This window comes from Anabaena subtropica FACHB-260 (assembly GCF_014697105.1).
Classification (GTDB): Bacteria; Cyanobacteriota; Cyanobacteriia; order Cyanobacteriales; family Nostocaceae; genus Trichormus; species Trichormus subtropicus.
Genome location: NZ_JACJRF010000009.1, coordinates 115,343 through 157,331, shown reverse-complemented (window position 1 = coordinate 157,331; position 41,989 = coordinate 115,343). Strand labels below are relative to the sequence as shown.

At 41.7% G+C, this 41,989-nt stretch carries 34 protein-coding genes (1 of these 34 only partly in view); 10 read left to right on the top strand and 24 right to left on the bottom strand.

Annotated elements, in window-relative coordinates:
* The first annotated feature begins 476 nt into the window (after nucleotides 1-476).
* Nucleotides 477-1,637: a 7,8-didemethyl-8-hydroxy-5-deazariboflavin synthase subunit CofH gene (gene cofH, locus H6G18_RS07990; protein WP_190406556.1), complete on the top strand. Its 1,161-nt coding sequence runs from the start codon at nucleotides 477-479 to the stop codon at nucleotides 1,635-1,637.
* On the opposite strand, the gene H6G18_RS07985 is transcribed toward cofH, so the two are convergent.
* Together H6G18_RS07985 and H6G18_RS07980 are read right to left on the bottom strand one after the other, a co-directional pair.
* Nucleotides 1,622-3,748 (bottom strand): hybrid sensor histidine kinase/response regulator, encoded by a 2,127-nt coding sequence (locus tag H6G18_RS07985; RefSeq protein WP_190406555.1) that lies wholly within the window; start codon nucleotides 3,746-3,748, stop codon nucleotides 1,622-1,624. The two genes, cofH and H6G18_RS07985, sit on opposite strands and share 16 nt — an antisense overlap.
* Before the next feature lie 428 nt (nucleotides 3,749-4,176).
* Nucleotides 4,177-5,379 carry a phosphoglycerate kinase gene (locus H6G18_RS07980; protein ID WP_190406554.1) on the bottom strand — a complete coding sequence of 401 codons (1,203 nt, stop codon included), beginning with the start codon at nucleotides 5,377-5,379 and terminating at the stop codon, nucleotides 4,177-4,179.
* 89 nt (nucleotides 5,380-5,468) lie between these two features.
* On the opposite strand from H6G18_RS07980, the gene H6G18_RS07975 reads away from it, so the two are divergent.
* Nucleotides 5,469-5,876 (top strand): universal stress protein, encoded by a 408-nt coding sequence (locus H6G18_RS07975; RefSeq protein ID WP_190406553.1) that lies wholly within the window; start codon nucleotides 5,469-5,471, stop codon nucleotides 5,874-5,876.
* Between the two features lie 108 nt (nucleotides 5,877-5,984).
* Here the strand turns inward: H6G18_RS07975 and H6G18_RS07970 are convergent, their stop codons facing one another.
* Entirely contained in the window at nucleotides 5,985-7,706 is a 1,722-nt protein-coding gene (locus H6G18_RS07970) for a GAF domain-containing sensor histidine kinase (protein WP_190406552.1), read from the bottom strand.
* Nucleotides 7,707-8,143: 437 nt separating this feature from the next.
* Here H6G18_RS07970 and H6G18_RS07965 point away from each other — a divergent pair, with 437 nt between their 5' ends.
* Entirely contained in the window at nucleotides 8,144-9,070 is a 927-nt protein-coding gene (locus H6G18_RS07965) for a cobalamin-binding protein (protein WP_190406551.1), read from the top strand.
* Here H6G18_RS07965 and H6G18_RS07960 read toward each other — a convergent pair.
* The 9 genes from H6G18_RS07960 to H6G18_RS07920 all read right to left on the bottom strand — a co-directional run bounded on the left by H6G18_RS07960 (nucleotide 9,065) and on the right by H6G18_RS07920 (nucleotide 17,603).
* Nucleotides 9,065-9,361, bottom strand: a complete 297-nt coding sequence (locus H6G18_RS07960) for a protealysin inhibitor emfourin (RefSeq protein ID WP_190406550.1) — start codon at nucleotides 9,359-9,361, stop codon at nucleotides 9,065-9,067. The two genes, H6G18_RS07965 and H6G18_RS07960, sit on opposite strands and share 6 nt — an antisense overlap.
* A gap of 262 nt (nucleotides 9,362-9,623) precedes the next feature.
* The gene (locus H6G18_RS07955) at nucleotides 9,624-10,706 is read right to left on the bottom strand and encodes a M4 family metallopeptidase (protein WP_190406549.1); all 1,083 of its coding nucleotides are present in this window, start codon (nucleotides 10,704-10,706) and stop codon (nucleotides 9,624-9,626) included.
* 400 nt (nucleotides 10,707-11,106) lie between these two features.
* Nucleotides 11,107-11,823, bottom strand: a complete 717-nt coding sequence (locus H6G18_RS07950) for a class I SAM-dependent methyltransferase (protein ID WP_190406548.1) — start codon at nucleotides 11,821-11,823, stop codon at nucleotides 11,107-11,109.
* Nucleotides 11,824-11,899: 76 nt separating this feature from the next.
* A complete protein-coding gene (locus H6G18_RS07945; protein ID WP_190406547.1) occupies nucleotides 11,900-12,634 on the bottom strand; it encodes an HAD family hydrolase in 735 nt (244 codons plus the stop codon).
* Between the two features lie 102 nt (nucleotides 12,635-12,736).
* Entirely contained in the window at nucleotides 12,737-13,822 is a 1,086-nt protein-coding gene (locus H6G18_RS07940; RefSeq protein ID WP_190406546.1) for a 30S ribosomal protein S1, read from the bottom strand.
* Between the two features lie 371 nt (nucleotides 13,823-14,193).
* Complete coding sequence (locus H6G18_RS07935; protein WP_190406545.1) at nucleotides 14,194-14,301, bottom strand: photosystem II reaction center protein T; 108 nt, start codon at nucleotides 14,299-14,301, stop codon at nucleotides 14,194-14,196.
* A 100-nt stretch (nucleotides 14,302-14,401) separates the two neighbouring features.
* Nucleotides 14,402-15,931 carry a photosystem II chlorophyll-binding protein CP47 gene (psbB, locus tag H6G18_RS07930; protein ID WP_190406544.1) on the bottom strand — a complete coding sequence of 510 codons (1,530 nt, stop codon included), beginning with the start codon at nucleotides 15,929-15,931 and terminating at the stop codon, nucleotides 14,402-14,404.
* A gap of 587 nt (nucleotides 15,932-16,518) precedes the next feature.
* Complete coding sequence (locus H6G18_RS07925) at nucleotides 16,519-17,211, bottom strand: SDR family NAD(P)-dependent oxidoreductase (protein ID WP_190406543.1); 693 nt, start codon at nucleotides 17,209-17,211, stop codon at nucleotides 16,519-16,521.
* Between the two features lie 65 nt (nucleotides 17,212-17,276).
* Complete coding sequence (locus H6G18_RS07920; RefSeq protein ID WP_190406542.1) at nucleotides 17,277-17,603, bottom strand: hypothetical protein; 327 nt, start codon at nucleotides 17,601-17,603, stop codon at nucleotides 17,277-17,279.
* A gap of 354 nt (nucleotides 17,604-17,957) precedes the next feature.
* On the opposite strand from H6G18_RS07920, the gene H6G18_RS07915 reads away from it, so the two are divergent.
* A complete protein-coding gene (locus H6G18_RS07915) occupies nucleotides 17,958-19,616 on the top strand; it encodes an ABC transporter substrate-binding protein (protein WP_190406541.1) in 1,659 nt (552 codons plus the stop codon).
* Between the two features lie 176 nt (nucleotides 19,617-19,792).
* A complete protein-coding gene (locus H6G18_RS07910; RefSeq protein WP_190406540.1) occupies nucleotides 19,793-20,818 on the top strand; it encodes an ABC transporter permease in 1,026 nt (341 codons plus the stop codon).
* A gap of 5 nt (nucleotides 20,819-20,823) precedes the next feature.
* Here H6G18_RS07910 and H6G18_RS07905 read toward each other — a convergent pair whose 3' ends face one another.
* The 3 genes from H6G18_RS07905 to H6G18_RS07895 all read right to left on the bottom strand — a co-directional run bounded on the left by H6G18_RS07905 (nucleotide 20,824) and on the right by H6G18_RS07895 (nucleotide 23,519).
* On the bottom strand, nucleotides 20,824-22,269 hold the full coding sequence (locus H6G18_RS07905; RefSeq protein WP_190406539.1) for a cytochrome ubiquinol oxidase subunit I: 1,446 nt from the start codon (nucleotides 22,267-22,269) through the stop codon (nucleotides 20,824-20,826).
* Nucleotides 22,270-22,534: 265 nt separating this feature from the next.
* Complete coding sequence (locus H6G18_RS07900; RefSeq protein WP_190406538.1) at nucleotides 22,535-23,194, bottom strand: (2Fe-2S) ferredoxin domain-containing protein; 660 nt, start codon at nucleotides 23,192-23,194, stop codon at nucleotides 22,535-22,537.
* 67 nt (nucleotides 23,195-23,261) lie between these two features.
* The gene (locus H6G18_RS07895; RefSeq protein ID WP_190406537.1) at nucleotides 23,262-23,519 is read right to left on the bottom strand and encodes an Asr1405/Asl0597 family protein; all 258 of its coding nucleotides are present in this window, start codon (nucleotides 23,517-23,519) and stop codon (nucleotides 23,262-23,264) included.
* 318 nt (nucleotides 23,520-23,837) lie between these two features.
* On the opposite strand from H6G18_RS07895, the gene H6G18_RS07890 reads away from it, so the two are divergent.
* Together H6G18_RS07890 and dxs are read left to right on the top strand one after the other, a co-directional pair.
* Nucleotides 23,838-24,521 (top strand): S-layer homology domain-containing protein, encoded by a 684-nt coding sequence (locus H6G18_RS07890; protein WP_190406536.1) that lies wholly within the window; start codon nucleotides 23,838-23,840, stop codon nucleotides 24,519-24,521.
* A gap of 435 nt (nucleotides 24,522-24,956) precedes the next feature.
* Nucleotides 24,957-26,864, top strand: a complete 1,908-nt coding sequence (gene dxs / locus H6G18_RS07885) for a 1-deoxy-D-xylulose-5-phosphate synthase (RefSeq protein WP_190406535.1) — start codon at nucleotides 24,957-24,959, stop codon at nucleotides 26,862-26,864.
* Nucleotides 26,865-27,063: 199 nt separating this feature from the next.
* Here dxs and H6G18_RS07880 read toward each other — a convergent pair whose 3' ends face one another.
* The 9 genes from H6G18_RS07880 to H6G18_RS07840 form a co-directional block, all read right to left on the bottom strand.
* Nucleotides 27,064-27,516 carry a nitrate reductase associated protein gene (locus H6G18_RS07880; RefSeq protein WP_190406534.1) on the bottom strand — a complete coding sequence of 151 codons (453 nt, stop codon included), beginning with the start codon at nucleotides 27,514-27,516 and terminating at the stop codon, nucleotides 27,064-27,066.
* A gap of 146 nt (nucleotides 27,517-27,662) precedes the next feature.
* Nucleotides 27,663-28,121: a phosphate-starvation-inducible PsiE family protein gene (locus H6G18_RS07875; RefSeq protein ID WP_190406533.1), complete on the bottom strand. Its 459-nt coding sequence runs from the start codon at nucleotides 28,119-28,121 to the stop codon at nucleotides 27,663-27,665.
* A 299-nt stretch (nucleotides 28,122-28,420) separates the two neighbouring features.
* Nucleotides 28,421-30,613 carry a molybdopterin oxidoreductase family protein gene (locus H6G18_RS07870; protein WP_190406532.1) on the bottom strand — a complete coding sequence of 731 codons (2,193 nt, stop codon included), beginning with the start codon at nucleotides 30,611-30,613 and terminating at the stop codon, nucleotides 28,421-28,423.
* A gap of 69 nt (nucleotides 30,614-30,682) precedes the next feature.
* Nucleotides 30,683-32,224: an MFS transporter gene (locus H6G18_RS07865; RefSeq protein ID WP_190406531.1), complete on the bottom strand. Its 1,542-nt coding sequence runs from the start codon at nucleotides 32,222-32,224 to the stop codon at nucleotides 30,683-30,685.
* Between the two features lie 42 nt (nucleotides 32,225-32,266).
* The gene (locus tag H6G18_RS07860; protein ID WP_190406530.1) at nucleotides 32,267-33,100 is read right to left on the bottom strand and encodes a nitrate ABC transporter ATP-binding protein; all 834 of its coding nucleotides are present in this window, start codon (nucleotides 33,098-33,100) and stop codon (nucleotides 32,267-32,269) included.
* A gap of 83 nt (nucleotides 33,101-33,183) precedes the next feature.
* Nucleotides 33,184-35,157 (bottom strand): ABC transporter ATP-binding/substrate-binding protein, encoded by a 1,974-nt coding sequence (locus H6G18_RS07855; RefSeq protein ID WP_190406529.1) that lies wholly within the window; start codon nucleotides 35,155-35,157, stop codon nucleotides 33,184-33,186.
* Between the two features lie 72 nt (nucleotides 35,158-35,229).
* Nucleotides 35,230-36,069, bottom strand: a complete 840-nt coding sequence (gene ntrB, locus H6G18_RS07850) for a nitrate ABC transporter permease (protein WP_190406528.1) — start codon at nucleotides 36,067-36,069, stop codon at nucleotides 35,230-35,232.
* Between the two features lie 126 nt (nucleotides 36,070-36,195).
* The gene (locus H6G18_RS07845; protein ID WP_190406527.1) at nucleotides 36,196-37,515 is read right to left on the bottom strand and encodes a CmpA/NrtA family ABC transporter substrate-binding protein; all 1,320 of its coding nucleotides are present in this window, start codon (nucleotides 37,513-37,515) and stop codon (nucleotides 36,196-36,198) included.
* 96 nt (nucleotides 37,516-37,611) lie between these two features.
* Nucleotides 37,612-39,201: a ferredoxin--nitrite reductase gene (locus tag H6G18_RS07840; RefSeq protein WP_190406526.1), complete on the bottom strand. Its 1,590-nt coding sequence runs from the start codon at nucleotides 39,199-39,201 to the stop codon at nucleotides 37,612-37,614.
* Between the two features lie 484 nt (nucleotides 39,202-39,685).
* Between H6G18_RS07840 and H6G18_RS07835 the strand changes: the two genes are divergently transcribed.
* The 3 genes from H6G18_RS07835 to H6G18_RS07825 form a co-directional block, all read left to right on the top strand.
* Nucleotides 39,686-40,096, top strand: a complete 411-nt coding sequence (locus H6G18_RS07835) for a QcrA and Rieske domain-containing protein (protein WP_190406525.1) — start codon at nucleotides 39,686-39,688, stop codon at nucleotides 40,094-40,096.
* Between the two features lie 118 nt (nucleotides 40,097-40,214).
* Nucleotides 40,215-41,429 carry a HEAT repeat domain-containing protein gene (locus tag H6G18_RS07830; RefSeq protein ID WP_190406524.1) on the top strand — a complete coding sequence of 405 codons (1,215 nt, stop codon included), beginning with the start codon at nucleotides 40,215-40,217 and terminating at the stop codon, nucleotides 41,427-41,429.
* Nucleotides 41,430-41,718: 289 nt separating this feature from the next.
* On the top strand, nucleotides 41,719-41,989 hold the 5' end (the start) of the coding sequence (locus H6G18_RS07825; protein ID WP_190406523.1) for a TetR/AcrR family transcriptional regulator. 332 nt of this gene lie beyond the right edge of the window; only the first 271 of its 603 coding nucleotides appear in the window; the start codon lies at nucleotides 41,719-41,721; its stop codon lies beyond the right edge, outside the window.

Sequence of the window (41,989 nt, the reverse complement as noted above, 5' to 3'; positions counted from 1 at the left end):
GATTATGAAGTGTATTCAGAGGTAAGTGAAGCCATGATTTATGGTTCCTTACTTCGTCTCATGGTTAGGCGATTGTCTATTTAATATTTACTTTACGAATCAGCTCTTAGTCCGGCATCTCCACTAAAGTAAATATCATCGGGAACTCGTGATAGTAAGTATAAGGAAAAAATTATACCGGATAAGATTATCAGTAAAGATACATTAAATTTTGGTAATTTCATATTGGGAATTACAGAAAAATTACTACTAAAATTAAATTAGAAAAAATTAAATCTTTAGGTGTATTAGCGTGAATTTACTCACTTGGTAATAAAATAAGAGAGAGTGTAAGTAATATGACCCACAATACCATGCAGTAAATTACCTTGCTTAACCAAAGTATGAAAGTTATGTGATTTTTTGGTGTGATAAGGACAAAGTGGGTGCTTGGAGGTTTGTAAGTACAAATTTTGTAGGGATATTTTTAATTTCCTGTGAAGTATAAAACTGTTGATGTAATTCTTGAGCGTGCCTTGCTAGGGGATGATATCTCAATGCAAGACGGAGTAGTATTACTAACGCAAACTGACTTAGGAGCGATCGCCTCTATTCGCGCCACAGCCGATAAACTCCGCCAACTGCAAGCTGGTGATACTGTTACTTACGTAATTAACCGTAATATTAACTTTACTAACATTTGTGAGCAGCACTGTAGTTTTTGTGCATTCCGGCGAGACGATGGAGATGCTGATGCTTATTGGTTAGATTGGGCAGCCATTATGGAAAAGTCCCGTGATGCAGTGCAGAGGGGGGCGACAGAAATCTGTATGCAGGGAGGCTTGCATCCCCAAGCCCAGATAGATGGTAAATCCTTGCCTTACTATCTCAAACTAGTAGAAACTATCAAGCAGGAATATCCCCAGATTCATCTCCACGCCTTTTCACCCCAAGAGGTGCAATTTATCGCCAGATTGGATGGACTGGAATATGTCGATGTCATCTCTGCTTTGCAGAATGCCGGTGTTAATTCTTTGCCAGGAACAGCAGCTGAGGTTTTAGATGATGAAGTACGGCGCATACTCTGTCCTGAGAAGATTAATACCGCTACTTGGTTGGAAATTATTAGTACAGCGCACAAATTAGGCTTAAACACCACTAGCACCATACTATCGGGACATATTGAAACCCCAGAACAGCAAATTGGACATTTAGAAAAACTGCGATCGCTCCAACAAACAGCCGTCCATAACCAATACCCAGCCAGGATTACAGAGTTTATCGTCTTACCCTTCGTTGGTCAAGAAGCGCCTAAATCTTTACGTCGTCGTGTAGGACGCGACCAACCAATTCTAGCCGATGCCCTATTATTAGGTGCAGTAGCCAGAATTTACTTAGGTAATTGGATACCTAACCATCAACCGAGTTGGGTAAAATTGGGACTAGCCGGGGCGACAGAAGCCTTAGTTTGGGGCTGTAACGATATCGGTGGGACGTTGATGGAAGAACATATCACCACAATGGCAGGTGCTGTAGGTGGTACGTGTATGGAAGTAGAAACCTTACAAAGTGCGATCGCTTCCTTAGGCAGACCTTATCAACAACGGGATACACTCTATCACCAAGCAGATTCAGCAAAAATTTATTCGATGGACTGATTCAAGACATTGTGAATAGCGTGAGTTAAATCATAGATATTGTAAGGCTTCCCCAAAAACGCATCGACACCAGCATTAGCAGCTTCCACGAGTTGGTTATCTCTGGCAATACCGCTCATAGCCATAATCTTGACTTGTGGATTCATTTCTTGCAAAATGCGAATGGCTGTTAACCCATCCAGTGACGGCATCATCATATCCATCAAGACCAAACTAATGTTCTCTTGATGTTGGGCATATAATGCGATCGCCTCAATTCCATTACTGGCAATTAAAACTTTGTAATTGTAATCTTCTAAGGACGCCTTGGTAATTTCTAAAATTGCAGCTTCATCATCTACGACTAAAATTAACTCTCCTTTACCAACAGGTAAATTGAAGTTTTCTAATTGCTGTTTTGCTTTGTCTTCGACAGATGGCAAGAATACCTCAAATTGGCTACCTTTTCCAACTTCACTATGAACGTTAACAAAACCGCCGTGGTTTTTAACAATGCCAATCACAGTTGACAGTCCTAGCCCTGTGCCTTCACTTGATTCTTTGGTAGTGAAAAAAGGTTCAAAAATTCGTTCTAAAACTAATGGCGGAATGCCAAATCCAGTATCTGAAATAGTGATGACCACATAGGGGCCTACTTGAGCATCTAAATTCATCCTGGCAAAGTTTTCATCTACAAGTAGATTTTCTGCGGAAATAGATAAATTACCACCATCAGACATCGCATCACGAGCGTTAACACACAGATTCATCAACACCTGATGTATTTGTGTCGGGTCTGCCTTGATAGTCCAAAGCTCTTGAGTAGGTAGATGCTTACTAATTTTGATAGATTTTGGGAATGTGCTATTGAGAATTTGCTCAACTTCCAACAGCAACGGCTCTATTTGCAAAGTCACGCCTCTACCTTCATAGCCACGCGCAAAGGTTAAAATTTGTTTGACTAAATCAGCTGCGCGTTTAGAGTTATGTTCTAGAATCTTCAGTATTTGCTGATGACGTGCATCAATATGGGGAGGCTTGAGGGACAACATTTGAATAGAGGACATGATGGGTGTCAAGATGTTGTTGAGGTCATGGGCAATACCACTGGCCAGGGTTCCCAGGCTTTCCATGCGTTGAGCGCGGAGAAATTGGGCTTGCAGTTGTTTTTTTTCGGTGATGTCTGTATCAACACTCAGAATGGATTTAGGTTGCCCTAATTCATCAAACATTAGAGTCCAACGGCTTTCTACGATGATTTCTTTACCAGACTTCGTTACTTTATTTAACTCACCTTGCCATGAACCATGCTCTATGACATTTTGGTGGGCTAATTCCAGTTGTGATGAATTGTCTTTGAAAAGCTCGTCAGTGTTTTTGTCTATAACCTCATGAGCTTGCCAACCGTATAGACGCTCCGCAGCTTTATTCCAATATAAAATTTGGTGATGGAAATCTCGGACTAAAATTGCATCGGTAGCAATATCAAGTAGGGCTGCTTGTTCGCGGATTTTCTGTTCTGCCTGTTTGCGTTCCTTGAGTTCCGCCCGTACCTGCTCATACAATTCCGATTGCTGAATAGCAATACCTACTTGCGTAGCCAATTGTTGGAGTAAATCTATTTCCCAAGACTGCCACTGTCTTGATGCCCTACATTGGTTAGTAACTAAAAGTCCCCATAACTTTTCTCCCTGTAAAATGGGAACTGCCAAGTTAGCCTTGACCTGGAATTGAGCTAGTAAATCACGGTGACATTCACTCAGGTGTTCTGTATAAATATCTGCTACGGCTTGAAATCTCCCTTGTCTATATCTCTCTCCATGAGTTTCCATGAAGTAAGTATCTTCGACTTGGACATTCAACACAGCAGCCCAATCATCGCCGACAGATTCCACCACTACAAACCCACTGTAGTCTGGCTCAAAACGATAAATGAATACTCGATCTGCGTGGAGAAACTGGCGTACTTCCGCTACAGTAGTGTTCAAAACTTCATTGAGACGTAAACTCTGACGAATGCGTACTGCAATAGCCATCACCAATTGTTGCTGTTCAATTTGCTGTTGCAGTGCTTCTGGTGTTTGTTTAGAGACATTTGTTAAAGACTTTTTATCATACTCATCATCATTCATCTAACACCCCCATGAGACTCCCGCTACACCAGCACAGGTTAGCGGTGAGAAGATGTCATTATAACTATTTACTAAATCATTCCCTTTAAATACATTTTAAATAAATATTAATATCCTCAGTCTATGGGGTTATATATTTTTCAAAACTTAATGTTGATAGAAATAGTATTTAAGCAAACTCAACAAAACCTATCAGTAAACCCTTATCGGTTCCTTGATAACTGTTTATTGTTTTAAGTCCCTTATTCCAGCTATCTTTAGTTTTTAATTTTGAAGTGTTATGTTCCTCTGCCTCTTGTAGCTTTTATGTTTACTTCAGGCATTTTGGTTACATAGATTTATGATACAAAGCTAGAGGTTAGAGATTATTATTAGTAATTAATTTCTAACCTCTAGCCTCTAGTTTCTAGTACAGTCCCTAATGCCTCTTACGCTTCATCTAAAGCAGCGATACCGGGTAGGACTTTGCCTTCGAGTAACTCTAAGCTTGCGCCGCCACCGGTAGAGATGTGGCTCATTTGATCAGCCAAACCTACCTTTTCTACAGCCGCTACAGAGTCACCACCACCGATGATGGTGGTTGTGCCTGTTTTGCTAATGTCTGCTAGAGTATGAGCGATCGCTTCTGTACCCACAGCAAACTTATCAAACTCAAATACACCCATAGGCCCGTTCCAAATTACGGTTTTGGTATCTGCAAGGGCTTCTTGGAAGACTTTGACAGAATCAGGGCCAATATCCAAACCCATCCAACCATCGGGGATGTTTTCAATGCTAACGGTTTGAGAATTAGCATCAGGCGCAAAGTTATCTGCTACTACTACATCTGTAGGTAACAACAAGCTAACGCCACGTTCCTTCGCTTTAGCTTCCAAAGACTTTGCTAGTTCCAGCTTGTCTTCTTCCACCAGAGACTTACCAACATTCAAACCACGAGCTTTGTAGAAGGTGAAAATCATCCCACCACCGATGATCAGCTTGTCGCATTTCTCTAGTAGAGTTTCAATCACACCGATTTTGCTAGAAACCTTAGAACCACCGATGATGGCTGCTAAAGGACGTTGGGGATTTTCGATCGCACTTTGTAGGTATTGCAATTCCTTCTCAACCAAATATCCAGCCACAGCCGGACTGAGGAATTTAGTCACACCTTCAGTAGAAGCATGAGCGCGGTGTGCAGTACCAAAAGCATCGTTTACATAAAAATCAGCATTAGCCGCTAATTTTTTGGCAAATTCAGGATCGTTTTTCTCTTCTTCTTTATAAAAACGGACATTTTCTAACAACAGAACTTGGCCATTTTGCAAAGTAGCCACCTTAGCCGCAACTTCATCGCCAATTGAGTCATCGGTTTTGACAACTTCTTGTCCCAACAACTCAGATAGCCTCTTAGCCACCGGGGTAAGACGTAATTTCTCATCTACACCCTTGGGACGACCAAAATGGCTTGCTAAAATTACCTTAGCGCCCTTTTTCGTCAAATCTTGGATGGTTGGCAGAGCCGCACGAATGCGAGTATCGTCTGTGATGTTGCCTTGATCGTCTAAAGGCACGTTAAAGTCAACACGCACTAAAGCGCGTTTACCAGATATATCAGCCGCAGATAAACTAGCTACAGTTTTTTTAGACACAGCCAAACCCTCCTGATTGCCTTTTTGTTATTGTTTTGAAAGTAGAACCATCAAGATTTTACCGGAGTCGGGGGTGCGGAGGTGCAGAGATGTTCAAGACAGTTCTATTTCCAATCGATCAAAGCCGAGAAGCAAGGGAAGCTGCTGATGTTGTTACCAACGTTGTGCAGAAATATGGTAGTCACTTAGTACTACTGTCTGTGGTAGAGGAATCTTCCCCAGATACACCTAGCGCTGATCCAATGGTGTCTCCAGAAGCGGTTGCCAAACTGCTTAGGGATGCTCAAGCCTTATTTTCGCAGCAAGGTATTCCATCAGAAATTTTGGAAAAACAAGGCAAACCAGCCTTTACCATCTGCGATGTTGCCGATGAAATTGGTGCAGATTTAATCATCATGGGTTGCCGGGGGCTAGGTTTAACCGAGGAAGGCGCAACAGATAGCGTCACGACTCGCGTAATTAACCTTGCTCCTTGTCCGGTGTTGATTGTGCCTTAAGTTCATCATTTGGGTGCGTTACATCTTGTTAACGCACCATTTAAATCAGTGCATAATTAGCAGTTATCAGGCGTATATTAAGATTTATACTCGATTTTTTCAATACATCTATATTTCTTGGTCTGGCAGAAACAAAGTAAATTGACTCCCAATTCCCAAGGAGGATGTTACTGTCACATCACCACCATGCAACCGCGCTAGTTTACGTGTCAAAGCTAAACCTAAACCAGTACCTTCGTACTGACGATTTAAGCGACTATCTAGTTGTTTAAATGGTTCAAATAAGAGTTGGAATTGATTTGTGTCAATACCAATTCCTGTATCTGATACTGTAAATTTTATGCCTTCAGGGACTTTTTCAACTATTAAATATACTTCACCTTCTGGAGTAAATTTAATTGCATTAGTCAGCAAGTTAAGCAGCATTTGCTTAATCCGCCGCTCATCGGCTATGCAAATATTAGCTTCTGGATCAATTTCATGATTCAGTTTTAGTCCCTTGGATAGAGCGCGATCGCGTACTGTTGATAAAACATCATTACATACATCTACTACTAGCAAAGGTAAGAGTAATAATTCTTCTTTACCTGCTTCCACCTTTGATAAATCCAATATATCGTTAATCAGCGCTAGCAGATGTTCGCCACTGCTGTACATACAATTTATATATTCTTTTTGTTTTTCATTGAGAGAACCAACTATCTCTTGTTGTAATAACTGCGACAAGCCCATAATGGCATTGAGCGGTGTCCGCAGTTCATGACTCATGGTAGCTAAAAATTCACTTTTTGCTCGACTACCAGCTTCTGCTGCGGCTTGCGAAGTACGCAGTTTCATTTCAGTCTGTTTGCGCTCAGTAATGTTATCGATAATAGCTAAAAAATACTCTGGTTCACCATGAGAACCAGGAATTACAGAAACAGACAATTTAGTCCACACCAAATTACCGTCTCGATGCACAAAAGGCCGTTCGATTTCTAGTTGTGGTTTTTTGTCAATTTGCTGAGTATCTGTAAAAATATCAGTAATAAGTTGTTTATAAAGCTCTACATCTCCCCTTTGCGGGGACATATAATCTGTAAAGCGCTTGCCACATAGTTCTTCTCGCTTGTATCCCAACATTTGACACAAAGCAGGGTTAGCATCAACTATCTGGGCTTTCATATCGACAAGTCCGATACCGATGGAGGAAAGTTCAAAAATTGCTCGAAATTGATTTTCACTCTTTCTTAGGGCTTCCTGGGCGATATTACGTTCTCTGGCTTCGATGGCTAGAGATACAAAATCTGCAATTGAGCCTGCAAAATTTTCTTCCTCTGCTGTCCACTGACGCACTTCACCACAGTGTTCATGACAAACTACTCCTACTAAACGACCTCCCACCCAAATAGGAGCATCAAGCAGGGATACAACTCCAGAAACCGATAAATAACTTACAGATAATTCTTGGGTTCTTTTATCATTAATGGCATCATGTACAGCAATACTACGTTCCTCTTCCAATGTTTGGAAGTAAACTGGGTAACTAGCTTTTAATAGAGACTGACCAGAAGTATGGACTTGCTTACTGACATCATATAAATCCATACACTCAATGGCTGAACCATCTTGGTTATACAACCATAAGCTAACTCGTTCCACTAAAAGTGTCTGAGCAGCAGCTTCTGTGATTTCTTCTAACACAGCATGGAGAGGCCCTTGCTGGAAAGTTTTGCTTCTTGCCAATTGCACTAGAGTCTGATTTTGTTTGCGTCGCACGTTTTCTGTGATTCGCATACCGTCTTGCGTTGCTTGGCTTTCTGTAATATCTTTAACCTCTAGCACCTGCATGTGTCGTCCTTGGAAAGAAATCACTTTGCCTTGTAGTTCTCTAAAAACTAGAAGTATTTTTATAAATACAATTACGGCATAACGTTTTACATATCTGGAAAATCTATTTTTCTTTCAATAATTATTTGAAAATGAAATATTGAACAAGATTGTGCATCATCGGTTCCGCAATTTCATCACTCCTAACTATAATTGCCACAATAGAAGTAAGCGATCGCACTTAAGAAATAAATTTAAAGTTTTTATAACTTGAACATAATAAATTTAACATAAGTAAATTTATTACGGAGGTAGCTAGGGCAATTGAGATAAATATGTCTTGCTTTTGATTTTGTCTTGGGTTTTTGCAGGATAATCTCCCCTGAAGAAAGATACCTCAGAAGTAGAAGTCTGTAACAATTGAGTTAAGAACGCAGATGCTGTTTTAGAGGTGAGCAATGAAAAATGGTAATGTCAGAATTGTATCTCTGATCCCTAGTGCAACAGAGATTTTAGCGACCTTAGGATTGAGTGATGTTATGGTTGGGCGATCGCATGAATGCGACTATCCTCCAGAAATCCAAAATCTTCCTGTATGTACGCAGGCACGCTTAAGTAGTCATGCTCCTAGCAGCAAAATTCATCATGAAGTAAATAATTTGCTGCAATCTGCACTGAGTATTTATCAAATTAAGGTAGATGTTTTAGAACAATTACAACCAACCCATATTTTGACGCAAGACCAGTGTGATGTTTGTGCAGTTAGCCTCAAAGATGTGGAAAAAGCAGTTGCAGAACTTACACAAAGTTCTCCACAGATTATTTCTTTACAACCTAATCTACTGGAGGATGTGTGGCAGGATATTGAACGTGTATCTCATATCTTTGGTGTGGATTCAGTAAAAATACTAGATAATTTAGAAGCTCGTGTCAAAATTTGTCAGCAAAAAATCCAGGGACTTTCTTTAGAAGAAGTACCGACAGTTGCTTGCATTGAGTGGACAGAACCTCTGATGACCGCAGCAAATTGGATTCCGGAATTAGTCCATTTAGCTGGAGGACAAACATTATTTTCCGTTCCGGGTCAGCCTTCCCCACATTTGCAATGGGAAAATCTGTTAGTCAGCAATCCAGATATCATCATTTTTATGCCTTGTGGTTTTGACTTATCTCGGACTCGTCAAGAAGCTCAATTATTTACCCAAAACCCAGAATGGCAAAAACTACACGCTGCCCAGACTGGTAGAGTTTACATTACCGATGGTAATTCCTACTTCAACCGTCCAGGTCCACGGCTGGCAGATTCTCTAGAAATTTTGTCCGAAATTTTACATCCAGAAATTTTTGATTATGGTTACAAAGGTACTGCTTGGCAACCTTTATAAAGATGGTGCTTGATTAAGCCATTCAATCAGTGTCTTTAAATTACTGGATAATGCTGCTTCACTAACAATTACTGTATGCTGCTGACCATTATCTTCTATAGTCATCTGATATTGAAAGCGATCTCTCTGGCCGTAAGAGGAGATAATTTGTTGAGGTAGTTGAAATAAATCAGCTGCTGCTACCAGTTGGCATAGTTTCTCTGCTTCCTGCTGTGGGAGTTTATTTGTATCAACGTTTATTCTTTTACTAATCCCAGCAAAGCCGCCTGTGCGTTCCAAAAATACCCGCATTTAAATCAGACCGGAAGATGATATTTCACCTCCCAGTCTAACAAGAATCCTCATACCATTTTGGATTTTGAATTGAAAAGTGCTTGGTGTCTCTGGATTTTCTCCGTCCATCCCCATCATTTTTCAAATTGGTATTAATTACGAATTACTTAGCTTGCTTTGTTGGCTACGCAATACTACCGCGCTATCTACGAGACGTTTACACCTAGTGTCTCCGTTCTACGTAAGCGTCTCGTAAGTTCAGGATTCACTCGTAGCAGTATTAGGAATTAACTCCCACCTGTTTCCAAGCATTCTGTACTGCTTTATGTTCTAGACTATTGTCACCGTAGAGTTCACTAGCAACTTGTGTGGTCACATCGGCCGCTTTTTTAAAGTCAGCCTTAGCACGCAAGCGATCGCGTAAAGCAATGTACCAGATTTTACCTGCTTTTTCCCAAGCGTAGCCACCAATCTCTATGGCTGCTAGATAAAAAGCACGGTTGGGAATCCCTGAATTGATATGTACCCCGCCATTATCCGCCCAGCCATTGTACTGGTCTTTGACATGGCCTGGTTGGGGGTCTTTCCCTAAAACGGGGTCATCATAAGCTGTTCCCGGTTCTTTCATGGAACGGACACCAACACCGTTGACTTTGGGCATTAATAAACCATCACCAATGAGCCAGTCGGCTTCCTCTGCGGTCTGGTTTTTTATCCTTTGTTTTACCAAAGCACCAAAAACATCAGAAAAAGATTCATTCAAAGCCCCTGGTTCACCGTAATATATTAAACCTGCCTCATATTGAGTCACACCATGAGTTAGTTCATGGGCAATAACATCTATTGACTTGGTAAAGCGATCAAATAATTCACCGTCGCCATCACCATAAACCATTTGGTCGCCATTCCAAAAAGCATTTTCGTACTTCACCCCAAAATGGATAGTGGAGTCTAAACGTAGTCCTTTGTCGTCAATGGAATTACGTTCAAATATTTCGTAAAACAAATCATAAGTAGCACCAGCCCCATCGTAAGCTTCATTCACAGCTACATCAGTGCTAGGACTATCGCCTTCAGATCTGACTATAATTCCTGGTAATTTTTCAGTGTTTTGAGCATCGTAAACAGTACGGCTTTTTTCACCAGGAGAAGGAGCGAGAAAGATATTACCAATGGCGTTTCTCCGTCCGCGCAATTGAGCCGAAACATTCAATGTTTGAAATGCCCAATTTCTTTGCAGTGGTGTACCATTGAGAGCAATATTTTCTAATATGTGCGGTGGAATCACACAGCAAATAGGACATCTAGTATTTTGTGAATGATCACAATTGAACCTAGATGATTTCTTTTTATTTCTAGCCATCTAATCTATTCTCCTGCGGGAACTCAGCATTAAAAGCAATGTAGATGGCAATTCCCTGGTTAATGTTTTGATGAATCGTTTCTACTCTTTATTTTCCAATATGTTGATAAAAAGTAAACAGTACTTCTCAAGAGCGATCGCAGATGAAATATTATGTAAAAATACATATATTTCTAATTTCTTAATAGTTAATAAACGAATAATTAAAGTGTATTCTGTATTAACACTAGCTATCTTTTAGGCATTGTCAGATTTAGAAATATAGCAGAAAAATTAACCGCCGATATAAGAGTATGGACACAGCAAAAATTCTGCACGTCCGGGTAAAAAGAGTGCAAAATTTTTCAATACAGCCTATTCACAGAAAAAATCTACAACTCTAGCCTCTAGTCTCTAACCGTTACACATAGCCACCAAAGATAGCTAAACCATAATATTTCCAAGGTACTGCTACTGTTTTAAATCCAGCTTTTGTCAGCATTTGCAAATGAGTATCTAAAGTAGCAAGTTGGTCTTGACTAGAGTATCCTTGTGGATTTGTGTTACCAATCTTGGCGCGAACTTCCATCAGACTGGTTTCATGTTGAGTTGCCCATTCTTCTCGCGCTGCTTGGTAAATTTCTCCCAGTGCAGGTAATTCTGGTAAAATAGGGTCTGCGTTCCAAAAACAACCATCTGGCGTAAGGCTAGCAGCGATGCGCTGAAATAGCTTTGACTTCATCTCATCATGAAGATGGTGAATTGCTAGGGATGATACACAAGCATCAAATTCACTACCAACATTCAACTTATCAGAATTGATTGCCCAGTCCCCAAAGTCTGCTTGTACACCAGTCCAGCGTTGTTTATACCCAGATGCTGCCATTTTGTTTTGGGCAAATTCCAGCATTCGGGGTGAATAATCTAAGGCAATAACTTGAGCATCAGGGCATCGCTGGAGTAACTTTAGGCTAACTTCGCCTGTGCCGCAACCTAATTCTAAAATACGATGACTTGTAGAAGGCAGACAACGGGCAATAACTTCCAGCATCTCATCATAGCGAGGTAATAGCTGGCGAATCCCAGTGTCAAAGTCAGCAGTATTAGCAAATACTTCTCCAGGGAATAGCTGTGACATATTATTTTTAGGTGAAGGCGGGAGAGAGGAGGAAGTTGGTTTTAGCCTAGTTCATCTTTATCTATATAGTTTAGTGTTATTTTTCTACAATTTGAATTTCATCTAGCTGATTAATCACTACATCTGCGCCTTGGACATTATCTAATTTATTCACCCAAGTAATGCCAATACAACCGGCTGCTTTGGCGTTACGAGCCATTTGCATATCACCCACAGCATCACCTACCATTAATGTGGCTCCTGGCTCTACACCTAAAGCTTGGCAGGCTTGTAAAAATAATATGGGGTCTGGTTTACTAGGGCCGTCATCTACCCCTATTTGCCCCTTGATGTAATTACTTAATTGATGTTGTGCAATAAAGTGGTTCACTTCTAATGTTGACGCTGCTGAAACGATGCCAAGTTTTAGTCCGGCTGCTGACAGAGATTGTAATACTTCCAATGCACCTGTAAATAGAGGTGCTGGAGCTACACCAATGTATTTTTCAGCATCATCCAAAGCTTGACGTGCTATTTTCAATGATTCAAACCATCCTTTACCAGTTTCGGCAATATAGGCGGCTGTGGCTATTTCTGTTTCACGGCGACTGGCTACTGATATTAAACCGGCTGGGTCGAGAGTATTGCCATTAATGCCAAAGGCCATGAGTAAGGGTTCGCCAATTCCGGGTATTTGGGCATCTATTATTCTCGCTGCTTTTTGTCCGAGCGATCGCAAATAGGCTTCCGAATTTTCTAAAGTACCATTTTTATCAAATAAAATCGCTTGAATATCAGTAAATTTGATATTTCTACACTTAATAGTAGCCATAAAATTACACCCGTAAAAATTCAAAATAAAAAAGAGGGGTTTTCCCTCTTTTAAAAATGCTTTGTTCTTGTTAAAGACAGTTAAAGTTAAACTACAACTGTATTACTCTTCAATAGCTGCTGGAATTTCCTCAACTGCTGGAATTTCCTCAACTGCTGGAATTTCCTCAACTGCTGTAATCTCCTCAACTGCTGTAATTTCTTCTTCAACTACAGCATCTTCAGTAGCCGAGGGTATATCTTCCTCAATTAAATTTTCTGCATCTTCTGTGGGCAGAGCAATACCCTGTTGTTTAGCCAGCATTTGCTCCCTATACTTGGCTGCCATTTCTTCGGCTTTATCATAAACCAGATCACGGTTTTTGATCATGTCACCGGGTTCTGGTTCTAATTGTTTGGTAGACAGAGAAATTCTGCCTCTTTCCGCATCCAAATCAATGATCATCACTTTCACTTCATCATTGACATTGAATACGCTGTGAGGTGTATCAATATGCTCGTGAGAAATCTCTGAGATGTGCAACAAGCCGCTAACACCACCGATATCGATGAATGCACCGTAAGGTTTGATACCGCGAACTGTACCAATTACGACTTCGCCGACTTCTAGGCGGTTCATCTTGCGCTCTACTAACGCGCGACGGTGAGATAAAACGAGGCGGTTACGTTCTTCGTCTACTTCTAGGAATTTTAAAGGCAGTTCTTCGCCCACTAACTCTTCTTTGGGTTTGCGGGTGCTGATGTGAGAACCGGGAATAAAGCCCCGTAGTCCTTCAATTCTCACTAAAGCTCCCCCACGGTTGGTAGCAAATACACCGGAGCGTACTGTAGCGTCTTCTGCTTGTAATTGGCGTACACGTTCCCACGCACGCATATATTCAATCCGACGGATGGAAAGTGTTAACTGTCCATCTTCGTTTTCATCGGTGAGAATAAAAAATTCTCTTGTTTCGTTTGATTGTAAAACTTCTTCCGGGGCATCGACCCGGTTTATAGACATTTCTTGTATAGGTATATATGCTGCTGTCTTAGCACCTATGTCAATCAGAGCGCCGCGCGGTTCTATACTAAAAACTGTACCTGGTACGACATCTCCTGGGCTGAAGTGATAGTCGTACTTGTCAAGGAGGGCAGCGAAATCTTCGTGAGTAAATCCAATTTCTGTAGCGGTTAAATTCTGATTGACCATGCTGTTGTGTTCCTGGTTCTAGTCTCCGTAATGGTTATGCCATAATAGCCATGTGTATGCAACTGCCTAAATTGGTAGTGTACATTTATATCTTTGTCTAATCCTAGCGCAGAAAAGCTAGTATTCACACATATTAACTTCCAGAAAAAAGATTATATCACAAATAAATATAAAATAGTTGTTAGCAAATTAGCCGTTGCTCTAAATAAATTTTCTTTGTTTCTTTGTACCTGTGTCGTTCCCCAATTATTTAGACACGGATACACGGAGGCACAAAGTAATAAAGTAAAAACCGAAAATATCCGTTGTTTTTTTGGTAAAAACAACGGATATAAGTCTTATTTGACTTGAGAAGTTTAGTATTAGCTACCTTACTTCTCTTCCTTTCTCTCAATGCGGGGGGGTTCGCGGAATGCGATCGCAAAAAAGAGAACACCTATTGCTAGGGTCAAAATTAAAATGTAAGCTACGCTTTCCATGTTAAAAACTCCTGCTTATCCAGCAAGTAATTAAGTTATTGGTACCAGGTATTGGGTGCTGGGTAATACTTCCCCAGTCCCCAGTCCCCAGTCCCTAAAATTAAAGAGCTTCCTTCCGACGGGTTGATTTGTCACCCACTTTCTGGAATAGACCCCACTCTACTTGTTCTTCTAGATCCGCATCAACACCAGCAAATACGTCTCGGTAGATTGTCCGAGCGCCGTGCCAGAGATGACCAAAGAAGAATAAAAGAGCAAATACAGCGTGACCAAAGGTAAACCAACCTCTGGGAGATGTACGGAATACACCATCAGAGTTTAAGGTTTCCCGGTCAAATTCAAAGACTTCTCCACCTTGAGCTTTACGGGCATATTTCTTCACGTCGGCGGGGTCGGTAAATGTCTTACCATCCAAATCGCCACCGTAGAAGCTAACTGTTACGCCAGATTGCTCAAAGCTGTACTTAGATTCTGCACGACGGAAGGGGATGTCAGCCCGGACAACACCATCTGCATCGGTCAGGATTACTGGGAAGGTTTCAAAGAAGTTGGGCAGACGACGTACCGTCAATTCCCGACCTTCAGCATCTGTGAATACGGCGTGACCTTGCCAAGATTGGGCAATACCATCACCCTTAACCATTGGCCCTGTACGGAACAAACCACCTTTAGCGGGGCTGTTACCCACGTAATCATAGAATGCTAGTTTTTCGGGAATCTGTGACCAAGCTTCTGACAGGCTTGCACCCTGAGCTACGCTAGATTGTACGCGACGCTCGATTTCTTGACGGAAGTAGCCTTGATCCCATTGATAACGGGTGGGGCCAAACAGTTCAATAGGGGTGGTAGCGTTGCCGTACCACATGGTTCCAGCAACTACGAAAGCTGCGAAGAACACTGCCGCAATACTGCTAGAAAGTACGGTTTCAATGTTACCCATCCGCAGGGCTTTGTAGAGCCTTTCGGGGGGTCTAACGGTGAGGTGGAATAAACCAGCAATGATGCCCACAATACCAGCAGCAATGTGGTGAGCCACTACACCACCAGGGTTAAATGGGTTAAACCCATCCGGCCCCCATTCTGGTGCTACTGGCTGCACGCTTCCAGTGACTCCATAGGGGTCAGAAATCCACATTCCAGGGCCGAATAATCCTGTCAGGTGGAAAGCGCCAAAGCCGAAACAAAGTAAACCAGATAAGAACAGGTGAATGCCAAACATTTTTGGCAAGTCTAGAGCAGGTTCACCAGTACGAGGATCTCTAAAGAGTTCCAAATCCCAGTAAACCCAGTGCCAAACGGCAGCTAGGAACAATAGACCAGAAAGCACGATGTGAGCTGCGGCAACTCCTTCAAATGACCAGAAACCAGGGTCAACTGCTGGGCCACCAGTAACGCTCCAACCGCCCCAAGATTGGGTAACTCCTAACCGTGCCATGAAGGGTAGCACGAACATTCCTTGCCGCCACATCGGGTTGAGAACCGGATCGCTGGGGTCATAAATAGCTAGTTCGTATAGTGCCATCGAACCAGCCCAACCTGCCACCAGGGCTGTGTGCATCAAGTGTACAGAAATCAGTCGCCCTGGGTCATTCAGAACTACTGTATGTACTCGGTACCAGGGTAGTCCCATCGACTACGCTCCTCCTCGATGAGTGATGTTTACAAAACAATTTTCTTACTTAAGGTTCCAAGGTTGGAAGCCTCACCTCGGACTTCTCTGAAATTTTTTTTATTGCCAGAGTCTGATCCTTTACCACATCTGACTTTTGTTAAGCCAGATAGTGTATTTCTCGGCAATACTCAACCATTTTGGGAGTGTGTCCCTAGATGGTGGCGATCGCCAAGTAAAAATGAGAATGTTTTAAAAAGTGTAACTATATGATGGCACTGTTTGCAAGCGTTTCATTTGATGCGTTGGCGGAGCTTACCTTAGGTATCACGTCGCCTGTAGGGTTCATCTTCCCTTAAATCAGCATTACAAGTTATTCTGCGTATGTTTATAAATCTTTACAAGTAAGTAAGGGTTAATGTTTCTGTCTTCTGGCACTTGCTAATTTTATTGTCCGCTTCTAACTCCGGCTTAAGCACTTCCAGAAAATAAAATATTCAATGGGTGAGAGCAAATATTATCGTGGGATTTTTCTTCCCCTACTTCTCCTGCCTCCCCTACTTCCCCTGCTCACCAAAGCGATTGTATATTTTTTAGTTGGAAGTCCCTTAAGCACCAGTACCAAGCATGGCAGCAACATCGATTTCTTTGAGGCAGGTTTCTCTAGACAAAGACAAGATGCAATCAATTATGCTTAGTAAATCATTGAGAGGAATAGCTTTACCTCCTAAAAGCGCATTTTGTGCCAAATCCTCAAGGACTTCTGGTGTTCCGACGTTGCCAGGATTAATTACAGTTACGCTAATTTGTTGTGATCTTAGTTCCTCTCGCAGCGCATGAACTACTCCACGTAACCCAAACTTAGACGCTGAGTTTGCCACTTCTCTCGAAGGAAAGTTATCTCGTCCAGATAGCGCACCCATGAATATAATTTTTGGATTTGTAGAGCGTCGGAGTGCAGGTAAAAGAGATTTGACTAAACGAATTGGAGCAACTAAATTAACTCCGATAACTCGTGTAATATCTTCATCTGAACAATGTTCAAAGTTGTACTCAGAGGTAAAGGCTTTTGTTTCCCAAGTTCCTCCCATATACAATAAAGCATCCAGCACATCGCCACCAACTGCTTTTGCGGTTTTTTCCACACCAGACAAGGAAGATAAATCAGCGCTTACCCATTCACCAATAGGTGCTAATGTGCGAGATACAGCTAGTAATCGGTGGGACTTGAGTGCAAGGTGTGAGGCTACTGCAAGACCGATTCCACGACTAGCACCAGCGACAACAAGGGTATTGAACATTGACTAAAATTCGCTACAGTTACTCATGGAGTATACCTAGCAGTGGCTACAAACTGAGTATTGAGCTAGATTAAGACTGATTGAGTGTTCAGTAACTGACACTTAGCTTCGGCTTTCTCTAGACGTTCAATTACTTGTTCTGCCGTCATTAGTCGTTTTAGCACTACTTTACCAATAGTTTGATTAACTACATCTGGAGTGGTTGGCGTAACTTCTACAGTAATAACGGCATCTTCAATGCGATAAAGCCACATTAATTCTTGATTTTCTACTAAAGAAATATTGAGGCGTTGAATATCAGGTTGCCTCCGCCAAGCTGTTATTTGCCATAATCCCTCAGATGCCCATACTCTACCAATAGTCCATCCTTCAGAAACAAAGAAATATTTCATGGTTTAAGTTCCTTTGTAGCAAATTTTCAGTTGTTAAGTGACAACAATAAAAGCAGGTTGCAATTCGCAAGAAACCATAATTATTAACAACTTTACTCAATAGATTAAATGATAAGTCAATAATAATTGTTGCTTATTTATTAGATATCATAGTCACAGATTAAGAATGTTAATTTATGACAATTCAAATACTTTCAATTTCCAATAATTACTTTGATACTGGTTTATACCTATTTGGTAATTTAATTTTGTATACAAAATGCAACAAAGCCTAACTAAATTCTGCACAATAAAATATAAAAGCTAAGTTATATAGTATAATTGCTGACCGCTAATTTTAAAAATTGGGACGCTATGAACTGGTTTGCTTTGCCTGGGAGACAGTGGGGGCGGATGAAAAAATTCCTCTCCTTATTCTGTCTGTGTTTAGTTTTGGTTATTAGTTGCACTCCTCGCCAACAAACAACTACATCAACATCTGGTGCTACCAATAGTCCCACAGGGGATGGTCGAATTACAGTAGGAACGACACTCAAGCCACGCACTTTAGATCCGGCTGATGCTTATGAATCAGCATCTCTCGGTTTAGTGTTTAATATGAGCGATCGCCTCTATACTTATGAACCAGGTAGCACAGAAATTCAACCGCAGTTGGCTACAGCATTACCAAAAGTGAGCCAAGATGGTTTAACTTACACCATACCCTTACGTCAGGGAGTGGTTTTTCATGATGGTACTCCCTTTAACGCCAAAGCAATGGAGTTTAGTATCCGGCGTTTCATTGAAAATAAAGGTAAGCCCTCTTTCTTACTTTCTGACACCGTAGATTCAGTTAAAGCTACAGGTGATTACGAATTAACAATTCAACTGAAAAAACCCTTTGCGGCGTTTCCCTCGCTGTTAGCCTTTTCTGGGGTTTGTGCAGTTTCACCCACAGCTTATGAAATTGGTACTGGTAAATTTAAACCAGATACCTTTGTTGGGACTGGTCCTTATAAATTAGCGCAGTATGGAACAGACTCATTACGCTTTGATGTTTTTGATAAATATTGGGGAGAAAAACCCAAAAATCAAGGTGTTAATGTCCAAATTCAAACTAGTCCAGTGAATTTATTCAACGCCTTTCGTACTAGTGCAATAGATGTTGCTTACCTATCCTTACAACCAGATCAAATTAACAGCTTAGAAGCAGGTGCTAAAAAAGGAGATTGGCAATCGATAACGGCTCAAGGTAGCGTCGTTACTTTTATGGCATTGAACCGAAATCAGCAACCTTTAGATAAACTAGAGGTGAGACAAGCAATAGCATCAATTATTGACAGGCAAATTTTAAATAAAAGAGCTTTATTTGGTCAAGCTGAATCACTTTACAGCTTAATTCCGACTACTTTTAATGTGTCCCAACCAGTCTTTAAAGAAAAGTATGGTGATGCTAACTTTGATAGAGCTAAACAATTGCTAGCTGCGGCTGGCTTTTCCCAAGGAAATCCGGCAAGAGTACAGATTTGGTATCCTGCTAGTTCTGCGGCGCGGAGTTTGGCAGCCCAGACATTAAAAGCGATCGCCGAACAAAACCTGGATGGTATACTTCAAATTGAAGTCAGCCCGATAGAAGGCCCTACCTTTTATAAAGATATTTCTAGGGGTTTATATCCCGCAGCTCTAGTTGATTGGTATCCAGACTTTTTAGACCCCGACAACTATGTGCAGCCATTTTTAGCCTGTCAAAAAGGCTCAGTTGCTAAAGGATGCGAAGAAGGTGCCAGCCAAACTCAAGGTTCTTTTTACTATAGCGAAGCTGTCAACAAATTAATCGATCAGCAACGTCAAGAGCAAGATTCTACGTCTCGTCAGAAAATATTTGCAGAAATTCAAACTCAAATTGTGAATGATATACCTTACATCCCTTTATGGCAGAACACAGAATATGTATTTGCCCACAAAGGTGTAAATAATGTACAACTTGACCCCAGCAAGAATCTAGTTTATAAGTCAATAGTCAAAGGTCAATAGTTCATAGTCAGTAGTTTTCATTTCAATTAACTGGCTTTTAATTTACCTCAGAATGATAAGTAAGTAGGCGGAAAGAAATCATAATTATGATAAAGTTGCCTTTTAATTGTAAATAGGCAGTTGGAGCAGGGGAGAGGGGAGAAGAAAACTAATGACTATTGACTATTGACTAAAATATGTCTCGCTCAAAAGCTTTACAATACTACATTGTTTCTCGGTTACTTTTTGCACCCTTGCAACTGTTAACCATTATCACGATTGTATTTTTATTACTCAGAGCCACACCAGGAGATCCAGTTGATGCAATTCTGGGCGGACGTGCGCCAGAGAGTGCGAAACAGCAACTACGAGAACAACTGGGATTAAACCAGCCATTGTGGCTACAGTACCTAAATTACTTAGGAGAGTTACTGCGTTTTGACTTAGGTACATCCTTAATGAGTCGGGGACAGCACGTTTGGAACATTATTGGACAATATTTTCCGGCGACAGTAGAGTTAGCAGTATTTAGTATGGCGGTTGCTCTGATTGTCGGAATTTTCGTGGGTACGCTTTCAGCTTCTCGCCCTGGAACTTCTTTTGATCTTGGCGGACGGCTATTTGGGATTATTACCTACGCACTACCAATGTTTTGGGCAGGAATGCTATTACAGTTGATTTTTTCAGTACAGTTGGGTTGGTTTCCCAATTCCAACCGTTTTCCGCCTAATCTTCCGCCTCCCCCTAGCTTCACTGGATTATATACAGTTGATAGCTTACTGAGTGGTAACTTGACGCAGTTTTTCACCTCCTTGCATCATCTAGCTCTTCCTAGCCTCACCTTAGGAATTTTGCTGAGTGGAATTTTTGAGCGAATTGTCCGCGTCAATTTAAAGCAAACCCTCAAAGCTGATTATGTAGAAGCAGCTAGAGCTAGAGGAATTTCCGAAAATAAGATTTTAGTGTCTCATGCTTTAAAAAATGCTCTAATTCCCGTGATTACTGTTTTAGGATTAACCTTTGCTTCCCTACTAGGTGGAGCAATTTTGACCGAGGTGACATTTTCTTGGCCTGGATTAGCAAATAGGTTATATCAAGCAATTTCCGATCGCGATTATCCCACAGTCCAAGGTGTGTTGATATTTTTTGGGGCGATAGTAGTAACAGCAAGCATTTTGATTGATATTCTCAATGCTTATGTTGATCCACGTATCCGTTACTAGCTCCCCTATTGCTGCGCCTCAACAGGACGCTCATCAGGGACAAACTCACCAGGAGTAGTATCTACTGCTGGTTTTGTAATTTCTACCCCTGGTATTGGTAATTCCAGATTTGGCCCTGTGCGGATAATGCGGCTACCAAAGTACATGGCGGCGATAAATAACACAGTGTAAACTACAGCAAAGCTAGTCAGTGAAACTAAGACATTACTCGCAGGTAAGCGCGAAGCAGAATCTACTGTGCGGATTTGCCCGTAAAGCGTCCAAGGCTGTCTACCCACACAACGCACAATCCAGCCTGACTCTACAGCAATGTATCCTAAAGGTGCTGCAAATACCCAAGCCCGCATCAACCAACGCTGTTGAGTAATATTTTCGGCTGATAGTTTCCCACGTAGCCATTGCAGGGTACTAAATAACATTAAAGCTGCAAAGAAAAAGCCGATCGCAATCATCACCCGGAAAGCGTAGTAAATTAAACCTACCATGTGGGGACGGTCTTCGGGTTTCCATTCCTTTAAACCGCGCACTGGTTCAGAAAGATTTTGTTTAAATTCCAAAATGTAACCCAAAGCATTAGGAATAGTGATTTCCCAATCATTTTTTTCAGCTTTTTCATTGGGTATCGCTACCAAACTCCAATCAGCAGGCTGTCCAGCAGGTGAACTTTCCCACTGAGCCTCCATTGCTGCCAGTTTTGTGGGTTGATAGTGATAAACTTGTTCACCGCTCAAATGACCGATATATATTTGTAATGGAGCAACTGCGACAGCAGCTGCTAAAGCAATCTTCAAAGACTTGGAAAAAAAGGCTTCGTGGCGTTGTTGGAGAATGTACCAAGCGCTAATTCCCCCAATCACAAACAAAGAAGTTTCTAGTGTGGCAAAGAACATATGCAGCACACTATTGACCATAAATGGATTTAAAATTGCTTGAAAATAGTCATGTACAATGAATTTACCATTCACCAATTCCCCTCCTGCGGGAGTTTGCATCCAGGAATTGGCAGTTAAAATCCACAGTGTGGACAGGTTAGCACCGAAAGCTACCAAGATAGTAGAGAGATAGTGAATTGTGGGGTTGACTCGTTCCCAACCGAATAACATAATTCCTAAAAAAGCCGCTTCCAGCATGAACGCCCAAGAAGCTTCAAAGCCGATAACGCTACCAAAAAAATTACCCACAGCTTCTGAGAAAGGGGCCCAATTAGTCCCAAACTGAAACTCCATTGGGATACCAGTGGCTACACCAATCCCAAAATTCAACACATAGAATTTCGCCCAAAACCGCGCATGGAGGTAGTAATCTGGATTACGAGTTTTTAGCCAAACTCCTTCAACAATCACCAGATAAATTCCCATCCCTGTAGTCAGGACAGGCCAAAGCATATGAAATATAGCAGTCAGTGCAAATTGCATCCTTGATAGCACAATAGAATCGGCTAAAAATTCCACTAATTTTCTCCATTAGCTAGCCACACTCTTTAGGATAAATGCTTATTACTAAATACTGTTACCGTAAAAAAATTTTTATTCCTATAGATTTTCCAAAGATGAATAGTAAAACTCTGCGCCCCTCTGCGTTCAAAATAGTGAAGACTTTATACAAAGTAATACTAAGTAATGTGGGGTGGACAAAATGCCCCACCCCATAAAATGAATAATTTTATTTTTTATCTATTAAAACAACACAGTACAAACGATTTCAAAAACTTGATTATTAAAAAACTGAAATTCCACTAACAGTTTCAGCTTTATTGGTGTTTGATATTACGACTTCATGGGAATTATCTGATTGCTGACTGTCAGCAAAATGCTTATTCATCAGTGCAGGAACTTGGGCTGCTTGAATACGGGTGTAGCGAGTTTTATCTGGCATGACTAAATTCGGCCCGGCTTTGCAATTTTTCATGCAGCCAGTACCTTTAATGGTAACTTGGTCTTCTAAACCGCGATCGCTTAAAGTCGCCTCTAAAGCTTGACAAAGTGCCTTACCGCCCCGTTTCATGCAATCAGACTTTTGACATACCAAAATTGTGGCTTTAGGCTTATCTGGTTTTGGTTTGCTATTGCCTATCGTGGGGAATTGCTTAACTGTTTGTTGTATGTCTGTTCTAGCCGCCATTACACTTTCAGCCTTGAGTGTAACTTCGCCAGTTTTTGCGTCATACTTTTTTTGACCAACCACTTGTAACCAAGTACCAGATGGTAAACGCCAATCAAAAGTAAATCTCAATTGCTTGGCAAGCTTGACATAGCATTCACCATCAGCAGTACGTAGCAACAAACCTTTTAACTTATAGCCATCTTTAATAACAAATTCAATAAATCTACCTTCAAGGCAAAACTCTGATACATCTTTACTGTGGCATACACCCATATTGTTCTACCTCTTTGTTAACTAAAGTAAGCTTGAGTCATTAAATCAGCAACACCGCAGCCACAGATTAAGAATCTGGATAGCGACTTTGCCAATTAATTTCAAGAGAATCAATTAAATTTTGGCGAGAAGACGTGAATTGTCTCATCACACTCCAAAGTTGAACAACCGTCACAGGAGAGAGAAATTCAACTTTCAACGGCTGGTTAGCTTCACACCAACAGGGAACTTCTAATTCTTGTAGACGCTGGTAGATTTGCCAACGATCTGCCCAATTTACTTCTACAACGTACTTTTCTTCTACTTCGGAACGGAACGGTTTCAAGCGACTAGCCCTCAAAGTGCGACTAAATTGCAGTAATCATTCATGTTTCTACTCCTGAGGATTAATAATTCTGAGGAGTGAAGATTACTTTATTAGCATATCCTAAGTGCAAACTATTCTCAGTTAGTTTAGCAAAAAAATCTCAATAATTTTTTGTGATCCCCAAACTAAGATTAATTGCTTGATATCGGACATGGGACACCTGAGTTAGTAAAAATGCGTCACCATAGTTAAGAGTCAACCCCCTTTGGGGGAATCCAAAATTAAAAAATTGTTTACTCAGTACTTCATCGAAGCAAATTAACAGTGGTAAGAACTATGCGGCCTTTGCTAAGTACCCTTTCATTAGTATTGCTACTCCAGGGCTTCCCGGTAATTGCTCAAGCTCAAGTAACAGAGACTACTGGGGGAGTGGCATCAGCAGCAATACAACAGGTAATTGCTGCCAATTTGATGACCAATTCGGCAGATGGGAAGTTTTATCCAGAAAGGCTAATGAATCGTGCCGAACTAGCCTCGATTTTGGTAAAAGCATTTCGCCTCAATAAACAAGAAGCCGCCAACCAACCAAAGCCAATTACAGTTGCAGATGTACCCTCTTCTCACTGGGCGTATCAAGATATTCAGACAGTTTTGAAAACAGATGTGATGAAAGGCTATCGGGGAAATTTGTTTTTCCCTAATCAACGGGTGACAAGGGCGGAAGCTTTAGCGATTTTTGCCCAAGCTTATGGAGTATTTCAATTTTCTGATGATGTAGTGAACGAAATACTTGCACCCCATCCAGACGCAGGTTCTATACCGACTTGGGCGAGAAGAGCGATCGCCACAGTCATTACAGAAGGATTCATTAATACTGATGACCAAAACAACATATCTCCTCTAAGACCTATGACTCGTGGAGATATGGCTTACTTGCTGAGTAAATATTTGCAAAGACAGGAAAAACAACCAGAAATGCCAGTAGTTCCCACGACTACCGACAGTCCACGACTACCCTAATACTTAACACTAGTAAAAATCAACAGATGAAGGTAAAAATATGACATACCTATACGGTGATATTTTTGCTGACAAAATCTCTGTCTATTTTTGCAGTGTCGTACCATAGTTTATTTGGATAGAATACACTAGATATAAGCTTTAGCCTCTCACTCCCCTTGCAGAGTGTGTTTTCAAGAACAAATCAGCAAGATATTCTTCTACTTTGATGATTTTCACAAAATGAATCTAATTACACTATTTCAAGTAATTTTGCGGTGTAGGTTATAAAGCATAATCACTAGTAAAAAATGCTGAAAGCTTAGTGCTTAATTACCCATTACTAGTGAATAAATTTCCGACTGCTACTTAGTAACAGTCTAATTCTCCGGGCTACCCGACCGTGGGAAAATCAGAATACCAAAAGTAGAGATTAGAGAGGAAAACCCTATAATTATGCATCTGAGTGAAATCACCCATCCCAATCAGCTGCACGGTCTATCCATCCGGCAACTGCAACAAATAGCCCGTCAGATTCGAGATAAGCACCTGCAAACAGTAGCCGAATTTGGTGGACATCTGGGGCCTGGCTTGGGTGTTGTAGAGTTAACGCTAGGGCTTTACCAGACTCTAGATTTAGACCGGGATAAAGTTATATGGGATGTAGGACACCAAGCTTATCCCCACAAGCTGATTACAGGACGCTACAGCAACTTCCACACTCTCAGGCAAAAAGATGGAATTGCTGGTTATCTCAAGCGGGGTGAAAATAAATTCGATCATTTTGGTGCAGGCCACGCTTCAACCAGTATCTCCGCCGCATTGGGCATGGCTTTAGCACGCGATATGAACGGGGAAAAGTTTAAAGCTGTGGCGGTGATTGGCGATGGTGCATTAACTGGTGGGATGGCGTTGGAAGCTATCAACCATGCTGGACACTTGCCTAAAACTAACCTGCTGGTTGTTCTCAACGACAATGAGATGTCGATTTCTCCTAACGTCGGGGCAATTCCTCGTTATCTCAACAAAATGCGTCTCAGTCCACCTGTGCAGTTTATCAAGGATAATTTTGAGGAACAGTTCAAACACATTCCCTTTGTCGGCGAATCCCTATCTCCAGAACTAGGACGGATTAAAGAAGGGATGAAACGGTTGGCTGTTCCCAAAGTCGGCGCAGTCTTTGAAGAACTGGGCTTTACCTACATGGGGCCAGTCGATGGGCATAATTTAGAAGAATTGATTGCTACCTTTCAACAAGCACATCAAATAGCAGGGCCGGTTTTAGTTCATGTATCAACAATCAAAGGTAAAGGTTATGAACTCGCCGAAAAAGACCAAGTAGGCTATCATGCCCAAACTCCTTTTAACTTGACAACTGGGAAAGCAATTCCCTCCAGCAAACCCAAGCCACCTTCTTATGCCAAGGTCTTCTCCCATACCTTAGTGAAACTAGCCGAACAAAACCCTAAAATTATTGGGATTACGGCAGCGATGGCAACAGGAACGGGTTTAGATAAACTACAAGCAAAACTGCCCAATCAATATATTGATGTTGGTATTGCGGAACAACACGCCATCACCTTAGCGGCTGGTTTAGCAACTGAAGGTATGCGTCCAGTAGCTGCCATCTACTCTACCTTCTTGCAACGGGCTTATGACCAAATCATCCATGATGTCTGTATCCAAAACTTACCAGTATTTTTCTGTTTGGATCGGGCGGGAATAGTCGGTTCTGATGGCCCCACCCACCAAGGTATGTATGACATTGCTTACCTACGGTGCATTCCCAACATAGTAATGATGGCACCGAAAGACGAAGCAGAAATGCAGCGCATGGTAGTAACAGGTATTGAGCATACCACCGGGCCGATCGCTATGCGTTTCCCTCGTGGCAATGGCTACGGTGTTCCTTTGATGGAAGAAGGCTGGGAACCTTTGGAAATCGGTAAAGGCGAAATTCTCCGCAACGGTGATGATGTGTTAATCACCGGCTACGGTACGATGGTTTACCCCAGTATGCAGGCGGCGGAAATTCTCAGTGAACACGGTATTGAAGCGACTGTGATTAATGCCCGCTTTGTTAAACCCTTGGATACTGAGTTGATTTTACCCTTGGCTCAGAAAATCGGGCGGGTTGTCACTTTGGAAGAAGGCTGTGTGATGGGTGGCTTTGGTTCAGCTGTAGTAGAAGCCTTGTTAGATGCTGATGTTGTCGTTCCTGTCAAGCGCATTGGGATTCCCGATGTGTTGGTAGAACACGCTACCCCAGATGAATCCAAGGCAGAATTAGGCTTGACTAGTCGTCAAATTGCTGAAAGAGTGTTGCAGGCTTACTTTCAAAAACAATTATCGACTGTAAGTTAAGTCTGGTTCGTGCCTGTGCGAAGTTGAGAGTTATAGTTTAGAGTCAGGTAGGTAAAACTGCCTGACCAAGGGTGCGACGGTCTACTACTTCTTTTAATATACAAGGGTGCGTCAGTATGAATAATCTCATGGTACAGCTAAGTTTTCTCGCACTGACGCACCCTACATTTGGGATATTTTTTTGTCTGGGAGTTCCTAATTAAACAAGATGAAACTCAGCGATCGCCTTAGGAAAATTTTTGTTTTCATGTCCTGAACGGCTGAGTTTAATCAAAGCAAAACGTTGCAAGGGTGTTAAATTTGCCCATTGTGACAAAGTTACAGCAATACCTATCTCTTCGGCTTTTTCCTGAATACTAGCTGGTATCGTGCTAGAGTCTAGCCAAGCTGGCTCAGGTTCAATCGGTAGTGTTGTAGGTAGTTTACCAGTACGGCTTAATATTAACTGTTGAAGATAATCTTGATAAGATTGAATTTCTGCTGCTATAGTGCAAGGTAATTCAACTAAAGCTTCACGTTCAACTTGAGTCATTTGGTTCCAATCGGATAATTTCAGTTTAATACCACAGGTATCAAGTTTGTATCGCACCTGCATAGGTATGCAGCGTAAGGAATCAACAAAATCTGCTTCAAATTGAAAAAAATGTACCATATTTCACGTTGAGAAATTTTAGTTTTAAAATTAATTAAAAATGTTTGATGTTGCTGAGTAAAAGTATAAATTTTTCTCAGAAAAATGTGAAAATTTAAGACCTCAAAATATTGATATTCATCCGTTAATTTATCAATACAAAATCTTTAATTTCTGCGACTAGAATTAGTAAAATGAATTATTAGATAGCTAATGGAAAGAGCAAGAATCGCTATTCCTAAACCAATGATATCAAGACCTTTAACTTTTTCTAAATCAAGAATAATAATTTTTCTGGCGACTGCAATTAAAGAAGTAACAATTACTAATTCAACCTGAAGTACTTGTTTTTTAAGATAGGCTGTGATGTTTTCTAAAAGTTCTAAAGCGATTAAAACATTTAAAAATAAACCAAAAACTGTAAATAGTGTTGTGCTTATTCTACCGTAGGGTGGAGTAAATAATTCTTTAACAATAAAAGTTGCTAAATCAGCTATTATTAAAAAAATTACTATTATCATAAAAACAGATAGAATTTTGGCAACTACCGTTTCTAGGCTTTCAATAATGTGGATAAAGTTATCATTTTTCGTAATCCACATAATTCTATGAATGAATCTTTTCATTAGCTACACCACATTCCTGAGTAAGCTGCCATTATTAAAAAATAAAAGAAAATCCTCTAGATTTAGTCTATAGGATGAAAATAGGGTCAATTTTTACCTTAAATTATCATAAAAGGAGAAAAATTCACCTTTTGATATAACTTTTATCTTTTAATTAAAGTAATCCAGTAAAAGTCATGATTAAACATCAAAAGTCATCTGAATAGCCAAATATTCACAACATTAGAAATAATAATGGTAAGTATGGACTATGTACTATTGATGAAGTCACCAATTATTAATTACCGATACCTAGCAGCTTACCACTGAGATGACTGGAGTTGATAATTTTGGGGTGTAACTTCTATAGAAATAGGTGTTAATTGGACTGCACAGGCTTTTAACTCTGGTTGCAGAGAATCGGGACAAGATTCAGGATGGGTGAGGGAGTTAGCTTCCGCATCATCTGCCCAAAGTGTACCCCAGTGCATGGGGACAAACACTGTACCTGGGGAAATAGCCTTGGTCACCTTGGCGGGAAACTTGGCGCTACCTCGACGCGATCGCACTTCTACCACTTGATTATCAGTAATACCTAACTTTGCCGCATCACGGGGATGAATTTCTATAAATGGTTCTGGGTGCATCGAGCGGATTTTTTCTATGCGACCAGTCCGCGTTTGGGTGTGCCAATGTCCGTATAATCGTCCAGTGGTCAATACAAAAGGATAATCAGGATCTGGTGGTTCTGCTAATCCCTTCGAGTAATATGCCCCAAATCGAGCGCGACCATCAGGGGTGTGGAAGTGTAAATCAGTGTAGAGTCTTTTAGAGAGGCTAGTTTGATTCCTACTCCCTATTTCTGGATGCGGCCATTGAGTAGCGCCTTCCGCCTGTAATTGTTTATGACTAATCCCAGACATATCGCAAGGACGACTCCTAGTTAATTGCACAAACTCGGCGTAGACTTGGGCTGAATTTGTAAAGGCGAACTTGTCCGCAAAACCTAATCTTCGTCCAACTTCAGCAAAGATTTCCCAATCTGGCTTTGCTTCTCGTGGTGGTGGGCGGAAGGCTTGACACAGTGTGACTCGGCGTTCTGAGTTAGTCATAATACCAGTTTTCTCACCCCATTGGGCTGCTGGTAACAAGATATGAGCGTAAGCTGTAGTTTCTGTAGGGTAGTAAGCATCTTGGTAGATTGTAAAAGGCGATCGCAATAATGCCTTTTTAGTCCGTTCCAAATCTGGCATACTTACAGCTGGATTAGTAGCCGCAATCCATAATAAACCTACATTACCCTCTTCCAAACCAGTGATCATGTCCCATGCTGTTAAACCAGGATTGGGTGAAATTTGCCCAGGCTGTAATCCCCAAAATTCTTCTACTTCTGTGCGGTGTTGGGGATTTTTCACTAATCGATAACCGGGTAATAAATGGGCTAAACCGCCTGCTTCTCGTCCTCCCATTGCATTTGGTTGACCAGTGAGAGAGAAAGGCCCAGCCCCTGGTTTACCAACTTGTCCCGTCATCAAATGTAAGTTGATAATAGTTCTAACTTTGGCTGTACCTTCACTCGATTGATTCACACCCATCGACCACATAGACAAAACTCGCTGTGATTCACCCCAATAACGGGCGGCGGTTTCTAAATCCTCGATAGTAATACCACATTGACGCGCCACTACTTCCGGTGAATAGTGGCGAATCACCTCAGCATAAGCAGAAAAATTACTGGTACAGTCATCGATGAAACCGACATCTATCATGTTCCAACGCATTAACAAATGGGCGATACCATTTAACAAGTCGATATCGGTACCAGGATTAATCGCTAAATGTAAGTCAGCTGCTTCGGCCGTGGGTGTGCGTCGGGGATCGACCACAATCATTTTTACCTTACGGTTTTTTCTGTGGTACTTCTCCAATCGGTTAAAAACGATGGGGTGACATTCGGCGGTATTTGTCCCAATTAAAAATGCACAGTCAGTTAACTCCAAATCTTCATAACAGCAGGGAGGGCCATCAGCCCCAAAACTTTGGATATAGCCAGATACTGCACTCGACATACATAGTCGAGAGTTAGCATCAAAATTATTGCTACCCAAACAACCTTTCATCAGTTTTTGGGCTATGTAGTAATCTTCAGTTTGGAATTGACCGGAACCATACATACATATAGCTTCCGCCCCTTGGGTAACGCGTACCGTTTGAATACGCTTGGTGATGAGATCAAACGCTTCATCCCAACTGACACGGCGAAACTCCTGATCTAAAGAGTCGCGCACCATTGGGTAATGTAGTCTATTTTTATCCAAAGATTCGGCGATCGTTGCACCTTTGACGCAAACCATACCTTGGCTGGATAGATGGGCTTTATCACCCCGCACCCGCCAAATCGGATTTCCTTGGCTATCTCGATTAGTGGCTTTGTTCGCTTGGGCTGGGGGTGTTACTTCTAGTCCACAACCGACACCACAGTAAGGACAAAGAGTTTTGGTAGATTCAATCATGATGGCTGGCGATGGGCTACGCCTCACTGGAGGTGAATGCTAATTACTCAACTGTTCGTAGTAAGGACTTTAGTCCTTATAGCTTTGAGGAATAAAGTCCTCACTACAAACTCGGACGGATAGTTGTTCTGGAGTTTCTTGTGGTGTTTCCCCTTCGTGGTGTTCAGCAAACGAGCCTTTGGGTTCTTTGAGGAAGAAGCCGCAAAGGAAGGCGACAATCAGCGCTGTCACACCCAAGGTTTGGAAGAAAATTCTATTACCGACATCACTCGCAGGTAACAAGCTGTAGAGGGTGAGATAAGCTACGGCTCCCACGTTACCATAAGCACCAACATTACCCGCAATTTGCCCAGTTACTCGCCGCTTTACCAAAGGGACAATGGCAAAGGTTGAGCCTTCCCCGGCTTGGACGAAAAATGAGCAAGCCATAGTCAGAAGGATTGCTAGAGGTAGCCACCAATTGTTATTTATGCCACTGAAGAACAAATAACCTATACCCATACCACCGGTGAGTACAGTCATTGTCCATTTGCGACTACCCAGACTATCAGAAACCAAACCGCCACCGGGACGGGCAAATAAATTCATGAATGCGTAACTAGCCGCAATCATCCCCGCCAATACTTTATTTAAACCGAAAGTGGTTTCAAAAAATCCGGGGAGCATGGAAACTACTGCTAACTCTGAACCAAAATTGACAAAGTAAGTGAGTTCAAGAATTGCTACCTGAGAAAATTCATAGCGTTCTTCAGTAGAGTACCTCTTCTTACCCGTGACTACATCTCGATTCACATCCCAGCACTTATAAGCTTGGAAGAGATAAAGACCAAGTAAGAGGAGGTAAACAATAACTAATTGAGTTTGATTGATTAAACCAATTTGTCCGATGCGCCAAGCTAATACACCCAAGATACCAACTAGGGGAATATTCGTTAATATCAATAACCAAAAACTCTTTTGGCTAGTAACTTCTATACCACCGTGACGGTTGGGACGCTGATAAACTTTACCAGAGGGTGTGTCTTGGACGCTGAAGAAATATATCACCCCATATACAGCCGCAACTATACCAGTGAGAGCGATCGCTAGTCGCCAGTTAATTTGACCAGCCGCAAATACGCCGGTTGCTATAGCAATTGAAGGTAAGGTAAAAGCCGCAGCCGCCGAACCAAAGTTACCCCACCCGCCATAAATACCTTCAGCTACTCCAATCTCCTTGGGTGAAAACCATTCAGCCACCATGCGGATACCAATGACAAAACCAGCACCCACAATACTCAATGCCAAGCGGCTGATTACCAACTGACCGAAGTTTTGCGCCATTGCAAAGGCCAGACAGGGAAGAGCCGCATACATCAGCAGCAGCGAGTAAGTAATTCTCGGCCCGTACTTATCTAAAACCATGCCAATGATAATCCGCGCAGGCACAGTTAGAGCTACGTTACAGATGGCGATCGTTCTGACTTGTCCTTCAGTTAAACCGATCGCTTCTTTAATCGCTGTTTGAAATGGAGCATAGTTAAACCACACCACAAATGATAAGAAGAAAGCAAACCAAGTTAGATGTAAGATGCGGTAACGATCCCTGAATGAAAATATTTCTTTAAGCATTCTAATCTCGTGATATGAGGGAGAGTAACAACTGTCAACTAACTACTCATCATGAGCAAACCGGTTATACAAGAAATCTAGGGCGTAGTTTCGCAGGTTGTAGTATTCTGGGTCTTCCATGATGCGGCTGCGGTTGCGGGGACGGGCGAAGGGAATATCGAGGATTTCACCGATTTGGGCGGACGGGCCGTTGGTCATCATCACAACTCTGTCGGCGAGGAATAGGGCTTCATCAATATCGTGAGTAATCATCAGGACGGTGACTTGATGATCACTCCAAATTTGCAGTAGTTCTTCTTGTAATTCTTCTTTGGTGATTGCATCTAATGCGCCGAAGGGTTCATCGAGAATCAACACTTGGGGACGAATGGATAAAGCGCGGGCGATCGCCACTCGTTGTTTCATCCCCCCGGAAATCTGACTGGGTCTCTTGTCGGCTGCTTCTGTCAAACCCACCATTGCTAAATGTTCTCTGACAATGGCGCGTTTTTCGGCTTGGGCTTTGTTGGGAAACACTGCATCTACGGCTAGGTAAACGTTTTCAAAGACACTCAGCCACGGGAGTAGACAGTAGTTTTGGAATACCATCATCCGGTCGGGGCCTGGTTCGGTGATGGGTTTGTCTTGCAGGAGAACTACGCCTTCGCTTGGGGTATTAAATCCAGAAATCATGTTTAGTAAGGTTGATTTACCGCAGCCAGAGTGACCAATTAAGCAGACAAATTCGCCTTCACGAACTTTCAGGTCAATTCCATCGAGTACAGTGTAAGGGCCTTCAGAAGTGGGGTAAATTTTGCTGACACCTTCAATGACTAGGAAATTATCTGTCTTTTGAGGTTGTAGGTTGGGTTGATTATTTTTATTGATTATTTGCATATTATTTGGGTGCTGAATAGATTTATGATTTCTCACGCAAAGGCGCAGATGAGGAGAGACGAGGAAGAACTGTGGACTGTTGACTAAAAAAATATTTCTTCAATACGTATTTGGCGTTTAATTTCTAAGCTTTTGAGATATTCTATTGGTTCAGATGGGTTAAAATATTTACCGTCAAATAAGTGAATGGGGTTGTCTTCCCCGATATCGAGTAAGCCGAGGTCGCGGGCTGCTGCACCAAATATGTCTGTGCGGCAAACTCTTTCAGTTATTTCTACCCAGTTTTTCGGGAAGGGTGTTAAGCCCCAACGTGCCATTTGTGTTACCATCCACAAAATTTCGGTGCGGTTGGGATAGTTGGTTTGATTAAGATAAAACTGGTTGTATCCTGTGAGTTGTTGGGGTGGTTTACCGTCGCCGCGATCGTAGGGGTCGATGAAACCAGGGCGGATATATGCAGGATTCACATCCAGATATTCGGGACGAGAGAGTAATTCGAGAATTTCTTCACGGTTGCGGAGGTCGTCACAATACTTGCAGGCTTCTAGGAGTGCTTTGACGAGATTCAGGTAGGTTTCTGGGTACTTTTGCGTCCAATCTTCTCTGACTCCCAAGACTTTTTTCGGCTGTCCTGACCAAATTTCTAAAGCTGTAGCCGCAACGAAGCCTAAATCATCATGGACTGCTTGATAGTTCCAAGGTTCTCCCGCACAGTAACCGTCAATGTTTCCGGCTTTGAGTTGGGCTACCATTTGGGTTGGGGGAATGACTGTTAGGCTAACATCTCTATCGGGATCTATACCACCAGCCGCTAACCAGTAACGCAGAATTAAGTTCTGCATGGATGTGGGATGAACTACTCCCAAGGTGAGAATTTTGTCAGGTGAACCATCAATTACCCCTTTTAAGTCAGCTAGGGTTCTTACACCTTGGTTATATAATCTTTTGCTGAAGGTGAAGGCGTTGGCGTTGCGAGAAAGATTTAAGGCGTTGACTATGGGAGTTGGTGTTTGACTACCAGCGCCTAAAGTTAAAGCAATAGGCATTCCTGCAAGCATTTGGGCTGCGTCTAAGGAGCCAGTTACCACACCCGAAGCGATCGCCTGCCAGTTGTTTGCCCGGCTAAGGATAACATTATCTAAGCCGTACTTGGCAAAGAAGCCTTTTTCTTTGGCGACAATTAAAGGTGCAGAGTCAGTCAGAGGCATAAAACCGATTTCCAAAACGGCTTTAGCTGTGGTCACTGGTGCGGAAATCTGTTGAGTCTTGCGTTTCTTAGCCAGCTTTTGTTGATTGAGGAAGTAAATTATTTCATTTCGCAAATTGTAGTAACTGGGATGTTTAACTACTTCCAAACGCTGACGGGGACGGGGGATAGGAACTTCGAGAATCTGCCCGATGTGTGCTTCTGGGCCATTCGTCAGCATGACGACGCGATCGCTCAATAATAACGCCTCATCTACGTCATGTGTCACCATCACGCAAGTAATCTGATGTTCATTGCAGATTTTCATCAATTGTTCTTGCAAACTCCCCCGTGTCAAGGCATCCAAAGCCCCAAAGGGTTCGTCTAACAGCAACAACTTGGGACGAGTAGCTAAGGCGCGGGCGATCGCTACCCGTTGTTTCATCCCCCCAGACAACTCACTAGGACGCTTATTTGCCGCTAGGCGCAGTCCCACCATATCGATATGTTCTTCGATAATTGCCCGACGTTGACCTTTGGGTTTACCTTGATAAACTTCATCTACAGCCAAGGCGACGTTTTCCCGCACAGTCAACCAAGGAAGCAAGGAATAATTTTGAAACACCACCATCCTATCTGGACTAGGTTCTCTAATTTCCCTACCTTCCAAAGTCACACCACCAACACTAGCTCTATCCAACCCGGCAATAATATTAAGTAAGGTAGATTTACCACATCCAGAGTGTCCAATTAAAGAAATAAATTCCCCTTCTTTAATTTTCAACTCAATATTTTTCAGAGCAATATATCTACCACCATTAGATAAATCAAATATCCGATCAACGTGATCAATTTCCACAAAACTAGTCATTGGTTATTAGTCCTTATCCATTAGTCAATAGTCAACATTCATCAGCCTTTTAAGAGTAATTTCAACTATTAACTACTTCTCCTCTGCCACAACCTTACTAGCAACAAAACCAACTAATCTGTCTAGTAATAAACCCACTAAACCAACATAAATAAGTGCCAAAATAATCTCACTTAAATTAGTTTCAGTCGTAGTGTTATAAGCATCCCAAATAAACGAACCAATACCCACACCACCAACTAACATTTCTGCTGCCACAATTGCTAACCAAGATAAACCAATGCCGATGCGTAAACCTGTGAAAATATAAGGCACAGTAGCAGGAAATACTATCTTAAAAAAGTATTTTATTCCTCGAAGACGTAAAACCTTAGCTACATTGATATAATCTTGAGGAATCTGTTGTACCCCTACTGTGGTGTTGATGATGATCGGCCAAATTGATGTGATAAAAATTACGAAAATTGCTGAAGGATTAGCTTGTTGAAATGCTGCCAGAGAAATAGGTAGCCATGCCAAAGGCGGTACAGTTCGCAATACTTGAAACAGGGGATCTACAGCAGTATAAATTACTTTATTTGCTCCAACTATAATTCCTAATACAACACCCACAACTGCTGCTAGTGAAAAGCCTAAACCAACCCGTCCCAAGCTATTAAGTATCTGCCAACCCAAGCCTTTGTCATTGCCACCATTATCAAAAAACGGATTAATAATAAAAGGATCCCAGGTTTCTGCAATTGTTTCTATTGGCCCTGGTAATTTTAGGTCAGGATTCAAACAAACTAATTGCCAAATGACTAAAAAAATTCCTAATGCTACTAATGGCGGCACTACTTTTTTCAAAAGTAATTTATTGAAATTATTGAGAGATTTTTTTCTGATAGGACGACTCCCCAAAACAGCAGCCATATTGTCTATTGTTTCCTTTGTTACAAGACTTTGTGTTTTAATTAGTAATAGAATTCAAGTCTTCAAGCCAAAAAATAAAAATTTTAATTCTGGATTCTGACTACTGAATTCTGAAACCTGATGGAATTAGACTTTTTTGATTTTTAAATTCTGTAAATATTCTTCTGGCTTTTCTGGGTCAAATTTCACACCATCAAAGAAAGTTTCAACTCCACGAGAACTACTGCTAGGAATTTCAGACTCAGGCACACTAATTGCTTTAGCAGCTTTTTTCCACAAATCTTCTTTATTCACTTGGTCAACAATTTCTTTAATCTTGGTATCTTTTGGCAAATAGCCCCAGCGAATATTCTCTGTTAAAAACCAGATGTCATGGCTCTTATAAGGATAGGAAGCATTATCTGTCCAAAACTTCATGCGATATGGAAAATCTTTCACTGTCCGCCCATCGCCAAAGTCAATATTACCTCTAGACCTTTCTACAATATCGGCGGCTGCAACGTTGAAATATTTGCGGTCAGAACAGATTTTACACATTTCTTCTTTGTTTTCTGCCTTGTCGCACCATTGTTGCGCTTCCAGAATTGCCATCAAAACTGCTTGGGCGGCGTTGGGGTTTTGATTAACCCAATCTTGGCGCATGGCAAAAGCTTTTTCTGGATGGTCTTTCCACAACTCGCCTGTAACTAAAGCTGAATAACCTATTTTTTGGTTTACCAACTGGGCGTTCCAAGGTTCTCCTACACAGAAAGCATCCACAGTACCAACTTTCATGTTTGCCACCATTTGTGGTGGGGGTACGGCTTCCAAAACTACATCTTGGTCTGGATTGATACCGCCAGCCGCCAGCCAGTAACGCATCCATAAATCGTGAGTACCGCCAGGGAAGGTAATACCAGCTTTTAAGGCTTTATTATTGGCTTTGGCTTTAGCGGATGCGTCTTTGAGAGCGTTGCTTTGTAAATTAACTTGGAGTTCTTTAAATTGATTTGCTACAGATATGGCCTGACCGTTAGTGTTTAACCGTGCCAAGATATACATCGGCACTATATTATTGATGGTCATTAGATAAGGCATAGGGCTGAGGATATGCGCGCCATCAATACCACCACCAGAGGAGCCGATTTTTAAGTTATCACGGGTGACTGGCCAAGATGTTTGTTTGATGACTTCAACATCGGTCATGCCATATTTAGCAAATAAGCCTTTCTCTTTAGCAATAATTAAAGGCGCAGCATCGGTTAAGGCAATGAATCCTAGCTTGGCTTTGGTTGTTTCTACCTTGGGGGCGTTAGCAACTGTAGTGACATTAGCAGCTGGTGCGGCTGTGGGTGCTTGATTTGTGCCTGAGTTAGAAGTGTTGGAGGTGCAGCCATGAGCCAAAATAGAAGCCGCAGCCGCCCCAGTAGTAGTGAAAAGAAATTTTCTTCTGGAAACCTGTGTCATTTGTTTTGTGTAATTTGTTAATTCGTCAGTAGTCAGTTTGTTTGTAGTCAGGGCTTTAGTACTTAAAAATCAGGACTTTAGTCCTGACTACGAACTTTATAGAGTAGTCACTAAGGCTTCTTGTCTGGGTTTGGCTCCAAAATTCTGAATGAGTAAATCTCGCAATACTGGTTGCAAGTCTTCACAGGGGATGCCTTTTTGTACACAACGACCTAAGTGTGCGTCTTTGCCGACTTTGCCACCCGTATAGATATCAACACCTTCAACGGCTTTGCCATTTTTACGAGCTTTCGTTCCCATTAAGCCGATGTCTGCAACCTGGGGTTGTCCGCAAGAGTTGGGGCAACCTGTCCAATGGATGCGTACTGGACGAGTGAATGTGAGTTCACTTTCCAAGGCTTGAATCATTTCTGTGGCGCGGTTTTTGGTTTCGATAAGAGCGAAGTTGCAAAACTGTGCGCCTGTACAGGAAACTAGCGATCGCGTCAATGCTCCAGGGTCAATAGAAAATCTCTCTAGCAAGGGATCTGTCAATAATGTCCTCAATCTTTCGTCGGGAATGTTAGGAATAATGATGTTTTGTTCAACAGTCATGCGGATTTCACCGCTACCGTAAACATCTGCCATACGAGCCAGTTCAAACATATCTTCCGCATACAACCTCCCAACAGGGATATGTAAGCCTACATAGTTCAATCCCTCTTGCTTTTGTTTATAGATGCCGATATGGTCGCGCTTTTCCCAATCGATTTCGTCTTTGGGTGCTGCGGGTAGTAAGGATTTACCTAAACGCTGTTCGACTTCTAAACGAAACTTCTCTATACCCCACTCATCAATTAGCCACATCAGCCGAGACTTGAGGCGATTAGCTCTGAGTCCGTGGTCACGATAGACTTCCAAAACGGCCTTACATAAGGCTACGATCTCTTCAGGAGTTACCCAAACATTCAAAGGAATCGCCGCTTCACAACGTTTAGCAGAAAAGAAGCCGCCAACTAAAACGTTAAATCCAAAGACTTTTTGCGGAGTATGGCCACCCTGCTCCCCTGCCTCTTTGAATGCTGGAATAAAGGCCAAATCGTTAATTTCCGCATGGACTGAATTATCACGTCCTCCAGCGATCGCAATATTAAACTTCCGGGGTAGGTTAGTAAATTCTGGATTGCCTTGTCCTTTATTGGTGAGCATATCCTGAATTTGCTGCACTAAAGAGCGAGTGTCATACAACTCATCTGCATCCAATCCCGCTATCGGATCGCCTGTGATGTTGCGGATGTTGTCCATCCCAGATTGCACACTAGTTAAACCCACGGCGTGAAATTTATTGAAGATATCTGGTAAGTCTTCAATTCTGATCCCCCGCAGTTGAATATTCTGTCTAGTTGTAATATCGGCGTTGCCGTCATCTCCGTAACGTTGCACTACTTCCGCTAAAACACGCATCTGATTGCTGGTGAGAATACCATTAGGCATCCGCATCCGCATCATGAATTTACCAGGAGTGACTGGACGAAAGAATACACCCACCCATTTGAGGCGATGATCTCGGTCTGTTACGTCCATTGCTTCCCATCCAAGGGAGGCAATTTTTTCTATTTCTTCCTTGATGGTAAGTCCATCTTTTTCGGCTTTGAATTTCTCGAACTTATTAAGATTGGCTGTGGTAGTAGTGGCTGTGTCTGTCATGATCTTGTTCTCATAAATTTTTAATTGAGACTTCAGAATTTACTGCTTAAGATCAATCTGCTCGTAGTCTTTGCTTGTGCTACGAGGTCTAGTAATGAAAAATGAACTATTTATTTATGCCTGATTACTTATACTCAAGAAGGTTATAAAGTGATCTATTTGCTACTTCAATGATTGACACGCCGCCGATTTTTCACTGAAGATACCTCTAGACCTACATCTGGGAGAATTTGTAATCTTTTAGATTGGCTAATTTTGTCAAGATGTTTTTGCGAATGTTTATGTAACAATTTCGATACTTCTAAGGTTATGTTGGGATTTCAGATAAAATAGTATAGGTAGCTACAAAATATTAGTAATAATGCTTAAATTGAATATCTAATATGCGTTTCCTGCATTACATATACTGAACGAGCAGAACAAAATGCCTGTAATGCCCTTTTATAGACGGTGTATAGATATTCTTGACTATTGACTAAAAACTATGAAACGTCGGGATTTCATTAATTGGGTGGGTTTGGGTTGGATAGCTAGTAGCCTACCTATAGCGATCGCTGCTTGTTCTTCTCAACAAACAACATCTACAGATTGGCAAACGGTGGGTACTGTTGCTGAATTAGATAAAACTGGTCAATTACTTAATGAAAACTCACCAATTGGGCCAGTCTTGGTAGTGGGTACATCTAATACTGGAAATTTGACTGCTGTTAACCCCACCTGTAGCCACAAAGGTTGTACCGTAGCATGGCAAGCCCAAACTGAAAAATTTGTCTGTCCATGTCATGGCGCAGAATACGGAGTTGATGGTAAAGTGCAAAAAGACCCAGCTACACAACCACTCAAAACTTACGCCGCCAAAATTGAGGGTAGTTCAGTTGTAGTCAAGCAAAGCTAGTGTGACAAATCTAGAAACAGAGAGTAGGAAGAGAAGTCGCTCAAAGACTCGCTACCGCTAACACCATTCATAAATCCCCAATTCCCAAGGTCTTGTGAATAATATCAGGCAACTTTTGATGCAGGCCCAGGCGGCGCATAGTGTAGGTGATTGGTCATCTGTGATTAATTATCTACAACAGTTGATTTTATTAAATAGAAATGAAATAGCTCATTCAGAACAATTGCTGGAATTAGCACTCTCAGTTTTTGAGTGCGGAGATTTTCAGGAACGCTGGGAGACTTCCAAGGTGTTAATTAATTTGGGAACTGTAGCCATTAACCCATTAGTTGACATCTTAGAAGACGAAGATGCAGAGGATGAATTGTGCTGGTTTGCTGCACGAACTTTAGGCGAATTGCAACACCCAGATGCCATTATCCCTTTAGTAGAATTATTGAAAAATAGTGAAGATGAGGAACTTAAAGCGATCGCCGCATCAGCAATAGCACAAATAGGGACTATTGCTATTCCTGTAATTGTCGAACTGCTAAACCACCAAGATACAAGACTTTTGGCGGTGCGATCGCTAGCTTACATCCGGCGTACAGAAATCATCGCGCCTCTGTTGAGTGTGGTGCAGGATGCCCAAGCAGCAGTCCGCGCCGCCGCCATCGAAGCCCTCAGCAGTTTTCATGATGAACGTGTACCCCCTGCACTGTTGAACGCTTTAAATGATTTATCTGCCATAGTCAGACGTACAGCAATTCAGGGTTTAAGCTTTCGCTCAGACTTATGTTCACAATTAAATTTAGTCGCCAAAATACAACCCAAGTTGTATGACTTTAATATCGAGGTTTGCTGTGCAGCTGCAAATGCTCTTGCCCGGATTGGTGGTGATGATGCTGCCCACCATTTATATACAGTACTCATATCACTCCATACACCAATTACCCTACAACTGGAAATCATCCGGGCTTTAGTTTGGCTGGAGTCATTAACTGGACTGGAATATTTGCAACAGGCATTAAAGGAACTTACATCAGAAACACTTTGGCAAGAAATTGTCACAGTTTTGGGACGGGTACAAAAGCCAGAGTTAATCACATCAGCTACAGCAATTCTGTTAGAGATAGTGCGATTACCTACGGTAGAGCGTAGCTTATCGCCACATCCAGCGACAAAAATTAATAGTGTAAAAAGTGCGATCGCCTTATCTTTAGGTCAATTGGGTAGTCCGCAAGCCATTGAAAGCTTAACTGTGCTGACAGTAGATACAGATGAACTTGTCAGACTCCATGCGATCGCGGCACTGAAAAAAGTAGCTCCGAAAAATAGGGGTGTAGGGGTTTGAGGGTTGAAGAAGCCAGAAGGGAATTCTGATTCCTGCCCTCTACCTTCTGCCTTCTTCATGCTAGTTCTTGGACATAGCCTTGACAGCGCTAGGAACCTAGAATAAATTAAGAAATGTGTAGCAGTTTAATATTTTTTTAACAGTTGTTTGCCCACAGTCAAAGAGACTTTTTAGAGGCTGATAATTTTTTCGCAGTAGTTTAATACAAGTTTCCAGTCAGCACTTGACTAACAAATAAAAATAGTTATACGTTAATATAACGAGCGTTCGATATAAATAATCCGTAATTATGCCTAAGATTGTTAACCATGACCAATATCGAAAAGAACTGCTCAGTAAATGCTTTGATTTATTTGCTGAGAAAGGTTACGGTTCCATCACCATGAGGCAGATTTCTCAAAGCTTAAAAGTTTCTACAGGTACCTTGTATCACTACTTCCCTAGTAAACAAGCATTGTTTGAGCAACTAGTAGAAGAAATCAGTCAACAAGATGTGAGTGCAGCATTAGCTGAAATGGATGGAGCAAAAACAATAGAAGAGGCAATGATAGCCTTAGGTA

Coding starts and splice junctions, on each gene's coding strand:
- H6G18_RS07875 (WP_190406533.1), bottom strand. CDS start 28,121: ATGAAAAGATTCATTCATAGAATTATGTGGATTACGAAAAATGATAAC.
- H6G18_RS07940 (WP_190406546.1), bottom strand. CDS start 13,822: ATGGTCAATCAGAATTTAACCGCTACAGAAATTGGATTTACTCACGAA.
- H6G18_RS07950 (WP_190406548.1), bottom strand. CDS start 11,823: ATGTCACAGCTATTCCCTGGAGAAGTATTTGCTAATACTGCTGACTTT.
- H6G18_RS07985 (WP_190406555.1), bottom strand. CDS start 3,748: ATGAATGATGATGAGTATGATAAAAAGTCTTTAACAAATGTCTCTAAA.
- H6G18_RS07835 (WP_190406525.1), top strand. CDS start 39,686: ATGAAACGTCGGGATTTCATTAATTGGGTGGGTTTGGGTTGGATAGCT.
- H6G18_RS07855 (WP_190406529.1), bottom strand. CDS start 35,157: ATGACTAGTTTTGTGGAAATTGATCACGTTGATCGGATATTTGATTTA.
- H6G18_RS07845 (WP_190406527.1), bottom strand. CDS start 37,515: ATGACACAGGTTTCCAGAAGAAAATTTCTTTTCACTACTACTGGGGCG.
- H6G18_RS07830 (WP_190406524.1), top strand. CDS start 40,215: ATGCAGGCCCAGGCGGCGCATAGTGTAGGTGATTGGTCATCTGTGATT.
- dxs (WP_190406535.1), top strand. CDS start 24,957: ATGCATCTGAGTGAAATCACCCATCCCAATCAGCTGCACGGTCTATCC.
- H6G18_RS07975 (WP_190406553.1), top strand. CDS start 5,469: ATGTTCAAGACAGTTCTATTTCCAATCGATCAAAGCCGAGAAGCAAGG.
- ntrB (WP_190406528.1), bottom strand. CDS start 36,069: ATGGCTGCTGTTTTGGGGAGTCGTCCTATCAGAAAAAAATCTCTCAAT.
- H6G18_RS07960 (WP_190406550.1), bottom strand. CDS start 9,361: ATGCGGGTATTTTTGGAACGCACAGGCGGCTTTGCTGGGATTAGTAAA.
- H6G18_RS07870 (WP_190406532.1), bottom strand. CDS start 30,613: ATGATTGAATCTACCAAAACTCTTTGTCCTTACTGTGGTGTCGGTTGT.
- H6G18_RS07910 (WP_190406540.1), top strand. CDS start 19,793: ATGTCTCGCTCAAAAGCTTTACAATACTACATTGTTTCTCGGTTACTT.
- H6G18_RS07880 (WP_190406534.1), bottom strand. CDS start 27,516: ATGGTACATTTTTTTCAATTTGAAGCAGATTTTGTTGATTCCTTACGC.
- H6G18_RS07925 (WP_190406543.1), bottom strand. CDS start 17,211: ATGTTCAATACCCTTGTTGTCGCTGGTGCTAGTCGTGGAATCGGTCTT.
- H6G18_RS07970 (WP_190406552.1), bottom strand. CDS start 7,706: ATGCAGGTGCTAGAGGTTAAAGATATTACAGAAAGCCAAGCAACGCAA.
- H6G18_RS07865 (WP_190406531.1), bottom strand. CDS start 32,224: ATGCTTAAAGAAATATTTTCATTCAGGGATCGTTACCGCATCTTACAT.
- H6G18_RS07920 (WP_190406542.1), bottom strand. CDS start 17,603: ATGAAATATTTCTTTGTTTCTGAAGGATGGACTATTGGTAGAGTATGG.
- H6G18_RS07955 (WP_190406549.1), bottom strand. CDS start 10,706: ATGGCTAGAAATAAAAAGAAATCATCTAGGTTCAATTGTGATCATTCA.
- H6G18_RS07900 (WP_190406538.1), bottom strand. CDS start 23,194: ATGGGTGTATGCCACAGTAAAGATGTATCAGAGTTTTGCCTTGAAGGT.
- H6G18_RS07945 (WP_190406547.1), bottom strand. CDS start 12,634: ATGGCTACTATTAAGTGTAGAAATATCAAATTTACTGATATTCAAGCG.
- H6G18_RS07860 (WP_190406530.1), bottom strand. CDS start 33,100: ATGCAAATAATCAATAAAAATAATCAACCCAACCTACAACCTCAAAAG.
- H6G18_RS07840 (WP_190406526.1), bottom strand. CDS start 39,201: ATGACAGACACAGCCACTACTACCACAGCCAATCTTAATAAGTTCGAG.
- H6G18_RS07890 (WP_190406536.1), top strand. CDS start 23,838: ATGCGGCCTTTGCTAAGTACCCTTTCATTAGTATTGCTACTCCAGGGC.
- H6G18_RS07965 (WP_190406551.1), top strand. CDS start 8,144: ATGAAAAATGGTAATGTCAGAATTGTATCTCTGATCCCTAGTGCAACA.
- H6G18_RS07935 (WP_190406545.1), bottom strand. CDS start 14,301: ATGGAAAGCGTAGCTTACATTTTAATTTTGACCCTAGCAATAGGTGTT.
- H6G18_RS07915 (WP_190406541.1), top strand. CDS start 17,958: ATGAACTGGTTTGCTTTGCCTGGGAGACAGTGGGGGCGGATGAAAAAA.
- psbB (WP_190406544.1), bottom strand. CDS start 15,931: ATGGGACTACCCTGGTACCGAGTACATACAGTAGTTCTGAATGACCCA.